The sequence below is a fragment of the Mesorhizobium sp. KACC 23794 genome (genome assembly GCF_052180275.1).
GTDB lineage: Bacteria > Pseudomonadota > Alphaproteobacteria > Rhizobiales > Rhizobiaceae > Kumtagia.
Genome location: NZ_CP197465.1, coordinates 4,579,620 through 4,633,110, shown reverse-complemented (window position 1 = coordinate 4,633,110; position 53,491 = coordinate 4,579,620). Strand labels below are relative to the sequence as shown.

The window sequence follows — 53,491 nt, the reverse complement described above, 5'->3', positions numbered from 1 at the left end:
CAGGCGACGGGGCGGCCGTCGACGTCGAAGACATGCGAGCCGACGACCGGGCCGATCCACTGCCCTGATCGCGCCGACCAGGCGTGGCCATTGGTAATGAAGGCCACATAGGCCATCTCTGCATCGAACAGGAATTTCTGGGGCAGCATCCAGCCGACAAGTTCGCAGCCGTAAGAAAAGAGGGGTGTCAGCATGGAGAGCCTGTTCCTGGCGAACGGCTGGTGCCTTTTCGCCGAGCCCGCTTTTAGCTGAGGCTGGGGCCGGACCTCAAGGATTCCTGCACTGGCGTCGTCTTTTCGGCTATGAGCTTTCGCCATTGGAGCGGTCCAGAGGGATCGCGCGGCGACAGGGGCTGGCAAGATGCCTTCGATGGAAGTCTGGATAGCTTTTTTCGCGACCACCGCGATCTTCGCCTTCATTCCCGGCCCGGCCATGCTCTACGCCGCGGCGCGCACGCTGGCCGGCGGGCGATGGTCCGGCCTGATGGCGTCGCTCGGCATCCATATCGGGGGTTATGTGCATGTGCTAGCCGCGGCGGCCGGGCTGTCGGTGCTCTTCCATGCCGTGCCCACGCTTTACATGGCGGTTAAGCTGGCCGGCGCCATCTACCTGATCTGGCTGGGCATCTCGCTGTTCCGCGCGAAGACGCAAGGCGATGTGGCCGTCTCCGGCCTGGCGCCGAAATCCGCCCGCCGCGCCTTTTTCGAGAGCGTCACCGTCGAGGTGCTGAACCCGAAGACCGCGATCTTCTTCATGGCGTTCCTGCCGCAGTTCATCGATGCGTCGGGCGCGCCGGTTTGGATCCAGTTCATCGTGATGGGGACGATCGTCAATTTGATGTTCTCGTTCGCGGACGTCGTCAGCGTCATGCTGGCCAGCGTGGTGATGACGCGGCTCCGGCGGTCGAACCGTGCGCAAAAACTGATGCAGCGCGCCGGCGGGGCGATCCTGGTCGGGCTCGGCGCGCATCTGGCCCTGCAGCGGAGCTGAAGAACTGCCTTCGGCGTCTACCGCTTCGGCGGGATCGAGTAGGTGCCCGTCGCGTGCGCCACGCTCGCGCCGCCAGCGACCATCTCGATGTCGAACACCATCAGGCTCTTTCCCAGCTTCAGGATGCGGCAATGGCCGTCGATGCGGCCAGCCGGCGCCTTGCGCATGAAGTTGATGTTGAGATTGGTCGTGACCGACAGTGCGTCCGGCCCGGCATGGGACAGCACGCAGACATAGCCGCCGATATCGGCCAGCGTGAACAGCGACGGGCCGGACACCGTGCCGCCGGGACGCAGATGCCGTTCGTCGGCGTTGAGCCTGACCGTGCAGCCACCGGGAAAAACGTCGACGGCCTCGTAGGACCTGTAGCTTTCGTTGAGCTGCGGATAGATTTTTTCGAGCAGGTTGTTGATCTCGGCGGCGGTCATGACCGGCGCCAATCCTGTCTGTGCCGGCATTTCTCCTCCTTGCCTGCCCGTTTTCGCGACGTTCGGAACGCCAGCCCCATTTCGCGACGGGCGCCAGAAAATACTGTCCTCCCCTGTCAATCAACCGGCCGCGTTGTTATTTTCCGATGATACACGCGGACTTATGGAGACCGAGATGGCCGAGATCGTCGCGATCAGACCGACCGTTGCCGAAGGACCGGTGACTGCGGCTTTCGACGCCGGCGTCCTGCGCGTGACGCTGGCCAATCCGCCGGCCAATCCGTTGTCGATAGCCACGATGGCCGATCTCCAGGCACAGCTCGACCGTGCCCGCGACGACGCCTCCGTGCGCGTCGTGGTGATCGCAGCAGCCGGAAAAGTGTTTTCGGCGGGACATGACCTCAAGGAACTGACGGCGCATCGCGCCGACGCCGACCGGGGCAGGGCCTTCTTCGAGCAGACGATGACGGCTTGCGCCACGCTGATGCAGTCGATCGTGCGTTGCCCGAAACCGGTGATCGCCGAGGTCGACGGCATCGCCACGGCTGCCGGCTGCCAACTGGTCGCCTCCTGCGACCTGGCGATCGCCAGCGACCAGGCGGCCTTCGCCACGCCGGGCGTCAATATCGGCCTGTTCTGCTCGACGCCGATGGTGGCGCTGTCGCGCAACGTATCGCGAAAGCAGGCGATGGAGATGCTTTTGACCGGAGAGACGATCGATGCCGGAACCGCCCGCGACTTCGGCCTGGTCAACCGCGTCGTGCCGCGCGAGTACTTGAATCAGATCGTCACCAAATACGCGCAAACCATTGTTTCCAAATCGCCCCTGACGCTGAAGATCGGCAAGGAAGCGTTTTACGCGCAGGCCGAGATGGGACTGGCGGAAGCCTACGACCACACCACGCGCGTCATGGTTGAGAACATGCTGGCGCACGATGCCGAGGAAGGCATCGGCGCCTTCATCGCCAAGCGCGACCCGAAATGGACGGGCGAATAGTCCTCACGCACGGCCATGCGCCGTAGTCCAGACCAATTCTCCTACTTCAGCGCACACAGCGCCGTGCAGTCCTCGCCGCTCATGGAATTCATGAAGGCGTTGATCGGCTCGACAGTCTCGGGCGGGGTGTTGAGCATGCTCTGCATGGCGGTCTGCGAAAAGTTCTTGCGGTCGGCCGGCGGCAGGATGGCGGCGAGATAGGGCCCGGCCTCGGCCAGCGCGTCGGCAAGCGCGATCTTGTTCTGCTTTTCGTAGCGCGGGTTTTCCAGCAGCGCGATGACGCCCGAAAACATCTGGCTGACGCCGATCCGCATCTTTGCCAGCCCCGCCTTGCGCTCCTCCGGCACCGTGCCGCCCGGAACCGTCTCGACATAGTCGGTCAGCGCCTGCGAGATTGCCCCACCGCTGAAGATCATTTCGACGGCCAGCCGGCTGAGTTCGTCCTGATAGGCGAATTCATTGTCGGCGGTGGACGCAGTTCCCGCCGGATCCTGGAAGCCGAGATAGACTTTCGACAGGTTGAAATAGCCGCTGAATATTCCCAGCAGCGGCTCGATGTCGGCGGCCTTGTAGGGGTGTTCGCCGAGGATCTTCCCGCGGTCGAACAGCGCGTCGAAGGCGGGCTTGGCCTTCGGGTCGGCAAGCTGCGGCGGCGAGGCTTTGGCGGCATCGTCCTTCAGCAGGGCGCCGAATCGGTCGAGCGCCTCCGTCATCGTCGCTTGCGCACCTTCGGCGAGGCCGGCCCTTGCGGGGGTGGACGCCAGCACCAGGAAAAACGCAAGCGGCAAAGCATATTGCAACAGTTTCCTGTGCATGTAGTGTCTCCCAGAAATGCGGTGCCGGAGCGATGTGAGCCCATCCGGCGCGGAATTGCAACCGGCCATGTCCTTGGCATTTCGACTGCCTGGAGCCCGGAGGAGGCGACGTTGGAACCACGCATTTCGATCGTCACCCTCGGCGTTGACGATCTCGGCCGTGCGGTGCGCTTCTACGAGGCGATGGGTCTGAAGCGGAACCAGAAGGTCACCGACGGCGTCGCCTTCTTCCAGATGGGCGGCCTGATCCTCGCATTGTGGACACGAAAAGACCTCGCCACCGATGCCGGCATGGACGGCCTGCCGCCGTCGAATGTCGGCAATGCTCGCCCAGCCTCGGCTCTCGCCTACAACACCCGCTCCGACGCCGAGGTGAACGCGGTGCTGGATACCGCTGCGGCTGCCGGCGGCGCCGTGCTCAAGCCGGCGCAAAAGGCCTTCTGGGGCGGCTGGTACGGCTATTTTTCCGACACGGAAGGCAATGTCTGGGAAGTCGCCCACAATCCCGACTTCCCGATCGACGCGGAAGGCCGTATCTCGTTGCCCTCATGAACCACGATTCCTATTCCAATGACTACATCGCCGAGATCCTGAACACGGTGAAGAGTGTCGCCGTCGTCGGCGCGTCGGCGAATGACGTGCGGCCAAGCTTCTTCGTCACCAAATATTTGATCGACAAGGGATTTACCGTCTTCCCGATCAATCCCGGTCATGCCGGCAGGGAAATTCTGGGCCGCATGACCTATGCGAAGCTGGCTGACGTGCAGGAGCCGATCGACATGGTCGACATCTTCCGAGCTTCCGCCGCGGTGCCGCCAATCGTCGACGAGGTGCTGGCGCTCAAGCCGCTGCCGAAAGTCATCTGGATGCAACTGACGGTGCGCCACGACGAGGCAGCGGCCAAGGCCGAGGCCGCCGGCATCAAGGTCGTCATGAACCGTTGCCCGAAGATCGAATATGGCCGGCTCTCGGGCGAGATCGGCTGGACCGGCGTCAACAGCCGCGTGCTTTCCTCGAAGAAGCCGGTCATGCGCCAGGGTTTCCAGAGTTTCGGCGTGCGGCAGAAATAGGTAAGCCGCAAGAAATTTGCGGGGAAGCGCGGTAAATTGGCTGGCTTAATGGCTAACAGTTGACGCGCGCGGAATTTTCTTCTTTGCATTCGCCCCGACGGGTCGCCAAAGATAGTCCGGTTTTTTAAGAAAGTATTCGGAGGAAACATGTCCCAGCGTACACCCGGGTTCAGCACGCTCGCCGTCCATGCCGGCGCCAAACCCGATCCGGCCACCGGCGCCCGCGCCACGCCGATCTACCAGACCACCTCGTTCGTGTTCGACGACGCCGACCACGCCGCCTCGCTGTTTGGCCTGAAGGCGTTCGGCAACATCTACACCCGCATCATGAACCCGACCCAGGCGGTGCTGGAGGAGCGCGTCGCCGCGCTCGAAGGCGGCACTGCGGCGCTCGCGGTGGCCTCCGGCCACGCCGCCCAGATGCTGGTGTTCCACACGATCATGCGGCCGGGCGATAATTTCGTCGCGGCGCGCCGGCTCTACGGCGGCTCGGTCAACCAGTTCGGCCATGCCTTCAAGAACTTCGGCTGGGAGGTGCGCTGGGCCGACACGCGCGATGTGCCGAGTTTTGAAACCCAGATCGACGACAGGACCCGCGCGATTTTCGTCGAAAGCCTCGCCAACCCGAACGGCGAGTTCGTCGACCTGGAGGCGATCGGCAACATCGCCCGCAAGCACGGCATCCCGCTGATCGTCGATAACACGCTGGCGACGCCCTATCTCGTGCGCCCGATCGAACACGGCGCCGACATCGTCGTGCATTCGCTGACCAAATTCATTGGCGGCCACGGCAATTCGATCGGCGGCATTCTGGTCGACGGCGGCACCTTCGACTGGTCGAAATCGGGCAACTATCCGATGCTTTCGGTGCCCCGTCCCGAATATGGCGGCATCGTTCTGCACGAGACGTTCGGCAATTTCGCCTTCGCCATTGCGGCGCGCGTGCTCGGCCTGCGCGACATGGGGCCGGCGATCTCGCCCTTCAACGCCTTCCTGATCCTGACCGGGCTGGAGACGCTGCCGCTCCGCATGCAGCGCCATTGCGACAACGCCCAAAAGGTCGCCGAGCATCTGTCGAAGCATGCCAAGGTTGCCTGGGTCTCCTATCCCGGCCTGCCGAACGATCCGAACGCGGCGCTCGCGAAAAAGTATTCGCCGAGCGGTGCCGGTGCTGTCTTCACCTTCGGCCTGAAAGGTGGCTACGAGGCAGGCGTGAAATTCGTCGAGGCATTGGAGTTGTTCTCGCACCTGGCCAATGTTGGCGACACGAAATCGCTGGTGATCCACCCGGCTTCGACCACGCATCGCCAGCTTTCCGACGAGCAGAAGATCGCGGCCGGGGCAGGGCCCGACACGGTTAGGCTGTCGGTCGGCATAGAGGATATCGCCGACATCATCGCCGATCTCGACCAGGCTCTGGCGAAAGCCTGATCTCCCCGGATGGGGTTGCGGCAGGCACGATCCCGCCGCGGTCCCGTCCAGCCGGCCGATGTTCCGCCCGCGGCTCCGCCCCTCGCAACGCCGGTTGCCGCGGTCGGGTGCAGCGGATAGACCGGGCACAACTCCTCGAGGTCAGCCCATGGCAGCAAAGTTCCGTCCCGTCTCGTCGAACACCGTGCAGCCGGAAGATGGCGGCCCGGCGCCCGATCGCGTCATCTCCGGCGATCCAAAATTCCGCTCGTGGAATGTCGACGAGCAGCCAAGCGGGCTCTACGCCGGCGTCTGGGAATCGACGCCCGGCAAATGGCGCGTGCAATATGACGAGTGGGAGTTCTGCCACATCCTGTCGGGTGTCTCGATCGTCGCGGAGGACGGCGGCGCGGCGCGCACGGTTACGGCCGGCGACAGTTTTGTCCTGCAGCCCGGCTTCAAGGGTACCTGGGAAGTCGTAGAGACCACCCGCAAGGAATATGTGATCAAGCTGTAGCCGGCCGGCCCGGTCTCGCGAAGGGCATCCGGCGCGAGCCTCATGCTCGCCGTGCAACCGCATATGAAAAACGATGGAGGACTCCGCGACGCCGTACCCCCACCCCTAACCCCTCCCCCTTGTGGGGAGGGGTTAGGGGTGGGGGTTACCTTCATATGCGATTGCCCTGTGCCACGCGGCCAGGCCAATTGCGGAAGCGATCAGGCGGTAAGCTCCCGCTCGTTGTCGGTCATCGGCTCGCCGACATTGGGCTGTCCCTTGCCGGTCGCGATCAAGTCGCGCAGGCTGCTGTTGATGTAGGTGCTCCACCCCTCGTGGCAGGCTTCGTAGCACTCGTATTCGGGAACAAGCCCGATATGGGTGAAGCGGACTTCCGTCCTGCCGCCCTTGCTGGCGATGTCGAAGACGATGTCCGTGTCCTTCCACTCGGTCGTGTCTTCGGTGAAGCTGAAAAAATTGTCGAGGACATGCCAGGCCACCTTCTTGCCGGGCACCAGTTCGGTCACCTCGATCTTGCAGCGGTGGACGTCACTGTAATGATAGTCGAATGCCTCGCCGACCCTGTCGGTGGTGCCTTCGATCTCTTGTGACCACCATTCGCGAGGATTGTTGATTGCCGCGAAGGCCTGTTCCGGGGTCTGGTCGACGGCGAACGTCGTGGTGAAGCTGCGGTCCATGACTGTCTCCTGTTTCACGGTTTGAGCTGAGTTCTGCCCCTGAGTCTTGGCGCGGGCCGGGGATGCGCGGAAATCACGCCGGTATCCGCCGCTCGTATTCCTGCTTGAGGCGGCTCCAGCCTTCCCAGAACGGCTCCGGCCGCTGGCCGGCGGCGCGGGCGGCCAGGATGTCGAGGTGCATGTGCCAGCCGCCGGCATGATTCAGCAGCGAGGTGCGGTCGGGCAGGCGGCGGTGGATGACGGTCAGCAGCACGTCCTTGCCTCTCGGTTCCAGTTCGAAGGTGACGTCGCCGCTGCCTTGCCAGGTGATCGACAGTCTTCGCGGCGGGTCGAACTCGGTGACTTGGCTCTGCATCCGCTGTTCCTCGGGAAAACCGGCCGGCCGGGGTGCCGGCGGCTCGGAAAGCTCGTCGTTGCGCCACACAAGTTCGAGCGGCGTGCCCGCCTTGCCCTGCATCGTGCCCGCGGCCAGCCACTGGCGGCGTAGGTCGCTCTCCGTCAGATACGCCCAGATGCGCTCGGCGGGGCCGGGCAGGAGCCGCCGGATGGTCAGCGTCGCCGGCTCGGTCACCACGCCATAGGCGTCGATCGTCGTTCGTTCGTTCATCGATGGTCTCCCTTTGGCGATTTCGATTTGTGCGCGTCGTCCTCGCGCAGCAGCCGTTCGAGTTCGTCGAGGCGGTCGGTCCAGAAGCGCTTGTAGAAGCCAAGCCATTCGTGCGCGGTGGCAAGCGGTCCGGGCGCGAGGCGGCAATGATGCGTGCGGCCGCGCACCTCGCGGCGGATCAGTTTTGCATTCTCCAGCACCTTGATGTGCTTCGAGGCCGCCGCCAGCGAGATGGAAAACGGCTCCGCAAGCTGGCTGACGGTTCGCTCGCCGTTGGCGAGGTCGCGCAGCATGTGCCGGCGCGTCGCATCGCCAAGGGCGTGGAAGATGGCGTTCAATTCGGGCGTTTGAAGCTCAACCATAGGGTTGAATATAGGTGGGTGACTCTTAAAGGTCAACCCATCGGTTGAATGATTTGCGAAGGGCGGCGGCGTACTGGATCGCGGCCGAACCGCCCAGCCATAATCCGGCCGGAAGTGTTGGCGGCGTTCCATCGCGCGATTGTCCTGGTCCGGCGAGGCGATGCGTTTCGGCGCTCACCCGTCGGCGCCGAAGAAAACGCACGGCATTCTTGCACGGCAGCCCCGCACATCGAGGCTGCCGTGCAAGCCCCGGCTGACTCGGCTGTCGACCCATGTTATGCGGCGGCTGCATGCCGGACACCTCGCCGCATCCCAGACAGCACGAGCGACACCGCTGGTATCTTCGCGGCGTCCGCGCCGCCTTTTCGGTGCCAGGCTGGATCCTGGCCACGGCCTATGTCGGCTTTGCCGGCCTCGCCAAGGAATCCGGCTTCGGCCTCGCCGAGACGATGTTCATGACGGCGGTGGTCTGGGCGTTGCCTGCCAATGTCGTGCTGATCGGCGCGATCCTCTCCGGCGCAGCACTTCCCTGGGCGGCTTTCGCCGTCGCCCTGTCATCCTTCCGCATGATGCCGATGGTGGTGGCGCTGACGCCGGAGCTGCGCGCCGAACGCACGCCGCGATGGGTGCTCTATGTCCTCTCGCATTTCGTCGCCGTCACCTCCTGGGTGCTGGCGATGGAGCGTCTGCGCGGCGTGCCGCGCGACATGCGCACCGCTTATTTCCTCGGCCTCGGCTCGACGCTGCTCATCAGCAACACCGTGCTGGTGGGCATCGTCTTCCTGCTGGTCGGCAGCCTGCCGGCGCCGGTGACGGCGGCGCTGCTGTTCCTCACGCCGATCTATTTCCTGACCTCGCTGTGGGGCTCGGCGCGCGAAAGCGCCGGCCATGTCGCCATGCTTTCCGGGCTGGTGCTCGGGCCGGTCTTCCACATCCTGCTGCCGGGCTTCGACTTGCTGGCCGCCGGCCTGGTCGGCGGCATCGCCGCCTACGCCTTCCACCGTCTCGTCGGCAGGGTGGCGCGGCCGTGACCTTCGAGGCGATCGACGCCTGGTGGTGGCCGTTCCTGTTCGTGCTGGTCGCCGGCGGGCTGGCCACCGACATCTGGCGGTTGCTCGGCGTGCATTTCGGCGGCCGCATCCGCGAGGAGTCCGAGGCGCTGGTGTTCGCCCGCGCCGTCGCCACGGCGCTGGTGGCCGCGGTCATCGGCAACCTGGTCGTCTTTCCCAGCGGTTCGCTGGCCGACACCCCCATGGCGCTCCGCATCGGCGCGGCGGTCGCCGGCTTTGCCGTCTACCTCGCCACCGGCAAGCGCATGCTGCCGGGAATCGTCGCCGGCGAGGCTGTCCTCATCGCCGGCATGGCGGCGGGCTGGTAGGGACGGGGCCGTTTGCCGCACCTTGGCGAATGCGTCCGTGCCGGGTGGTCCTTTTCCCTCTTCAGGGCGGTGTTGGTGGCGGCTACGGCAACGCCTTCCCGAGACGATTGATGGTCGTTGCAAGTCCGGATCGATTCATCGGCGTCGTCCGTGGAAATCCATTAAACAGCCGGAATAGCGAAACTCGAATGGGCCGGTCGGTTTGACAATCGCCGACTGCTCGAGTCGGTCGGGAGGATTCCCTCGGCCGATGCCGAGACCGACGATTTACGCGGCCTCGAAGAGATGTTGATCGCAGCGTAATTTGATCAAATCGCCTCAGGAGAATCCAACGCGACTCAAGTGCGCAAAAGCGAGTCGGCGTCCTGCTCGATGATCGGAAATACGCCGCCGCCGTGACCAAACAAGCTTGCTGCTGTCCGATCCCCTGTTGAAAAACAGGCGATATTGGTCAGTTTCGCCGCGTTTCCGTATCGGCGCTTCGGTTCGAGGCGAGCCGCGGACGCCGTCATGAAGGGCGTCGCCCCTGGCGTCGAAGCCGGGACTCGGCGCCGAGAACCCGAAAAAGGTCGGAGCGGATTCTGACGGCTTTGGTCGCCCGGAATGCTGTCCGAACAGCATTTCGATGAGCCTGTGGGAACGAAAAGGCTAACAAATCATTGAAACTATTGGCTCCCCGGGCCGGATTCGAACCAGCGACCAACCGGTTAACAGCCGGTTGCTCTACCACTGAGCTACCGGGGAACGGGTGCTCGTATCAGCATTGCGGCTGCCTATAGCAAACCCGTTTCAGCTTTGCAAAGCGCCGCGAGGCATTTTTTTGGCCGGCTTACACAGTGATGTGGCGTCCGCTGGCTGTCGGCATCATATGATGTCGACGGATCGTCCCACAGACGGAGGCGGTCCGGCTTGGTTGGAGAAGGTATGGATGGGCGGAAAGACCCGGCGCGATGGCGAGAATGAAGAGTTCGACGGTCCCGACGAAGGCGAAGCGGCGCGGCGGATAAAAGTGTTCGGCCGAGAGTTCCGGATGCCGCAGTCGCGCGCCTTGCGAATCGCCATCGGCATGGTGCTCGTCTTTTGCGGATTCCTCGGATTCCTGCCTGTGCTTGGGTTCTGGATGATACCGCTCGGCCTGCTCGTCCTGTCCTATGAATTTGCCAAGGTAAGGAGGCTGCGCCGCCGCACGGTCGTCTGGTGGGAACGCCGCCGGCGTCCATCGGCGCGCTAGGCCGCCGCCCGCACCTTGAGTCATGGACGGCAAGGGTCCGGCGCTTCTTGGGGCGTTCCCCTGGGTATCGCCGGCCAATATGTCAAGTGATGCGGAAAGAGCACGTCCGGGTTCGATGTTGGCAACGGGGCGGCTGAGTCTGTTCAGAACGGCCTTGTTCACTTGACCCGCCCCCAAGCGGTAACTTATTGAGCGTGCATAGAACGGCGGGGCGACGAGGCCTCGTGGCGGAGTGGTTACGCAGAGGACTGCAAATCCTTGCACCCCGGTTCGATTCCGGGCGAGGCCTCCATCCTGTCGTCGCCGGTTCGTGCAGCCGGTGCCCGCCTTCTAGCTTTGATGCGCGCCCCCAGCGGCGCAGGGAACGGACCGGTTTGAGATGGAAGCAGATTACGCCCAGCGGCGCATTCGCATGGTCGACGGCCAGGTGCGTACGACCGATGTGACCAGCACGGCGCTGCTCGATGCGATGCTCGCCGTGCCGCGCGAGAAGTTCGTGCCCGCCAGCCGCCGCGACCTTGCCTATATCGACGAAGACGTGGAGATCGCGCCTGCGCAAGGTGGCAGTTCCGCGCGATACCAGATGCAGCCGTCGCCTTTCGCCAAGCTCCTGCAACTCGCCGAGATCGTGCCTTCGGATTTCGTCCTCGATGTCGGTTGCGGCAGCGGTTACTCGGCGGCCGTGCTGTCCCGGCTGGCGAGTTCCGTGGTCGCGTTGGAAGCGGATAAGGCGCTGGCCGATCTGGCGACGGAAAATCTGGCGGGGCTCGGGTGCGACAACGTGGCGGTCGTGCACGGCGCTTTCCAGGAAGGATATGCGGCGGAGGCGCCCTACGACGTGATTTTTGTCGGCGGCTCGGTCGAGGTGCCTCCCGAGACGCTTTTTTCGCAGCTCAAGAATGGCGGCCGGCTGGTCGTGGTCGAAGGCGGTGGAAACGCCGGCAAGGCGCTAATCTATTCGAAATGGAACGGCGTCGTCACCGGCCGCAGCGCGTTCAACGCGGCGATTAAGCCATTGCCGGGTTTCGAGCGCGCTTATACATTTCAGTTCTGACGGGGTGGGACCGGTCTGAGCGGAATGTGAGAATTGCGCTGAATCTCACGATTTGGTGAGGGTTGGCGTGGTACGTGACGGTTAAGGTCCATGGCCGCGCCGGGTGATTCGGGCGGGGCGTGCCTTGCGCCGCTACGGAAGAGGGATGTGCCGTGTCGTTTTTTCGTAACTCCTTATTCGCTGCCGTCCTGTTGTCCGCGACAGCACTTTCGTCTGCCACGGTTTCGGCTGAGACCATCAGTGGTGCCCTGACCAAGGCATACCAGTTCAATTCGAGCTTCAACTCGGCGCGCGCCAGCGTCCGCGCCACCGACGAGAACGTTGCGATCGCCAAGTCCGGCTACAGGCCGACGGTCGCCGCGATTGGAAGTCTGGACTACAGCTCCAACTCCGTGAATCCCCGCGACAAAAGCGGATCGCGCAGCAGTACACGCCTCACGTCGGGGTCGTTCGGCGTCCAGATAAACCAGACGCTTTTTGACGGCTTTCAGACCAAGAACAACGTCTCCGCCGCCGAGGCACAGGTGCAGGCGTCCTTCGAGAGCCTGCGCAACACCGAGATGAACACGCTGTTCAATGCGGCTGCATCCTATATGGACGTGATCCGCGACCGGCGGATCGCCGTGCTCACCGAGCAGAATCTCGAATTCCTCAACGAGCAGGCGCGTGCCGCGCGCTCGCGCCTGGAGGTTGGAGAGGGTACGCGCACGGATGTCGCGCAGGCCGATGCCAGCCGTTCGTCGGCCGTGGCGCAGCTTGCCGCCGCGCGTGCCCAGGCGTTGGCCAGCGCCGCCGCCTACCGGCAGGTCATCGGCGAGGATCCCGGCAATCTGCAGCCGGCGTCCCCGTTGGCGAAGCTGTTGCCCAAATCCGTGGAAGCTGCTTATGCCATGTCGGAAACCCAGCATCCGGCGATCCTTTCGTCGCAGCACCTCGTCGATGCCGCCGGTTTCAACGTCAAGTCGGCGGAAGGGCAATTGCTGCCGCAGATTACCGGTTCGGCAGGCATTAGCTCGGGCTTCAACAACACCGCGCCCTATGCCCCGAACACCAGCCCCATTCCTGGCTTCAACAACGGCATCAACAACAGCGGTGGCCAGAACGGCACGAACACGTCCGCAAGCATAGGCGCTTCCCTCACCATCCCGATCTATCAGGGCGGCCGGGTGTCCGCCCAGGTCCGGCAGTCGAAGGAACAACTCGGCCAGGCCCGAATCGATGTCGACGTATCGCGCGACCAGGTGCGCCAGGCGGTGACGTCGGCGTGGACAAGCTATGTCGCCGCGAAGGAAAGTGTCGTGGCCAATCGTGAACTGGTCGCTGCTGCCCAGCTCGCGCTCAACGGTGTCATCGAGGAACGCAATGTCGGCCAGCGTACCACGCTCGACGTGTTGAACGCGCAGCAGGACGTCATCAACGCGCAGGTGAACCTCGCCAGCAGCGAACGCGATGTGGTGGTCGGCAGCTATGCGATCCTGTCGGCGATCGGCACGCTCGGCGTTAAGCGGCTCGGCCTGGCGGTCGCTGAATACAAGCCGCAGGAACACTATCGGGCTGTCAAGGACAAGTGGATCGGCTTGCGCACGCCTGACGGTCGATAGAAGTTCGTTCCCCGCCTTCCTTATCTCCCCTAATCCTTTGGAAATCGCCTTGCGCCTGATCTTTTGGGATTCTCGCTGGTGTGCCCCTCCGCTACGCTGACGTCATGATTCGTGGGCGGCTTTCTCCGAGAGCTGTTTTCAGCAACGGTCACAAAGGCGGCGGACGTGACGATGGCACAACTCGGCGGCGCACAGCGCGAACCCTCGATGGAAGAGATCCTGGCTTCCATCCGCCGGATCATCGAGGACAGCGACACGGTTCGCCGTCCCGAAGACAGCGGCCAGCCGGTCCGGCCTGACAATGACGTGTCGCCTTCACCGGCCCTCGCTTCGGCCACGTCGGCGCCTCCTCAGCAAAGCACGGTGATCGAGGTCGATACGTTCCGTTCGACACCGCGTGCCGAGGTTCCCCAGGCCGAAACCCGCCAGCCCGTCACGCTGGCGGAAGTCCAGGCGCAGGTCGTCGCGGAGAGATTGGCCGTTCGCGGGGCGTCCGAACCGGATTACGGGCAGGATTTTTCCACGGTGACGCACGCCGTGGACGCGGCCGCGGCGAATATCGAGCCCGCGTTCGAGCCGGCGGAGGCGTCGATGACGACCGTCTCCCCGTTGCCGGAAATCCCGACCCCGGCGGATTGGCAGCTTGGCGTGTCCGAGCCCGAATCTGTCGAGGCCATGGAGCATGACGATTTCGACCTCGATGCGGTGGCGAATGCTGTGCTCGAAGACATCGCGTCTTCGCAGGCAAATTACGTCAAGGCGGAGGATGTCGTGACCGATACGCCGGCGGTGCCTGTCGAAGCGGCGCGGCCCGCCATTATTTCGGACCATACCGGCCGGCAGGTTGCTGCCGCGTTCAACGAACTCTCCGAAGCTCTGGCGGCCCGCAACCGCAAGAGCCTCGATGAGATGGCCGAGGAGATGCTGCGGCCAATGCTGCAGGACTGGCTGGACAACAATCTTCCCACGCTGGTCGAGCGGCTGGTGCGCGAGGAAATCGAGCGGGTCGCGCGAGGTGCGAATTAGGATCGCCATTGCCGTCGCGCGGTTGGGTGCAAGGGGAAAGCATATTTCGGTTTTATTTTATTTCCGTGGAAAATCGCAGCTTCAGTGAGTTGAAATCGGAGTGAAAAGGTAACTGTGCCAGGCGCTTACCTTTTCGCGGGGTCTCGTGAAAAAAATCAACGGCACGATTTTTCCCCCGATTTCATCCCCTTCCCCAAAACCTCCCGCATAATTGCCCGCAGTTTCTCCCGCCGGGAACGCTTCCGGAGTCGTTCGTTAGTGGGGAGGAACCGGCGCCTCCGTCATGTTGCCGACGAAGCAGCATGGCCGGGGAGGCTTTGTCCGAAGGTCCTCCCTCCGCAACTACGTGCGGTGTGCGCTGGACGACGCGCTTAAGCACGGCCAGCCGAGGCGAAAGCTGGAGCCGGAGCTGTCGCGAAGCAGGACGGGGCGGAGCCCAAAGTCGCCGGCGGGGCGCGCAAGTCGCGCCACGTATTGTTTAAATTAGGAGGCACGGCCTCGCGCCCCGCTTCCCGACTACCCCTCGCCAATGAGGGCATTCTCTCGACAATGGCCAGGGCCGAAAGGCAGCGTGGCGACGAGGAAGCTTGGCATCCGCGGTTGACTTGCCTCCTGCCATTCGATTTACACCGGCCTTTCGAATTTCCGGACAATCGCAGGCGGTTTCCCCATGCTTGACAAGACATATGATGCGAAAGCGGTCGAGCCGGCCATTGCCGAGCGCTGGGAGGCGGAGGATGCGTTTCGTGCCGGCGCGGGCGCCGAGCCCGGCGCGGAGCCCTTCACCATCGTCATCCCGCCGCCCAACGTCACCGGCTCGCTGCATATGGGGCACGCGCTCAACAACACGCTGCAGGACATTCTTGTCCGCTTCGAGCGCATGCGCGGCAAGAATGTGCTCTGGCAGCCCGGCATGGACCACGCCGGCATCGCCACGCAGATGGTGGTCGAGCGCCAGCTTGCGGCGAGTGGCGTCTCGCGCCGCGACATCGGCCGCGACGAGTTCATCAGCCGTGTGTGGACCTGGAAGGAACAGTCCGGCGGCTCGATCATCCACCAGTTGAAACGGCTCGGCGCCTCCTGCGACTGGTCGCGCGAGCGCTTCACCATGGATGAGGGTCTGTCGGAGGCGGTGCTGGAGGTCTTCGTCAGGCTGTTCAAGGAAGGCCTGATTTATCGCGGCAAGCGGCTGGTCAACTGGGATCCGGCTTTCGAGACGGCGATTTCCGATCTCGAAGTGGAGAACAAGGAAGCCGACGGCCATATGTGGCATTTCAAATACCCGCTGGCCGGCGGCGAGACCTACACCTATGTCGAGAAGGATGCTGACGGAAACGTCGTGCTGGAGGAAGAGCGCGACTACATTTCGATCGCGACGACGCGGCCCGAAACCATGCTGGGCGACGGCGCGGTGGCCGTCCATCCATCCGACGAGCGCTACGCGCCGATCGTCGGCAAGCTGTGCGAAATCCCGGTCGGCCCGAAGGAACACAGGCGCCTGATCCCGATCATCACCGACGAATATCCCGATCCCACCTTCGGCTCGGGCGCGGTGAAGATCACCGGCGCGCACGACTTCAACGACTACCAGGTCGCCCGCCGCAACAACATTCCGCTCTACCGGCTGATGGATACGCGCGCGGTGATGCGCGCCGACGGTGAACCCTATGCCGACTATGCGGCGCAGGCGCTTGAGATCGCCAAGACCGGCGATCTGCCGAGCGAGGCCGAGATCGACGGCATCAATCCGGTGCCGGACGAATATCGCGGCCTCGACCGCTACGCCGCCCGTAAACTCATCGTCGAGGCAATCACCGCCGAGGGGCTCGCCGTCACCGTCAAGGACGCGGAGGGCAACGACGTCCCGTTCGTCGAGGCCAAGAAGATCATGCAGCCGTTCGGCGACCGCTCGGGCGTGGTCATCGAGCCGATGCTGACCGACCAATGGTTCCTCGACGCCAAGGTCTTGGCCAAGCCGGCGATCGCCTCGGTGCGCGAGGGCCGCACCAACTTCGTGCCGAAGAACTGGGAAAAGACGTATTTCGACTGGATGGAGAACATCGAGCCTTGGTGCGTGTCGCGCCAGCTCTGGTGGGGACACCAGATCCCGGCGTGGTACGGTCCGGACGGCCATGTCTTCGTGGAAAAAACCGAGCGAGAGGCGCTCGGTGCCGCGGTCGAATATTATCTGGCGCTCGAAGGTCCCTGGAAGGGCTGGGTCGAGGACAAGCTTGAAAACTTCAAGCCGGGCGAAATCCTCACCCGCGACGAGGACGTGCTCGACACCTGGTTCTCCTCGGCGCTGTGGCCGTTCTCGACGCTCGGCTGGCCGGAGAACACGCCGGAATTGAAGACCTATTACCAGACCGACGTGCTGGTCACCGGCTTCGACATCATCTTCTTCTGGGTCGCCCGCATGATGATGATGGGCCTGCATTTCATGGAGGAGGAGCCGTTCCACACGGTCTATGTCCACGCGCTGGTGCGCGACAAGACCGGCGCAAAGATGTCGAAGTCGAAAGGCAACGTCATCGATCCGCTCGACTTGATCAGCGAATACGGAGCCGACGCGCTGCGTTTCACTCTGACCATCATGGCCGCGCAGGGCAGGGACGTTAAGCTCGATCCGGCCCGCATCGCCGGCTACCGCAATTTCGGCACGAAACTCTGGAACGCCACCCGTTTCGCCGAGATGAACGGCGTGGCGCGCAACGACGAGTTCTGGCTCCACGACGCCAAGCTCACGGTGAACCGCTGGATCCTGACCGAATTGTCGCGCGCCGCCGGCGCCATCACCGAAGGCATCACCACCTACCGCTTCAACGAGGCCGCAGGCGCTGCCTACCGTTTCGTCTGGAACCTGTTCTGCGACTGGTATCTGGAACTGCTGAAGCCGATCTTCGCCGGGACCGACGAGGCGGCGAAGGCGGAAAGCCAGGCGGTGGCGGCTTTCGTGCTGGACGAGATCTACAAGCTGCTGCATCCGATGATGCCGTTCATGACCGAGGAACTGTGGGCACATACGGCGGGCGAGGGCAAGGAGCGATCGACCCTGCTCTGCCACGCGCGCTGGCCGCAGCCGGATTTCGATGACGCGGACGCGGCGGCCGAAATCAACTGGCTGGTCGACCTCGTCTCGGGCATCCGTTCCGTGCGCTCCGAGATGAATGTTCCTGCCGGCGCGATCGCGCCGCTTGTCGTGGTCGGGGCGGACGCGACCACGATCGACCGGCTCGACCGGCAGGATGGGGCGATCAGGCGTCTCGCCAGGGTCGACGCCATCACCCGCGCGGACGCTCCGCCGCCGGCCTCGGCGCAGATCGTACTCGGCGAAGCGACGATCTGCCTGCCGCTCGGCGGGCTCATCGACCTGGCGGTCGAAGCCGCCCGGCTGCAGAAGGAGCTTGCAAAGGTCACGGAAGAGATCGCGCGCATCCACAAGAAGCTCTCCAACGAGCGCTTCGTCGCCAATGCCGCGCCGGAGATCGTTGAGGCCGAGCGCGAGAAGCTTGCGGAATATCAGGCGACCCAGGAGCGTCTGGTCATCGCCCTCTCGCGGGTGCGCGACATCAAGGCTTGATGTGAGTCGCGGGACGGCGTTTTTCCGTCCCGCTTCCTTCGAAAGCGCCCGCAGGAGGTGTTCCCCAGCGGTAGTTCAAACGCCCGGGGCGATTTTCCGCCGTATTGTTGCCGCAAAGTGACAAGTCGGCCCAATTCGCGGAAACGGCGTGTCGTTTTGGGCGTTTCCTCCCTTTTCGTTATCGTTTTTTACCAAAACCCTGCGAAACTTTGCCGCGTCGACGTGTTCCGAAGGGGAGGTCGAGGGAACCCGTCGGTACGGCAGGGACGGCCGCTCAAATTGCGAGTTGCACGCCCGTCGTGATTTCGATCAACGTTGCGTGAAGTGCTGGGGAGAGGACTTTCATGAGCCGAACGCTGCTGTCGTCTTTGATCGGAGCGAGCTGCCTTTCGACGGCGTTCATGGGCTCCGCGATTGCGGGTGGATTGGAACGCGGCGGCTATAATATCGACCTGCTGTTCGACCCGTCGCGCTTCGCTGCCGAAGCGACCGAAACCTACGTTATGCCGGACCGCAAGCTGAAGAATGCGGTCGACACCGACCCGACCACGGCGCTTGTGCCTCCCGGAAGCCCGGGCTTCGGACGGGGCGGCGGCAATTTGAACGGCCGCTCGACCACAGCCGACGACACCGAACCTTACTGGGTTCCGCGAGTCGGCCTTAAGGCCGGGATGGCCGGTTTCGACTGCATGATCGACTATTCCCAACCCTGGGGTGTTCACAGCAATCCCGGCATCAACTGGGCCGGCGCCAACAGCAACATCGAGACCAAGATCGATAGCGACAATTATGCCGGCACGTGCTCCTACAAGTTCGATGTCGGCAAGGGCGGCCAGTTGCGCCTGATTGGCGGCGTCTTCTACCAGGAAGTCGAGGGCTTCAAGACGAGACTGGTCCAGGATTTCAGCCCCGCGCCTTTCCCGATCAATCAGTTGAGCGGCATTGGGCGTATCGACCTGGAAGGTGACGGGGTTGGCTGGCGCATCGGCGCGGCATACGAAATCCCGGAAATCGCGTTTCGCGCCAGCCTGGTCTACAACAGCGAGGTCGACCTCGGCGATGTGACGGGCACGGTCGACCTAACGCAGGCAGGACGCACGGCCATCCCGGTGTTCGGAACGGCGAGCATGCCGGCATCGGTTGAGTTCAAGGTTCAGTCGGGCATAGCACCTGACTGGCTGGCTTTCGGCTCCGTGAAATGGGTCGACTGGAGTGTCCTGCAGGTCGTGAGCTTCTGTTCCACCGCGGTCAAGTCTCTCGGGTGCAGCTACCAGGGACCGGGTTTCGTCACGTCGCTCGACCTGCTCTATCGCGACGGCTGGACGGTGCAGGGCGGTGTCGGCCACAGGTTCAACGACCAATGGAGCGGCGCCTTGTCGCTGACCTGGGACCGGGGAACGACCACCGGTTTGAGCTCGCAGACGGACACTTGGACCGTCAGCGCCGGTGCGGCCTACACACCTACAAAGAATATCGAGGTCAGGCTTGGAGGAGCGCTTGGTATTCTCACCAGCGGTTCCGCAGGCGCCGTGGAGTCTGACGGCAACACCTTCGGCACCGATGTTTCCTACGATTTCGGCAACGATCTCGTCAGTGCGCTGTCCGGTAGCCTCAAGGTCAAGTTCTGACGGCCAGCGGTCTGATTGCAATCGCTTCGTGAGAAACGGCGCCGATCGGCGCCGTTGTCGTTTTTTCGGGCGAATCTGGAATCGTCCTTGAGCCGTGCGAATCTTGCCCCTCAAGCCTGTTGCGATTATCGGGTTTCGCCTAAGTAAGCGTCGAGCCCGCTGGTACTTGCATGCCTGTTGCATGAGTTCGATGGCTGCTGGCCGACACTGAAATTCTAATTTGATGGAAGCGGATATGAGCGAACTGCATGGCAATCTGATCGACGGCGAATGGGTGAAGGGCGACGCGATCCCCAACATCAATCCCTCCGACACTAACGACGTCGTCGGCGACTATGCGCGCGCCACCAAGGCGGATGCGCTTGCGGCGATCGCTGCCGCGAAGTCGGCCTTCCCGAAATGGTCGCGTTCCGGACCGCTCGAGCGCCACGCCGTGCTGCGCAAAGCTTCCGACGAGATCCTTGCCCGTAAGGACGAACTGGGCAGACTTCTGTCCCGCGAGGAAGGAAAGACTCTGGCCGAAGGCGTCGGCGAGACCATCCGCGCCGCGCAGATCTTCGACTTCTTCGCCGGCGAGGCACTGCGGCTGACGGGCGAGACCGTGCCGTCGGTGCGTCCCGGCGTCGGCGTCGAGATCACGCGAGAGGCGGTCGGGGTCGTGGGCATCATCACGCCCTGGAACTTTCCGATCGCTATCCCTGCATGGAAGCTCGCGCCGGCGCTCTGCTACGGCAACACCGTCGTGTTCAAGCCGGCCGACCTCGTTCCCGGCTGCTCTTGGGCGATCGTCGACATTCTGCACCGCGCCGGCCTGCCGAAGGGTGTGCTTAACCTGGTCATGGGCAAGGGCTCGGTCGTCGGCCAGGCGATTCTGGATAGCGCCGACGTCAACGCTGTCACCTTCACAGGTTCGGTCGGCACCGGCAAGCGCGTCGCCGCCGCTTCGATCGAGCACAACCGAAAATTCCAGCTGGAAATGGGCGGCAAGAACCCTCTCGTCGTGCTGGACGACGCCGATCTGGCGATCGCGGTCGACTGCGCGGTCAACGGCGCCTTCTTCTCGACAGGCCAGCGCTGCACCGCATCGTCGCGCCTCATCGTGCAGGACGGTATCCACGACAAGTTTGTCGCCGCGGTCACGGAGAAACTGAAAAACCTCGTCGTCGACGATGCGCTGAAGGCAGGCACCCAGATCGGCCCGGTGGTCGACCAGAACCAGCTGGACCAGGACGAGAAATACATCGCCATCGGCCGGGACGAGGGCGCGAAGCTCGCCTTCGGCGGTGAGCGTCTGAACCGCGAGAAGCCCGGCTTCTACCTGCAGCCGGCGCTGTTTACGGAAGCCACCAACGCCATGCGCATCAGCCAGGAAGAGATTTTTGGGCCGGTCGCTTCGGTGATCCGGGTCAAGGACTATGAGGAGGCTCTGCATGTCGCCAACGACACGCCGTTCGGCCTGTCCTCGGGCATCTGCACGACCAGCCTGAAATACGCCACGCATTACAAGCGCAACGCCGAGGCGGGCATGGTCATGGTCAACCTGCCGACGGCCGGGGTCGACTTCCACGTGCCGTTTGGCGGCCGCAAGGGCTCAAGCCACGGCTCGCGCGAGCAGGGCCGCTATGCCGCCGAGTTCTACACGACGGTCAAGACGGCCTATACGCTGGCCTGATAGGCAAACGCGGCGGGCTTCCCGCCCGCCGCCCCCGGTCGTATGCGCCGCCATCCGCTTGTCGGCGAACTATCCACAAAGCGCGCCAAGTGTCCTTGACTTGGCCTGCCGGCTCACCCTATATCGCGGCTCGCTTCGGCCTTCGGGCTTGCAGGCGGGCGATTAGCTCAGCGGGAGAGCACACCCTTCACACGGGTGGGGTCGCAGGTTCAATCCCTGCATCGCCCACCATTCTCCTCAGGCCTGTGCCGCCTGAAGCAGGTTTTCACACATCTCCACCGTCAACTCGTCGAAATGCGAGATGATCCGTGACGGTCCGAATTCACGCACATGCCGGTCGGTGTAGCCGAAATCGACGGCGACCACCGGAATGCCTGCCGCCTTCGCCGTATCGATATCGGTCTGCGAATCGCCGACCATGACCGCTTGGCCCGCATCGCCACCCGCCTTTGCGATCGTTTCGACGAGATGGCGAGGATCGGGCTTGCGGAAGGCGAAGGTGTCGGACCCGCAGATCGCCGAAAACTGCCCGGCAAGGCCGAGCCCTTCCAGCAGGCGCTTGGAAAAACCTTCCGTCTTGTTGGTGCAGACGGCGAGACGATAGCCTGCCACGGCAAGGCGCGTCAGCGCGGCCGGCACTCCCGGATAGGGTTGCGACTGGCCCGGAATGTTGCCGCCATAGTGATCGAGGAACAGGTTAAACAGCCGGTCGTGCTCGCCAGGCTCGAGCATGCGCTTCTGTGCCGCATAGGCACGCGCAATCATCACTCGCGCGCCATGGCCGACGAACTGGCGGATACCGTTGGCGTCCGCCATCGCCGCGCCACCGGCCAGCAGGCTGTGGTTCAGGCTGTCCAGCAGGTCGGGAGCGGTATCGACGAGGGTTCCGTCGAGATCGAAGACGACAATTGGACGATTCATGAGAAGGCTCGCATGGCTAAGGAAGGGATCGTGCCCGACGTACCGCGTGCGCCAGCATGGCGCAACCCGACAGGACCTGCTTGCCGGCCCAGGGTTTGCCCGGCGCGGCAAAGATGCTAAGCGCGACTTTCGAGGAGACGGCGGACGGCTCATGGATGCGCGGATACTGAAGATCGAGGCGGCGAGAGCTGCCCTTGCCCATGTCGAGGACGGCATGCGCCTCGGCATCGGCAGCGGGTCGACCGCCGAGGAATTCGTGCGGCTGCTTGCAAAGAGGGTCGGGGAGGGGCTGTCGATTGTCGGCGTGCCGACATCCGAGCGCACCGCAAACCTCTGCAACGAGACCGGCGTGCCGCTGACGACGCTGGACGAGACGCCCGAACTCGACCTCACCATCGACGGCGCCGACGAGTTCGATCCGAACCTGTTCCTGATCAAGGGCGGCGGTGGCGCATTGCTGCGCGAGAAGATCGTGGCCGCTGCTTCGAAGCGCATGATCGTCATCGCCGACGAAAGCAAGGCGGTCGACATGCTCGGGCGCTTCCCGCTTCCCGTCGAGGTCAACCGTTTCGGCCTGCGCGCGACGGAGATGGCGATCCGTCGTGTCGCCGATTCCCTCGGTCTAGCGGGGCCGATCACATTGCGGATGACGAAGGATGCGCCATTTGTTACAGACGGTGGGCATTTCATCCTCGACGCATCTTTTGGCCGCATTCCCGATCCAAGAGCGCTGTCAAATGGTCTTCATTCCGTGCCGGGTGTCGTCGAGCACGGGCTGTTTCTCGACCTGGCGCGCATGGCGGTGGTGGCCGGCGCAAGCGGCGTGAGGACGATCCTCGCGCAACAACAATAACAGGAGTTGCCTCTATCATGATCCGGCTGAATTCAGTCCGCCGTCTCGCTTTCGCAGCTTTCGCCTCGGCGGTCGTCTTCACGGCGATGCCGGCTTTTGCGCAGGACATTTCCGAAGACCATTTGAAGGCCGCGCGCGGGGCGCTCGCGGCGATCGGCGCGACCGAGGTGTATGACGGCATCCTGCCCGACGCCGCGGCGGCGCTGAAGCAATCGCTCATCCAGAAGAACCCGGATCTGCAGGAACTGATCGTCAAGACGGTCGACGAGACGACGATCTCGCTGGCGCCGCGCCGCGCCGACCTCGAGAAGGAGGCGGCCCTTATCTATGCCAAGAGCTTTTCCATTGATGAGTTGAATGCCATCACCACCTTCTATGGTTCCCCGGCCGGCAAAAAGCTGCTTTCGGATGGCCCGGTGCTGATACGCAGCATCGCCCAGGCTGCGGAAATCTGGCAGCGCGGCGTTGCACGCGATCTGGCGGATGGTGTCGGCAAGACCCTCGACACGACTGTGGCCGCAAACAAGCCTGCGCCTGCTGAAGCCCCGGCGCCGGCCGAGGGCGAACCGAAGGCAAACTGAAACCGATCCGGTTGGACGCGACTGCAGAACAAGCCCGGCCTCGCGCCGGGCTTTTCATTTTGGTGTGCACTGCATAAGTGAGACTTCTTTCCCGGAACGCGATGCGGAGACGGCCGATGCCCGAATACGACTACGACCTCTTCGTGATCGGCGGAGGGTCTGGCGGGGTCCGCGCGGCGCGGGTTGCGGCGGGGATGGGCAAGCGGGTTGCGATCGCTGAAGAATTCCGCTTTGGCGGCACATGCGTGATCCGCGGCTGCGTGCCGAAGAAGCTACTGGTCTACGCCTCGCAGTACTCCGAGCATTTCGAGGACGCCGCCGGTTATGGCTGGAGCGTCGGCGAGACACGCTTCGACTGGTCGGCCCTGATCGCCGGCAAGGACCGCGAGATCGCCCGGCTGGAGACGATCTACCGCTCCGGCGTCGAGAAGGCCGGCGGCACGGCATTCCACAGCCGCGCCGAACTGCTGGATCGCCACACGATCCGCCTGCTTGCCGAAAACCGGACGGTGACGGCTGAAACCATCCTGATCGCCACCGGTGGCAGGCCGAGCCCGCATGAGGCGCTGCCCGGCCACGAACTGACCATCACCTCCAACGAAGCGTTTCATCTCAACGAACTGCCCAAGGCGATCGTCATTGCCGGCGGCGGCTACATAGCGGTGGAATTCGCCAACATCTTCCACGGGCTCGGCGTCGACACCACTCTGATCTATCGCGGCGCGGAGATTCTATCGCGCTTCGACATGGACCTGAGGCGCGGCTTGCACGAGGCGATGGAACACAAGGGTATAAGGATCCTCTGCCACGACGTATTCGCCGGCATCGAGGAATGCGGCGACGGACAGCTCTTGGCGCGCACCGCCAAGGGACGCGAGATCGTTGCCGACCAGGTTATGCTGGCGTTGGGCCGAACGCCCAACACCGAAAACCTCGGATTGGAAAATGCCGGCGTGGCGCTCGGGCCGGTCGGCGACATCCTGGTCGACGATTTTTCGCGCACCAATGTCGAAAACATCTATGCGCTGGGCGACGTGACCAACCGGTTGCAGCTGACGCCGGTGGCCATCCACGAGGCGATGTGTTTCGTGGAGACGGTGTTCAAGGGCAACCCGACAAAACCCGACCTCGACGATGTCCCGACGGCGGTGTTCTCGCAACCGGAGATCGGCACGGTCGGCCTGTCGGAGGAAGCCGCGGCGAAGAAGCTTGGCGACCTCGATGTTTACCGAGCGGCGTTCCGGCCGATGCGCAACATCCTGCCTGGCCGCGATGAGCGGATGATCACGAAGCTTGTGGTCGAGGCGTCTACCGGGATTGTCGTCGGCGCACACATCCTCGGGCCTGATGCCGGCGAGATGGCACAGCTTCTCGGCATCGCCATCAAGGGAAAGCTGACCAAGGATGTGTTTGACCGCACCATGGCCGTGCACCCGACAGCCGCCGAGGAACTGGTCACCATGTACCAGCCCACCTATCGGATCAGGAGTGGCGAACGGATTGCTTGAAGATTGAGGCCGGCTGCTCAAGCAACGGCCAACTGATGATTCAACGCGGCCGGTGTCGGGGTAGGGCTTCGGCCTCAGGGTCGCTGCCGCCGTGGCAGCCTCTCTCTAACGGGCTTTCTTGAGGTCCGCAGGCTCGTCACCCCAACTTTCCCGAACCGGCAGGTCGAGCGGCCGGCCCGCAAGGAATGCCTCGATTGCGGGGATATGGGGCGAAGGGTCTAGCCCGGCCTGGGCCAGCCAGTCGTCGGAATAATAGCTATTGGCGTAGCGTTCGCCGGAATCGCAGATCAGCGTCACGATCGAGCCGACTTGACCGGCCGCGATCATCCGCGACGCGGCAAGACACATGCCCGCAAAGTTCGTGCCGGTCGAGCCGCCGACACGGCGACCGAGACGCTTGGACAGCACCCGCATTGCCGCCAGCGACACCGCGTCGGGAATGCGGACCATATGGTCGATGACGCCGGGCACAAAGGATGGCTCGACACGCGGCCTGCCGATGCCTTCGATGCGCGAAGGCTGCTCGCAACGACGAGCCGGATCCTTGGTCGCGTAGCCGTCGAAGAATGCCGAGCGTTCGGCGTCGGCGACCGACAGCCTGGTACGGTGGCGCTTGTAGCGGATATAGCGGCCGATCGTCGCCGTGGTGCCGCCGGTGCCGGGGCTCATGACGATCCAGGCCGGGATCGGATGCCGTTCGTCGCGCATCTGGCCGAAGATCGATTCGGCGATGTTGTTGTTGCCGCGCCAGTCGGTGGCGCGCTCGGCAAAGGTGAACTGGTCCATGAAATGACCGCCGAGCCTTGCCGCGAGTTCGGCCGACTCGGCATAGATGCGGCGGCCGTCGTCGATGAAATGGCAGGCGCCGCCGTAATGCTCGATTGCAGCGATCTTTTCGGGCGAGGTCGTGCGCGGCATCACCGCGTAGAAGGGCACGCCGATCATGCGGGCGAAATAGGCTTCCGACACGGCGGTCGACCCCGACGAAGCCTCGATCACCGGTGCGCCCTCGCGAATATGGCCGTTGCACAGGGCATAAAGGAACAAGGAACGCGCCAGGCGGTGCTTCAGGCTGCCGGTCGGATGTGTCGACTCGTCCTTCAGATAAAGGTCGATGCCGGAAAGGGCACGGACATCGAGCTTCCACAGATGGGTGTCGGCCGAACGTCGCTGGTCGGCCTCGATCCGGGCGACGGCCTCGTCGGCCCAGCCGCGCGACACGGGTTTTCCCCGATCGTTCATACCCTCCTCCAGATGAAGCCTGTCAGATCACTTCCTCGAACGTAACGATGGAGACTTCGCCCTCGAGCGCGCCCTGATAGGCGGAGGCGTGAGGCTCTTCGTCCGGCGGACCTTCCAGCTCGCCGATCTGGTCGAGTTCCACCTCGGCGTAACCCTCCTTCGCCAGCGCATCCAAAGTCGTGCGCACCGCGGAATCATCGTCCGGCGCGACGAGGAAGATATGAACACCCTCCGATTCGCCGCCTTTTTCGCGGAACACGCGGCCGGTGATGATGGTGACGGGTTTAGGGTCGTTGTCGTTCATGGTGTGATTCCTCGCATGTTACATGGCGGCTGTCTCGCGCCATTCGATCTCGCACCGGCAGATAGGGGAGCTGAGTTTTTGATTCCATATAAGCTGCGAATCGCCGGCGCCATCTGCCGGGCGCGCCGCAGGCACGATTGACGCAGCTTGCGACGCGGCACTTCCCGAAACTCGGTTTGGGTCGTGATATATTGTTGTGCGTCGACGGGTGGCGGCGATAAAAGATTGCCGCCACCAGGCGCAAGCCTGCCATGCAGGCGCAATCATAGAGATTTCCGCCGCCCGGGGTTGACGAACAGGGACTCACCGAGTAGAAGCCGCCTCGTCTGAACCGATGTGAGGTCTGATGTTTCGGGGCGCCTCGCCCTGAAGTTCACCTCAAACAAGGTTCGTTCTACGAGCGAAAACACATTTCCGGCATGCATGAAGCGCTTTGCGCCTCCTCTGCTTTTTGTTCGGGCAAAACCGCAGGATGCGGTTTCTTGCCCGAATTTGCGTATGGAGATGACGTTCGAAACCGCCCTGGACGGGCCCTGGATACGGACTAAGAAAGACAAGAGGATTTAATGCCTACCGTCAACCAGCTGATCCGCAAGCCGCGCCAAGCGCCGGCGACGCGCAATAAGGTTCCGGCCATGCAGCAGAACCCGCAGAAGCGGGGCGTCTGCACGCGCGTCTACACGACGACGCCGAAGAAGCCGAACTCGGCGCTGCGCAAGGTCGCGAAGATCCGCCTGACCAACGGCTTCGAGGTGATCGGCTACATCCCGGGCGAGGGCCATAACCTTCAGGAGCACTCGGTGGTGATGATCCGCGGTGGCCGCGTGAAGGATCTGCCGGGCGTGCGCTACCACATCATCCGCGGCGTGCTCGACACCCAGGGCGTCAAGAACCGCAAGCAGCGCCGTTCGAAGTACGGCGCCAAGCGTCCGAAGTAAGGGCTTTTCCCCCCGGCTCCGGCGCTTTCTTTTTAGAGCGCCAGGCCGTCGAGAGTGAGAGATAGAGCAGATGTCCCGTCGTCACAGTGCAGACAAGCGCGAAATCAACCCGGATCCCAAGTTCGGCGATCTGGTCGTCACCAAGTTCATGAATGCCATCATGTATGACGGCAAGAAGTCGGTCGCCGAGACGATCGTCTACAGCGCTTTCGAGCAGGTTCGCTCCAAGGCCAAGCAGGAGCCGGTGGTGGTCTTCAAGCAGGCGCTCGACAATGTCGCGCCGCATGTCGAGGTCCGTTCCCGCCGCGTCGGCGGTGCCACGTACCAGGTGCCAGTCGACGTCCGCCCGGAGCGCCGCCAGGCGCTCGCCATCCGCTGGCTGATCACGGCTGCCCGCAACCGCAACGAGACCACCATGGTCGATCGCCTGTCCGGCGAACTCATGGATGCCGCCAACAATCGGGGCACGGCGGTCAAGAAGCGTGAAGACACCCACAAGATGGCCGAAGCCAACCGCGCCTTCGCGCATTACCGCTGGTAACGGCGCGGACAGGACATAAAGAGGCACTCCCATGGCTCGCGAATATAAGATCGAAGACTACCGCAATTTTGGTATCATGGCGCATATCGACGCCGGCAAGACCACGACCACGGAGCGCGTGCTCTATTACACGGGCAAGTCGCACAAGATCGGTGAAGTCCATGACGGTGCTGCCACCATGGACTGGATGGAGCAGGAGCAGGAGCGAGGCATCACCATCACGTCGGCTGCCACGACGACCTTCTGGAAGGGTCGCGACGGCAAGCTGCGCCGCTTCAACATCATCGACACTCCCGGCCACGTCGACTTCACCATTGAGGTGGAGCGTTCGCTGCGCGTTCTCGACGGCGCCATCGCGCTGCTCGACGCCAACGCCGGTGTCGAGCCGCAGACTGAGACCGTCTGGCGCCAGGCCGACAAGTATCACGTGCCGCGGCTGATCTTCTGCAACAAGATGGACAAGATCGGCGCGGATTTCTATCGCTCGGCCGAGATGATCAAGACGCGCCTCGGTGCGCAGGCTGTGGTCATGCAGTTGCCGATCGGCGCCGAGACCGAGTTCAAGGGCGTCATTGATCTCGTCGAGATGAAGGCGCTTGTCTGGCGCAATGAAGAGCTGGGCGCACAGTGGGATATCGTCGAGATTCCTGCCGACCTGCAGGATCGCGCCGTCGAATACCGTGAGAAGATGATCGAGGCCGCCGTCGACATGGACGAGACGGCGATGGAGAACTACCTCGAAGGCAACATGCCGTCGAACGACGAGATCCGGGCGCTGATCCGCAAGGGCACGATCGCGGTGAAATTCTTCCCGATGTTCTGCGGCTCGGCCTTCAAGAACAAGGGCGTTCAGCCTTTGCTCGATGCCGTCGTCGAATATCTGCCGTCGCCGCTGGATGTTCCGGCGATCAAGGGCATCGACGCCAAGACCGAGGCTGACATCGAGCGTCATGCCGATGACAGCGAGCCGCTGTCGATGCTGGCGTTCAAGATCATGAACGACCCCTTCGTCGGTTCGCTGACCTTTGCCCGCATCTATTCGGGCAAGCTGTCCAAGGGCACCGCCGTCGACAACACGGTGAAGGGCAAGAAGGAACGCATCGGCCGCATGCTGCAGATGCATGCGAATTCGCGTGCCGATATCGAAGAGGCTTTTGCCGGCGACATCGTCGCTCTGGCTGGGCTGAAGGATACGACGACCGGCGATACCCTGTGCGATCCCGCGCATCCGGTCATCCTCGAGCGCATGGAATTCCCCGATCCGGTCATCCAGATCGCGATCGAGCCGAAGACCAAGAACGACCAGGAAAAGATGGGCCTCGCATTGCATCGCCTGGCTGCCGAGGATCCGTCCTTCCGCGTGAAGACCGACGAGGAGTCCGGCCAGACCATCATCTCCGGCATGGGCGAGTTGCATCTCGACATCATCGTCGACCGCATGCGCCGCGAGTTCAAGGTCGAGGCGAATGTCGGTGCGCCGCAGGTGGCCTATCGCGAGACGATCACCCGGAAGCACGAGCAGGATTACACCCACAAGAAGCAGACCGGCGGCACTGGCCAGTTCGCCCGCGTCAAGATCATCTTCGAGCCGGATCCGGAAAGCACCGAGTTCCAGTTCGAGTCCAAGATCGTCGGCGGCGCGGTTCCGAAGGAATACATCCCGGGCGTCGAGAAGGGCATCAACAGCGTCATGACGGCTGGTCCGTTCGCTGGCTTCCCGATGATCGGTGTCAAGGCGACGCTGATCGACGGCGCGTTCCACGATGTGGACTCCAGCGTGCTGGCCTTCGAAATCGCCGGACGCGCCTGCTTCCGCGAGGCCGCACCCAAGCTCGGCGTGCAGTTGCTGGAGCCGATCATGAAGGTCGAGGTGGTGACGCCCGAGGATTATGTCGGCAACGTCATCGGCGATCTGAACGGCCGTCGCGGTCAGATCCAGGGCCAGGAAAGCCGCGGCGTCGCCGTGGTTGTCAACGCCATGGTGCCGCTCGCCAACATGTTCAAATACGTCGACAACCTGCGCTCGATGTCGCAGGGCCGTGCCGCCTACACGATGCAGTTCGACCACTACGAGCCGGTGCCGACTGCGGTCGCGCAGGAAGTCCAGAAGAAATACGCATAAGCCCAAGGGCATCTGCGCGAAACTTGATCCATTGCCTTAACGGGCGAAGCAAGACGGAGACCTCACATGGCCAAGAGCAAATTTGAGCGGAACAAGCCGCATGTGAACATTGGTACGATCGGCCATGTCGACCATGGCAAGACGTCGTTGACGGCTGCGATCACCAAGTATTTCGGCGAATACAAGCGCTACGACCAGATCGACGCGGCTCCCGAAGAGAAGGCGCGCGGCATCACCATCTCGACGGCCCACGTCGAATACGAGACGCCGGCCCGCCACTACGCGCATGTCGACTGCCCCGGCCACGCCGACTATGTGAAGAACATGATCACCGGTGCGGCGCAGATGGACGGCGCGATCCTGGTGGTTTCGGCCGCCGACGGCCCGATGCCGCAGACCCGCGAGCACATTCTTCTCGCCCGCCAGGTCGGCGTTCCTTCGATCGTCGTGTTCCTGAACAAGGTCGACCAGGTCGACGACGCCGAGCTGCTGGAACTGGTCGAGCTCGAGGTTCGCGAACTGCTGTCGAAGAACGAGTTCCCCGGCGACGACATTCCGATCGTTCCCGGCTCGGCTCTGGCTGCCCTTGAGGACAGCAACAAAGAGATCGGCGAGGACGCGATCCGCAAGCTGATGGCCGAGGTCGACCGCTACATCCCGACGCCCGAGCGTCCGATCGACCAGCCGTTCCTGATGCCGATCGAGGACGTGTTCTCGATCTCGGGCCGCGGCACGGTTGTGACCGGCCGCGTCGAGCGCGGCATCGTCAAGGTCGGCGAGGAGCTTGAGATCGTCGGCATCCGCCCGACGGCCAAGACCACCTGCACCGGCGTCGAGATGTTCCGCAAGCTTCTGGACCAGGGCCAGGCGGGCGACAACATCGGCGCGCTGCTGCGCGGCGTGGATCGTGAAGGTGTCGAGCGCGGCCAGGTCCTGGCCAAGCCGGGCACGGTGAAGCCGCACAAGAAGTTCGTGGCCGAGGCCTACATCCTGACCAAGGAAGAGGGCGGCCGCCACACGCCGTTCTTCACCAACTACCGTCCGCAGTTCTACTTCCGCACGACGGACGTGACCGGCATCGTGACGCTCGCCGAGGGCACCGAGATGGTGATGCCGGGCGACAATGTGACGGTCGACGTCGAGCTGATCGTGCCGATCGCCATGGAGGAGAAGCTGCGCTTCGCCATCCGCGAAGGCGGCCGCACCGTCGGCGCCGGCGTCGTCGTCAGCATCAAAGAATAAGAAGCAACCGATCTGTCGCGGGCGGGAATTCGCCCGCGCCGCGCCAGAACAAGGAATTCGACGAGATGAACGGTCAAAATATCCGTATCCGCCTCAAAGCGTTCGACCATCGTGTGCTCGATGCTTCCACACGCGAGATCGTGTCCACCGCCAAGCGCACCGGCGCCAATGTGAGGGGCCCGATTCCGCTGCCGACGCGGATCGAGAAGTTCACGGTGAATCGCTCGCCGCACATCGACAAGAAGAGCCGCGAGCAGTTTGAGATGCGCACCCACAAGCGGCTGCTCGACATTGTCGATCCCACGCCGCAGACGGTCGATGCTTTGATGAAGCTCGATCTCGCGGCCGGTGTGGACGTCGAAATCAAGCTCTAAACGGCGGGATCACGAGCCGGACGGACCTTGATCCGAAAGGCTCCTCTGAAGGAACAAGAGGCAGGAAGGGGTTATGCCCCGACCGGTAACTCTGAAGGAAGATGAACCGATGCGTTCAGGTGTTATTGCACAGAAGTTGGGAATGACGCGCGTCTACAACGACGCTGGCGAGCATGTCCCCGTTACCGTTCTGCTCATGGAGAGCTGCCAGGTCGTGGCCCAGCGCACGAAAGAGAAGAATGGCTACACCGCCGTTCAGCTCGGTGTTGGCCTGGCCAAGGTCAAGAACACCTCGAAGGCGATGCGCGGCCACTTCGCCGGCGCGTCCGTCGAGCCGAAGACGAAGCTCGCCGAATTCCGAGTGTCCGACGACAATCTGCTCGACGTCGGCGCCGAGATCACTGTCGACCACTTCGTCGCCGGCCAGAAGGTCGACGTGACCGGCACTTCGACCGGCAAGGGTTTCCAGGGCGTCATGAAGCGCCACAATTTCGGCGGCGGCCGCGCCAGCCATGGCGCCTCGGTCACCCATCGCTCGCACGGTTCGACCGGTCAGCGCCAGGACCCCGGCAAGGTGTTCAAAGGCAAGAAGATGGCCGGCCACATGGGCAACACCCGCATCACCACGCAGAACGTCGAGGTCGTCTCGACCGATGCGGATCGCGGCCTGATCCTGATCCGCGGCGCGGTTCCGGGTACCAAGGGCGCCTGGATCCTGGTGCGCGACGCCGTCAAGGTGGCGCTGCCGGACAACGCGCCGAAGCCGGCCGGCCTGCGCGCCGTGGCCAAGACCGAAGCTGCGGCCACTGAGGGTGCGGAATAATGGATATCAAGATTTCAACGCTCGGCGGCGAAGACGCCGGCAAGGTCGAGCTTTCGGACGCGATCTTCGGGCTCGACCCGCGCGAGGACATCCTGCAGCGCGTCGTGCGCTGGCAGCTTGCCAAGAAGCAGCAGGGCACGCATCAGGCGAAGGGGCGCGCGGACATCGCCCGCACCGGTGCCAAGATGTACAAGCAGAAGGGCACGGGCCGCGCCCGTCACCATTCGGCACGTGCCCCGCAGTTCCGTGGCGGCGGCAAGGCTCATGGGCCGGTCGCCCGCAGCCACGAGCATGCGCTGCCCAAGAAGGTACGCGCGCTCGGCCTGAAGCACGCGCTTTCGGCGAAGGCCAAGGCTTCCAGCATCATCGTCGTCGATGATCTGAAGCTGACCGAGGGTAAGACCAAGGCGCTGGTGGCGAATTTCGCGGCACTTGGCCTGTCCAACGCGCTGGTGATCGGTGGCGCCGAGCTCGACGCCAACTTCAAGCTTGCCGCTTCCAACATTCCGAACATCGACGTGCTGCCGATCCAGGGCATCAACGTCTACGACATTCTTCGCCGCGGCACGCTGGTCCTTTCCAAGGCCGCCGTCGAGGCCCTCGAGGAGCGCTTTAAATGACGGATCTTCGCCACTACGACGTGATCGTCAGCCCGGCGATCACCGAAAAGACGACGACGGCGTCGGAACGCAATCAGGTCGTCTTCAACGTTGCCAAGAAGGCGACGAAGCCCGAGATCAAGGCCGCCGTCGAGGCGCTGTTCAGCGTCAAGGTGATGGCCGTGAACACCTTGGTCCGCAAGGGCAAGGTGAAGCGCTTCCGCGGGACAGTTGGCCGGCAGAGCGATGTCAAGAAGGCGGTGATCACTTTGGCCGATGGCCAGTCGATCGACGTCGCGACGGGTCTCTGAGAGGCGCGAGGACAGTAAGATGGCATTGAAGACATACAATCCCGTTACGCCGAGCCTGCGCCAGCTGGTCATCGTCGACCGCTCGGCGCTCTACAAGGGCAAGCCCGTCAAGGGCCTGACCGAGGGCCTGAGGAAGTCGGGTGGCCGCAACAATGCGGGCCGCATCACCGCGCGCTTCATCGGCGGCGGCCACAAGCGTGCCTACCGCCTGATCGATTTCAAGCGCCGCAAGTTCGACATGTCGGCGACGGTCGAGCGGATTGAATACGATCCGAACCGCACCGCCTTCATCGCGCTGATCAAGTACGAGGATGGCGAGCTGAACTACATCCTGGCGCCGCAGCGTCTTGCGGTCGGCGACAAGGTGGTTTCTGGCGAGGCGGCGGACGTGAAGCCGGGCAACGCGATGCCGCTGGCCGCGATGCCGGTCGGTACGATCGTTCACAATGTCGAACTGAAGCCCGGCAAGGGCGGCCAGGTCGCTCGTTCCGCCGGCGCCTACGCACAGTTGGTTGGCCGCGACCAGGGCATGGCCATCCTTCGCTTGAACTCGGGCGAGCAGCGTATCGTGTCGGGCCAGTGCTTCGCGACGGTCGGTGCCGTCTCGAACCCGGACCACGGCAACATCAACGATGGCAAGGCCGGCCGCACAGTCTGGCGCGGCAAGCGTCCGCACAACCGCGGCGTCGTGATGAACCCCGTCGATCACCCGCACGGCGGCGGCGAAGGCCGTACGTCTGGCGGTCGCCATCCGGTCAGCCCGTGGGGCAAGCCCACTAAGGGCAAGAAGACCCGGTCCAACAAGGCGACCGACAAGTTCATCGTGCGTTCGCGCCATCAGCGCAAGAGCTAAGAAGAGGTAACGCGAAGTGACCCGTTCAATCTGGAAAGGTCCGTTCGTCGACGGCTATATTCTCAAGAAGGCCGAGAAGGTGCGTGACGGCGGCCGCAGCGAAGTGATCAAGATGTGGAGCCGTCGCTCCACCATCCTGCCGCAGTTCGTGGGTCTTACCTTCGGCGTGTACAACGGCCAGAAGCATGTCCCGGTCTCGGTGAACGAGGACATGGTCGGCCACAAGTTCGGCGAGTTCTCACCGACCCGGACCTATTACGGTCACGGCGCGGACAAGAAGGCGAAGAGGAAGTAACATGGGCAAGGCCAAAGCTCCGCGCAGGCTTGCTGACAACGAGGCGCGTGCGGTCCTCCGCACCATCCGTATCAGCCCGCAGAAGCTGAACCTGGTTGCCGCGCTCATCCGCGGCAAGAAGGTGCAGACCGCGCTTTCGGATCTCGAGTTTTCGCGCAAGCGCATCGCCGGCACCGTCAAGAAGACGCTGGAATCGGCGATCGCCAATGCCGAGAACAATCATGACCTCGATGTCGACGCGCTTGTCGTCGCCGAGGCCTATGTCGGCAAGTCGATTGTCATGAAGCGTTTCCACGCACGCGGTCGCGGTCGCGCCAGCCGGGTCGAGAAGCCGTTTTCGCACCTGACCATCGTCGTGCGCGAAGTGGAAGAGAAGGAAGCCGCCTGATGGGTCAGAAAATCAATCCGATCGGCCTTCGCCTCGGCATCAACCGTACTTGGGATTCGCGCTGGTACGCGAACACCGGCGAGTACGGCAAGCTGCTGCACGAGGACATCAAGATCCGTGAGTACCTGATGAAGGAACTCAAGCAGGCCGCGGTGTCCAAGGTGGTCATCGAGCGCCCGCACAAGAAGTGCCGCGTGACGATCCACGCCGCGCGTCCGGGTCTGATCATCGGCAAGAAGGGCGCCGACATCGAGAAGCTTCGCAAGAAGCTGATGGAGATGACGAAGTCCGAGACGCATTTGAACATCGTCGAGGTGCGCAAGCCGGAGACCGACGCGACGCTGGTCGCCCAGTCGATCGCCCAGCAGCTCGAGCGCCGCATTGCCTTCCGCCGCGCCATGAAGCGCGCCGTGCAGTCGGCCATGCGCCTTGGCGCCGAGGGCATCCGCATCAATTGTTCGGGCCGTCTCGGCGGCGCCGAGATCGCGCGAATGGAATGGTATCGTGAAGGCCGCGTGCCTCTGCATACGCTGCGCGCCGATGTCGACTACGGCACGGCCGAGGCGCAGACGGCCTACGGCACCTGCGGTGTCAAGGTTTGGGTGTTCAAGGGCGAGATCCTCGAACACGATCCGATGGCATCCGAGCGCCGCGCCAGCGAAGGCGATCATGGTCATTCGGGCGAACGCAGCGACCGTGGCGAGCGTAGCCGCCGCCGCGAGAACGCCTGAGATATAGGAATCTGGAGTAAGAACGATGCTGCAGCCAAAGCGCACAAAGTTCCGCAAGCAGTTCAAGGGCCGCATCCACGGCGCCGCCAAGGGCGGCACCAACCTGGATTTTGGTGGCTTCGGGCTGAAGGCGCTGGAGCCGAACCGCGTCACCGCGCGTGAGATCGAGGCGGCCCGCCGCGCGATCACCCGCGAAATGAAGCGCGCCGGTCGCGTCTGGATCCGGGTGTTCCCGGATCTGCCGGTCACCTCGAAGCCGACCGAGGTGCGCATGGGCAAGGGCAAGGGCGCGGTCGACTACTGGGCGGCGCGCGTCAAGCCGGGCCGCATCATGTTCGAGATCGACGGCGTCAATGAGGAGACCGCGCGTGCCGCGCTGGCCCTCGGCGCGGCCAAGCTCTCGGTGAAAACGCGCTTCGTGCAGCGCATCGCGGAATAGGAAAGGGGTCCGACATGAAGATATCCGACGTCAGGGCGAAGACCCCCGACCAGCTCGACGATGACTTGGCCTCGCTGAAGAAGGAGCAGTTCAACCTGCGCTTTCAGAAGGCGACGGGCCAGCTCGAAAAGACCGCTCGCGTGAGAGAGGTCCGCCGTGACATCGCCCGTATCAAGACGGTCGCCGCTGAAAAAGCGGCCAAGAAGGCTTAAGGACGAACAAAATGCCGAAGCGCATCCTGCAGGGCGTCGTCGTCAGCGACAAGAACGAGAAGACCGTGGTGGTCAAGGTCGAGCGCCGCTTCACCCATCCGGTGATGAAGAAGACCGTGCGTATGTCGAAGAAGTACAAGGCGCATGACGAGAACAACACCCACAAGGTCGGCGACACCGTCTTCATCCAGGAGTCGAAGCCGATCTCGAAGGACAAGCGCTGGGTCGTGGTGACCGAGGCGCAGGCCTCGCAATAACAACGAATTTTGGACAAGCCGGGGAGGGCCATTTGCCCATCTCCAAGAATGAAGAAGGCGGCCAGTCATGATTCAGATGCAAACAAACCTCGACGTCGCGGATAATTCCGGCGCGCGTCGTGTCATGTGCATCAAGGTGCTGGGCGGATCGAAGCGCAAGTATGCTTCGGTCGGCGACATCATCGTTGTGTCGATCAAGGAAGCGATTCCGCGCGGCAAGGTCAAGAAGGGAGACGTGATGAAGGCGGTCGTGGTTCGCACGGCCAAGGACATCCGTCGTCCGGACGGCAGCGTGATCCGTTTCGACAAGAACGCGGCGGTTCTCGTCGACAATAAGAAAGAGCCGATCGGTACGCGCATCTTCGGGCCGGTTCCACGCGAGCTTCGCGCCAAGAACCACATGAAGATCATCTCGCTCGCGCCTGAAGTTCTGTAAGGAGCCGGAAAATGCAGAAGATTCGCAAGGGCGACAAGGTCGTCGTGCTCGCCGGTAAGGACAAGGGCCGTTCCGGCGAAGTGCTTTCGGTTCAGCCGAAGGAAGACACGGCGATCGTGCGCGGCATCAACATCATCGTGCGCCACCAGCGTCAGTCGCAGGCGCAGGAAGGCGGGCTCGTCCGCAAGGAAGCCCCCATTCATTTGTCCAATATCGCATTGGCCGATCCCAAGGACGGCAAGCCCACCCGCGTCGGCTTCAAGATCGAAGGCGACAAGAAGGTGCGCGTCGCGAAGCGCTCGGGAGAAACGATCAATGGCTAAGGCAGCAATCCAGCCGCGCCTTAAGAAGGTCTACGAAGAGACCATCCGCAAGGCGATGCTCGAGCAGTTCAAATACGACAACGAGATGGAAGTTCCGCGTCTCGACAAGATCGTGCTTAACATGGGCGTCGGCGAGGCGACGAGCGATTCCAAGAAGCCTTCGATCGCCGCGGCCGATCTGGCGTTGATCGCCGGCCAGAAGCCGGTCGTGACCCATGCCCGCAAGTCCGTCGCGCAGTTCAAGGTGCGCGAGCACATGCCGATCGGCGCCAAGGTCACGCTGCGCAAGGAACGCATGTATGAGTTCCTCGACCGCCTCGTGAACATCGCGCTGCCGCGCGTCCGCGACTTCCGCGGCCTGAACCCGAAGAGCTTCGACGGGCGTGGCAACTACGCCATGGGCATCAAGGAGCACATCGTGTTCCCCGAGATCAACTACGACAAGGTCGACCAGATCTGGGGAATGGACATCATCGTTTGCACGACCGCCAAGACGGATGACGAAGCCAGGGCTTTGCTCAAGGCTTTTAACTTCCCGTTCCGGCAGTAACGGCAGCGAGCAAAGGAAAATCTGAAATGGCAAAGACCAGCTCAGTCGAGAAGAACAACCACCGCCGGGCGCTCGTCGCGCAGAAGGCCGCCAAGCGCAAGGCGCTGAAGACGGTCATCATGGACAAGGGCGCCTCGATCGAGGAGCGTTTCCGCGCACAGCTCAAGCTTGCAGCGATGCCGCGCAACTCGGCCAAGGTCCGCATCCGCAACCGCTGCGAGATCACCGGACGTCCGCGCGCCTATTATCGCAAGCTGAAGATGTCGCGCATCGCGCTACGTGAGTTGGGCTCGCTCGGTGCCGTGCCGGGCCTGGTCAAGTCGAGCTGGTAAGGAGGATATAATATGTCTTTGAATGATCCTCTCGGCGATATGCTGACCCGCATCCGTAACGCTTACGGACGCAAGAAGAACAAGGTCTCGACGCCCGCTTCGCGGCTGCGCAGCCGTGTCCTGGAAGTCTTGAAGGCTGAAGGCTACATCCGCGATTTCAGCCAGACCGACTTCGACAACGGCAAGTCGGAAATCGAGATTGAGCTGAAGTATTATGACGGCGCGCCGGTGATCCGCGAGATCGCCCGCGTCTCCAAGCCTGGCCGCCGCGTCTACGTGTCGGTGAAGTCGATCCCGTCGGTCGCCAACGGGCTGGGGATATCGATTCTCTCCACGCCGAAGGGCGTGATGGCGGATCACGAAGCGCGCGAGCAGAACGTCGGCGGAGAGATTCTCTGCCGGGTATTCTGATCGGGCCGGGCTGAAACAGAAAGAACGAGGACGAACAATGTCTCGTATTGGCAAGAAACCGGTCAAGGTGCCGGCTGGCGTGACCGCTTCGGTCGACGGGCAGACCGTGACGGCAAAAGGTCCGAAGGGCGAGCTGAAGTTCGTCGTCAACGACGATGTGCTGGTCAAGCTGGACAATGGCGAGATCGCCGTTCAACCGCGCGACCAGACCAAGACAGCCCGTTCCAAGTGGGGCATGTCGCGCACGCAGATCGTCAACATTCTCGAAGGCGTCACCAAGGGCTTCGAGAAGAAGCTCGAGATCAACGGCGTCGGCTATCGCGCTGCCATGCAAGGCAAGAACCTGCAGTTGGCGCTCGGCTTTAGCCACGACGTGGTCTATGAGACCCCGCAGGGAATCACCATTGCCGTGCCGAAGCCGACCGAAATCACGGTGTCGGGCATCGATAAGCAGGCGGTGGGCCAGACGGCTGCCGAGATTCGCGAATATCGCGGTCCCGAGCCCTACAAGGGCAAGGGCGTAAAATATGCCGGCGAGCGCATCGTGCGCAAGGAAGGCAAGAAGAAGTAATTCGCCTGTCGTTGATCGTCATTCGAATGGTGATCGACGAAAGACAATTGGACAACGCCACGGAGGGCGGTTGCGGGCAGGGCTCTCCTGACCGCCAGGTTTTCGGACCGGGCCGCCGCCGTCTTACAAGGCAAGGAAGAAAGACATGGCCTCCAAGGAAGCAACGCAGAAGCGCGCCGATCGTATTCGTCGCCAGATCAAGAAGGTGGCCGGTGGCCGTCCGCGCCTGTCGGTGCACCGCACGTCGAAGAACATCTACGTGCAGGTGATCGATGATGCGCAGGGCCGCACCCTGGCTGCTGCTTCGACCCTGGAAAAGGATCTGAAGGGCGAACTGAAGACCGGCGCCGACACTGCCGCCGCTGCCGCGGTGGGCAAGCTTATCGCCGAGCGCGCCGTCAAGGCTGGCGTCACGGAAGTCGTCTTCGACCGTGGGCCGTATATCTATCATGGCCGCGTCAAGGCGCTTGCCGATGCCGCCCGCGAAGGTGGCCTCAGCTTCTGATTTTTCGCCCCGGCGACCCAAAGAGGCGCCGGATCTCATCATCAACCGTGCTTCCGGAAAAGAACAAGGAACAGGATATGGCACAGGAACGTAGGGACGGTGGCCGCGATCGCGGTCGTGACCGTGAAGAGCGCGACAGCGAATTCGTCGACAAGCTCGTCCACATCAATCGCGTCGCGAAGGTCGTCAAGGGCGGCCGGCGCTTCGGTTTTGCGGCGCTCGTCGTCGTCGGCGATCAGAAGGGGCGCGTTGGCTTCGGTCATGGCAAGGCGCGCGAAGTGCCGGAGGCGATCCGCAAGGCGACAGAATCTGCCAAGCGCGACCTGATCTTCGTGCCGCTGCGCTCGGGCCGTACGCTGCATCATGATGTCGAAGGCCGCTGGGGTGCCGGCAAGGTTCTGCTGCGCGCTGCCAAGCCGGGCACCGGCATCATCGCCGGCGGCCCGATGCGCGCCGTCTTCGAGACGCTCGGTATGCACGACGTGGTGGCCAAGTCGATGGGTTCGTCGAACCCCTACAACATGGTCCGCGCCACGTTCGACGCGCTGAAGAGCCAGTTGCATCCGAAGGATGTGGCTGCCCAGCGCGGCATCAAGTATTCGACGCTTCAGGCTCGCCGCGGCAACGCGGTCGCGGCCGAAGAATAGTCGCCGGCGCAAGGAGTTCGATCATGGCAAAAGCCACCAAGACCGTTACGGTCGAGCAGATCGGCAGCCCGATCCGCCGCCCGAAGGAACAGCGCGCGACGCTTGTCGGCCTCGGCCTGAACAAGATGCACAAGCAGCGCACCCTCGAAGACACGCCGTCGGTGCGCGGCATGATTGCGGCCGTGCAGCATCTCGTTCGCGTCGTCGACGAGAAGTAACCGGCGGGCAGGAGAAAGACGATGAAACTCAACGATCTGCGAGACAACGAAGGCGCGACCCATTCGCGCAAGCGGCTCGGTCGCGGCATCGGCTCCGGCTCGGGCAAGACCGCGGGCCGTGGCGTCAAGGGCCAGAAGGCACGCTCCGGCGTTGCCATCAACGGGTTCGAGGGCGGCCAGATGCCGCTCTACCGGCGCCTGCCGAAGCGCGGCTTCAAGAACCCCTTCACCAAGCATTACAATGCCGTGTCGCTCGCCCGTATCCAGGTGGCGATCGACGCCGGCAAGCTTGACGCCAACGAGACGGTGACGGCGGAAGCCCTCATCAAGGCCGGCGTCATCCGCCGTCCGCTCGACGGCGTCCGTGTCGTCTCCGACGGCGAGCTCAAGGCCAAGCTGTCCTTCGACATCGCCGGCGCCTCCAAGGCGGCGGTGGAGAAGATCGAACAGGCCGGCGGCTCGGTAAAGGTCCCGGAGCCGGTCGAGCCGGTCCGGAAGATGGCCAAGAAGGTCAAGTGATCCTTCGTCGCAGGCGGCGTGACGACATTGTCCGCCGCTTGCAACTTCGAGGCCCGGCGCCTATCTCGTGGCTTCGTCGACTCGTGCCGCCGCTGCGGCCCTCCCAGCGTGACGAAGCGGAGAATACTTCATGGCATCGGCCGCCGAGCAACTTGCCTCCAATCTGAACTTCGCGGCCTTCGCCAAGGCCGAAGACCTGAAGAAGCGCATCTGGTTCACGCTGGGTGCGCTTTTGGTCTATCGCCTGGGCACTTACATCCCGCTTCCCGGCATCTCTCCCGAGGCTTTCGCGCAGGCGTTCTCGCAACAGAGCCGCGGCGTACTCGGCATCTTCAACATGTTTGCGGGCGGCGCCGTCGAGCGGATGGCGATCTTCGCCCTCGGCATCATGCCCTACATCTCCGCCTCCATCATCATGCAGCTCATGACGTCGGTCGTACCGTCGCTGGAAGCGCTGAAAAAGGAAGGCGAGCAGGGTCGCAAGATCATCAACCAGTACACGCGCTACGGCACCGTGCTGCTGGCGCTGGTCCAGGCCTACGGCATCTCGGTCGGCCTTGAGGGCGGCACCGGCATCGTTACCGATCCGGGCTGGTTCTTCCGAATCTCCACGGTCATCACACTGGTCGGCGGCACCATGTTCCTGATGTGGCTCGGCGAGCAGATCACCGCGCGCGGCATCGGCAACGGCATTTCGCTGATCATCTTCGCCGGCATCGTCGCTGGGCTGCCCAACGCAATCGGCGGTACGCTCGAACTCGGACGCACCGGCGCGCTGTCGACCGGCCTGATTCTCGCGATCATCGTGCTGGCGATCGTCGTCATCGCCGTCATCGTCTTCTTCGAGCGGGCCCAGCGCCGTCTGCTCATCCAGTATCCGAAGCGTCAGGTCGGCAATCGGATGTTCCAGGGCGATACGTCGCACCTGCCGCTCAAGCTCAACACCGCGGGCGTCATCCCGCCGATCTTCGCTTCGTCGCTGCTGCTGCTGCCGGCAACCGTCGCCGGGTTCTCCAACACCCAGAACCTGCCGGGTTGGGCCAGCACCGTGCTGGCGACGCTCGGCCACGGCCAGCCGCTCTATATGGCGCTCTACGCCGCGATGATCGTGTTCTTCGCCTTCTTCTACACGGCGATCGTGTTCAACCCGAAGGACACGGCCGACCAGCTGAAGAAGCATTCCGGCTTCATTCCAGGCTATCGCCCGGGCGAGCGGACGGCCGAATACATCGACTACGTGCTGACCCGAATCACCGTGATCGGGGCGATCTATCTCGTCCTCATCTGCCTCATGCCCGAGTTCCTGATTTCGGCCACTGGCGTGCCTTTCTACCTTGGTGGCACTTCGCTTTTGATTGTCGTCAGTGTAACCCTCGACACGGTCGCCCAGATCCAGGGCCACCTGATCGCCCACCAGTATGAGGGGCTCATCAAGAAGTCGAAGCTCCGCGGGGGGAAGAGGGGAAGATGAGGCTCATTCTGCTTGGCCCGCCTGGGGCGGGAAAGGGGACGCAAGCACAAAGACTGGTCGACAAATATGGCATCCCGCAGCTTTCCACCGGAGACATGCTGCGTGCTGCGGTGAAGGCCGGAACGCCTGTCGGGTTAAAGGCGAAGGCGGTTATGGAGGCCGGCGAATTGGTCTCCGACGCCATTGTCAACGCGATCGTAGCCGAACGCTTCGACCAGCCGGATTGCGCCAACGGCTTCATCCTTGACGGATATCCGCGCACATTGGCGCAGGCCGATGCGGTGCAGGCGATGCTCTCCGAGCGTCATGCTGAATTGGACGCGGTGATCGAACTGGTCGTTGACGACAAAATCCTTCTCCAGCGTATTGCCGAGCGGGCCGAAAAGGCAAAGGCTGCAGGTCAGCCGGTTCGCAAGGATGATGATCCGACCATAGCTCCCGAGCGGCTGCGGGAATACTACAAGAAGACGGCGCCTCTCACCGGCTACTACTATGCCAAGGGAATGCTCGAGTCCCTCGACGGCATGGCGGATGTGGACACTGTCACTGCCGCTATCGAAGGAATACTCGGTAAGGTCGTGAAAGCGGCCTGACCGCTATTGACTAATAGTCCTTTCTGGATTATGGCCCGCCGTCTCCCATCAAGGAACGACGTGTTCGGGTCCCTTCCGGACCCTTTTGTTGTTTGATTGGAACACCCGCAAGGGCCGGCCTCCACCGGACGCGGGTCAATCGAAGCGCCGGTTTGTCCGGCCTACATGGAGTGAGAAAAAATGGCTCGTATAGCCGGCGTCAACATACCGACCAACAAGCGCGTCGTCATCGCGCTTCAGTACATTCACGGCATTGGCAAGAAGTTCGCGCAGGAGATCGTCGACAAGGTCGGCATCCCGGCCGAGCGGCGCGTCAGCCAGTTGACCGATGCGGAAGTCTTGCAGATCCGCGAGGCCATCGACCGCGATTACCAGGTCGAAGGCGACCTGCGTCGCGAAGTGTCGATGAACATCAAGCGGCTGATGGATCTGGGCTGCTACCGCGGTCTGCGCCATCGCCGTTCGCTGCCGGTTCGCGGCCAGCGCACGCACACCAACGCCCGTACCCGCAAGGGCCCGGCGAAGGCGATTGCTGGGAAGAAGAAGTAATTGAGCGAGTAGCGAGATAGCGAATAGCGAATAGGGTTCCCTACTCGCTATTCGCTTCTCTGGTGTAGCCGCTGGCATTACGGCGGCGTTGAGATCGACTGAAAGGACTGACATGGCCAAGGAAGCCGGGCGCGTAAAGCGTCGCGAACGCAAGAACATCTCGTCGGGCGTCGCCCACGTGAATTCGACCTTCAACAACACGATGATCACCATCACCGACGCGCAGGGCAATGCGATTGCCTGGTCGTCGGCGGGCGCCCAGGGCTTCAAGGGGTCGCGCAAGTCGACGCCGTTCGCTGCCCAGATGGCTGCCGAGGACGTCGCCAAGAAGGCGCAGGAACATGGTATGCGCACCCTCGAGGTCGAGGTGTGTGGACCCGGCTCCGGCCGCGAGTCGGCGCTGCGCGCCCTGCAGGCCGGCGGCTTCACGATCACCTCGATCCGTGACGTCACGCCGATCCCGCACAATGGCTGCCGGCCGCGCAAGAAGCGTCGCGTCTAAGCAAGATCCAGAACTGCCGCGTGAGCGCTTCACTGTGAAGCGCTCCTCCACGGCTTCCACACGAGCCCGTCACGATTGGATGGTGCGGGCCAGCGGAAGGAAGAAAAATGATCCAGAAAAATTGGCAGGAACTGATCAAGCCGAACAAGATCGAGTTCTCGTCGAAGGGCAAGACCCTGACGAACCTCGTCGCGGAGCCGCTCGAGCGCGGTTTCGGCCTCACGCTCGGCAACGCGCTGCGCCGTGTGCTTTTGTCTTCGCTGCGCGGCGCCGCCGTCACGTCCGTACAGATCGACGGCGTTCTGCATGAGTTCTCGTCGATCTCGGGCGTCCGCGAGGACGTGACCGATATCGTGCTGAACATCAAGGAAATCGCCATCAAGATGGAAGGCGACGGCCCGAAGCGCATGGTTGTGCGCAAGCAGGGACCGGGCTCCGTGCTCGCAGGCGACATCCAGACCGTGGGCGACGTCGAAATCCTCAATCCCGACCATGTGATCTGCACGCTCGACGAGGGCGCCGAAATCCGCATGGAGTTCACCGTCGACACCGGCAAGGGTTATGTGCCCGCCGAGCGCAACCGCGCCGAGGACGCGCCGATCGGCCTCATCCCGGTCGACAGCCTGTATTCGCCGGTCAAGAAGGTCTCTTACAAGGTCGAGAACACCCGCGAGGGTCAGGTCCTCGACTACGACAAGCTGACCATGTCGATCGAGACCAACGGCTCGATCACCGGCGAGGACGCCGTCGCTTTCGCGGCGCGCATCCTGCAGGACCAGCTCGGCCTGTTCGTCAACTTCGACGAGCCGCAGAAGCCGCAGGCCGAAGAGCAGGTCACCGAGCTCGCCTTCAACCCGGCGCTGCTCAAGAAGGTCGACGAGCTCGAACTTTCGGTTCGTTCGGCCAACTGCCTGAAGAACGACAACATCGTCTATATCGGCGACCTGATCCAGAAGACGGAAGCCGAGATGCTGCGCACGCCGAATTTCGGCCGCAAGTCGCTCAACGAGATCAAGGAGGTTCTGGCCGCGATGGGTCTCCATCTCGGTATGGAGGTGGCCGACTGGCCGCCGGAGAACATCGAAGATCTCGCCAAGCGTTACGAAGACCAATATTGAGCATGAATTCCAAGGGCCGGCGGCGTGAGCCGCCCGGTCCGACGGTCATGCGGAAAACCATCAGAGGCCGTGGCCTCTTGAACAACTGAAGAAGGAAAAGAGCCATGCGTCACGGTTTCAAAGGCCGTCGCTTCGCCCGCAGCGTCAGCCACCGCAAGTCGATGTTGGCCAACCTCGCTGTCTCGCTGATCGAGCACGAGCAGATCGTAACCACCTTGCCGAAGGCTAAGGACCTGCGTCCGATCGTCGAGAAGCTGGTCACGCTCGGCAAGCGCGGCGACCTGCACGCCCGCCGCCAGGTGATCGCCCAGATCGGCAACGACAATGTCGTCAAGCGCCTGTTCGACACGATTGCCCCGCGCTACGCCACCCGCAACGGCGGCTATCTACGCATCATGAAGGCTGGCTTCCGCCACGGTGATAATGCCGCGATGGCCGTCATAGAGTTCGTCGACCGCGACACGTCAGCCAAGGGTGCCGCCGACCGCGCCCGCGTCGAGGCTGAAGCCGAGACCGCCGAAGCCGCGTAAGCCGGCCTCGTCAACCACCGATCGATTGGACCGGCGGGCCGAAAGGCTCGCCGGTCTTGCTTTGTCCGCAATCGGTCTCCGGCCATGATCGTTGCGCAGTTCCTGCACAGGCTTGGCAACATCGAACCCAGATCGCATCGCATCATGAGTTTCGGCGCGGGAGATGCGCTGCAACTCATGGGGACTTCATGCTGATCGGTCATCTGCCGCTTGGATACATCATCGGCTCGACGCTGCGGCGGCGATATGGAGAGGCGAGGGGCATCATTGCCGCGTCGCTTCTCGGCAGTACCGCGCCCGATATCGACATGCTCCGTTTCTATCTCGCCGATTTCGGCAGCTACAATCATCGCTACTATTTTACCCACTGGCCGTTTTTCTGGCTGGCAACGGCCGTCGTGACGTTGCCGGCGATCCATCGCCTGCGGCGCGCCTGGTTCCTGCCAGCGGTGGGCTTCTATCTTGGCGTGCTCTCGCATCTTGTCACGGATACCGTGCAGGGACCCGTCCGCTGGTTCGCCCCGTTCAGCGCTACGGCCTACGAAGTGGTGCGCATTCCGCCGCTCTATGGTCACTGGGTTCTGAGCGCCATCGGCCACTGGACCTTTCTGCTGGATATAGCGGTATGCGTCGCCGCGTTCCTGGTATTGCGAATGGACCTGAGCAGGCCGGTAACACATGGCAGCCGCCCAAGCCTCGCGCACGAGCAATGATGGGGTGCCGGGCTTGTGACTAAGCGAAGAGAGCTGAAGTCGCACAAGCGTCGCAATTGATTGGGACATGTTGCGCCCTCCCGGCGCCGTGTTTGGAACTGGGAGAGCTTGCCGCCTGCATCGGTTAGGGAGAACACGCGCATGCTGATATTGACGCGATTGGTGACGATGGTTCTGGTCGCAATGGTTTCGGCGGCTTCGCTTGCGCCGGCGGAAAGCGGGGACGATTCGATGCTCTATGAGGCAGCCTTCGACGGCGATATCGAACGGGTCCGGCGCCTGCTGGCGTCAGGCGCGCCGGTCGACATGCGCGATAGCCTGAAGCGCACCCCGCTGCTGCTGGCCACCCAGGCCGACCACGTGGAGGTCGCGAAGCTGCTGATCGAGGCTGGCGCCGACGTCAATGCCAAGGACGCGATCAGGGATACGCCCTTTCTGTATGCGGGAGCCGAGGGCCGGGACAAAATCCTTCGACATATCCTGGCGACCGGCAAGGCGAACCTGAAGGACACCAACCGTTATGGCGGCGTGGCGCTCATCCCGGCCGCCCATCACGGCCACCCCGATACGGTCCGCATCCTGCTCGAGACGGATATCAATGTGAATCACGTCAACAATCTGGGCTGGACGGCGCTGCTGGAAGCCGTGATCCTGGGCGATGGCGGTCCGATCTACAGCGAGATCGTGCGGCTTCTGGTCGATGCCGGAGCGCAGCCGATCCCCGATCGCGACGGAAGTACGCCGCTCGACCATGCCCGGTCGCGTGGATTCAGCGAAATAGTGTCCTTGCTGGAAGCCGGCCAGAAGACCTGAGACCACAGTCTCGCAGCCGGCTATCGTCTGTTTTCACGCGAAAGATTATCCTGTAGTTTTTCCGCGAACACGCAGCCAGCGGAGAAATCATGCCGGAATACCGTATCGTGGAAGTGGGCGATCCCGCTCCCTGGTTCACGCAGCGTTCGACGTCCAACGCCAACTTTCACTTCGACACGGCGGCAGGCCGTTACATCGTGCTCTGCTTCTTCGGTTCGGCCGCCGACGAGATGGGGCGCTCGATGCTCAGGATCGTCGAGGAGCGGCGGTCGCTGTTCGACGACGGCAAGCTCGCTTTCTTCGGCGTCAGTCACGACCGCAACGACGAAGCGCAAGGCCGTATCAAGGAATCCCTGCCCGGCGTCCGCTACTTCTTCGATTTCGACGGTGTGATCGGCCAGCGTTACGGCAGCCTGCCTGTCGATGCGACGTCCGGCCAGGTGTCGATCCGCCGCCTGTGGATGGTGCTTGATCCGTCAATGCGCGTGCGCGCGGTCTTCCCGGCGCAGGCGGACGGTGCTGAAAGGGCCGAACTCGCCGCCTATCTCGATGCGCTTCCGGCGGTGGATGCGTTTCCGGGCTTTTCCGTTCAGGCACCCGTCATCGTTTTGCCCAACGTTTTCGAGCCGGCCTTGTGCCAGCACCTCATCGATCTCTACAACGCCGATGGCGGCACCGATTCCGGCTTCATGCGCGAGGTGAACGGGAAGACCGTGGAAGTCGTCGATTCGCGCCACAAGCGCCGTGCCGACTTCACCATCGAGGATGAGAAGTTGCGCCTGATCTTGCGGCAGAAGGTCATCCGCCGGATCGTGCCGGAAATCCAGAAGGTGCATCAGTACACGGTGACACGCATGGAGCGTTATCTGGTCGCCTGCTACGACAGCGCCAATGGCGGCCATTTTCGGGCACATCGCGACAACACCACGAAAGGCACGGCGCATCGGCGCTTCGCCGTTTCGATCAACCTGAACGCCGATTTCGACGGCGGCCAGGTGAGCTTTCCGGAATACGGGCCGCGGTCCTTCAAGCCGACGCCCGGCGGCGCGGTGGTGTTTTCCTGCTCGCTGCTGCACGCCGTCTCTCCAGTGACGCGCGGCAAACGGTATGCGTTCCTTCCATTCCTCTACGACGACGCGGCGGCTGCGGTGCGGGAGGCCAACAACAAATACCTCGACGAGAGCGTCGGCAACTATGTAAAGACCAACTGACCGGCGCGAACGGCGTATCTGCGCCGCGCCGGTTCGCGGCCCGCGTTTCCATGCCTTTCAATTTGCACAATCATCGCGTCTATATGCAGCCGTCCCTCTGGAGGAATAGCATGTTCCCGAAAGGCTTGATGGCCCTTCTGGTTTCGGTCTTGCTTGCTTTTGCAGGCCCTGTCTTCGCGCAGGACAAACCCGCTCCCGACAAGCCTGTCGAGCCGGGGCTGTCCGACGTGCTCACCGATCTTCTGCAAAGCATGGAGGAGCCGCCGCCGCCGCCCGCGCCTCCCGGCCGCCGCCTGCCGTTCGGGCGCAGCGAGATCCAGCTTTCCTTCGCGCCTCTGGTGAAGGAGACGGCGCCCGCCGTGGTCAACGTCTATGCGTCCAAGCAGGCGAGGGCGCGCTCGCCTTTCGAGGGCGACCCGTTCTTCGAGCGCTTCTTCGGCGGCGGTGCCCCGCCGCGCGCCCAGTCGGCGCTGGGGTCCGGTGTGCTCGTCGACAAGAGCGGCATCGTGGTGACCAATTATCATGTCATCCGCGACGCCGACGAGGTCAAGGTAGCCACCTCCGACGGACGCGAGTTCGAAAGCAAGGTGCTGCTGAAGGACGAGACGATCGACCTTGCGGTGCTGAAGATCGAGGGCGATGCCGAGTTTCCGGTGATCCCGATCGGTGATTCGGATGCGCTGGAGATCGGCGATCTCGTTCTTGCCATCGGCAATCCGTTCGGCGTGGGCCAGACGACCACCAGCGGGATCGTCTCGGCGCTCGCCCGCTCGCATATCGGCGTTTCCGATTTCGGCTTCTTCATCCAGACCGACGCGGCGATCAATCCCGGCAATTCGGGCGGCGCGCTGATCAACATGAGCGGGCAGGTGGTCGGCATCAACACGGCGATCTACAGCCGGAGCGGCGGTTCCATCGGCATCGGCTTTGCCATTCCGTCGAACATCGTGCGGGCGGTGGTGAACGCCGCCAAGAACGGCCAGGCTTCTTTCGAGCGTCCCTTCATCGGCGCGACATTCGAGCCCGTGACCGCGCCGATCGCCGAATCGCTCGGCATGAAGCTGCCGACCGGGGCACTCGTCTCCGACGTCTTCGAGGGCGGACCGGCCGCCAAGGCGGGCTTGAAGCCGGGAGACGTGGTCCTTGCCATGAACGACATCGCGATCGAGCATGTCGATGCCCTCGGCTACCGTCTCGCGACGCAGCCGATCGGCGGCAAGGCGACCCTCAGGATCCTCAGCAAGGGCGAGGAAAAGACCATCGACATCAGCCTTGAGCGCGCGCCGGAAGGCGCCTCGAACGCGGTCATAAGCATCAAGGGTCGCAGCCCCTTCGCGGGGGCGAAAGTGACCGAGCTTTCCCCCAGGCTGGCGCAGCGGCTCGGCATGCGCACCGAGACCACCGGCATCATCATGACCGACATCGACCGCAATTCGCCCGCTGCCGGTTTCGGCTTCCGGCCGGGCGACATCGTGCGCGAGGTGAATGGCGAAAAGATCAGCAGCGCCGCGCAGCTCGAGCAGATCGCCGGCCAGGATACCCGCTGGTGGCGCTTCGTCGTCGAGCGCGACGGAAAGCTGCTGCGCCAGATGCTTCGCTACTGATGAGCGACCTGTTCGGCCAGGACAAGCCGCAGCGCCCGGAAAAAGGCAGGCCGCTGGCCGATCGGCTGCGGCCGGCACGTCTTGGCGAGGTCGTGGGACAGGACCACCTGACCGGCCCGGACGGTGTCCTGTCGCGCATGATCCGCTCCGGCTCGCTCGGCTCGATGATCTTCTGGGGGCCGCCCGGCACCGGCAAGACGACCGTTGCTCGCTTGCTCGCCGGCGAGACCAACCTCGCTTATGAGCAGATTTCGGCGATCTTCTCCGGCGTGGCCGACCTGAAGCGTGTGTTCGAGACGGCGCGCATGCGCCGGACCAATGGCCGCCAGACGCTGCTGTTCGTCGACGAGATCCATCGTTTCAATCGCGCCCAGCAGGATTCCTTTCTCCCGGTCATGGAGGACGGCACCGTCACCCTGGTCGGCGCCACGACCGAAAACCCGTCCTTCGAGCTCAACGCGGCGCTTCTGTCCCGCGCCCGGGTCCTTGTCTTTCATACGCTGGACGAAGGCAGCATCGAGTTGCTGCTGCTGCGTGCCGAGAAGACCGAGGGTAAAAACCTGCCGCTCGACGAAGAGGCGAGGGCGGTGCTGCTGCGCCTGGCCGACGGCGACGGACGCGCCGCGCTCACCCTTGCCGAGGAGGTTTGGCGGGCCGCCAAACCTGGCGAAGTCTTTGATGCGGAAGGGATCCAGCGTGTCGTGCAGCGCCGCGCGCCGATCTATGACAAGGGCCAGGACGGCCACTACAATCTGATTTCGGCGCTGCACAAATCGGTGCGCGGCTCCGATCCCGACGCTGCGCTCTATTATCTGGCGCGCATGTTCGACGCCGGCGAGGATCCGCTGTATTTAGGTCGCCGGCTGGTGCGCATGGCGGTCGAGGACATCGGCATGGCCGACCCGCAGGCCCTGGTGATCGCCAACGCCGCCAAGGACGCCTACGATTACCTGGGGTCGCCGGAGGGCGAACTCGCTTTTGCGCAGGCTGCGGTCTACCTGGCCACGGCGCCTAAATCCAATGCGACCTATACCGCCTTCAAGGCCGCGACCCGCGCGGCCAAAGAATTCGGCTCGCTGCTGCCGCCCAAGACGATCCTCAACGCACCGACGAAGCTGATGAAGGAAGAGAGCTACGGCGCTGGCTACAGGTACGACCATGACGAGCCGGATGCGTTTTCCGGCCAGAACTATTTTCCGGAGAAGATGGGCCGGCAGCGATTTTACGACCCGCCGGACCGCGGCTTCGAACGCGAAATCCGCAAGCGGCTGGACTATTGGTCTAAACTGAGGGCCGAACGATCCGACGACGGCGAATAGGCCCCAACCGCCTTCGACAGGCGAATGGAAATGAAGCGGAATCAAAGGGATGGTGGTGTCGTTTCGCAGGCTCGTCATCCGGAATCTTCTGGTGATTTCGACGCGTCACTGAATGAGCGAACGTCACTTTATTATTTTATTTCAATAAGATACTCAGCTAGGTGTCGATAAGGAGGCTGCTAGGCTTCACGCGGCCGGCCAAAAATGGCGTTACGCGTTCACAATGGGTGGGTTTACGCTTGCCGGAGGGCCCCGGAAGCATGATGTCGGCATTGTCGGTGGCCGGCTTGAAACTGCATCAAATATTCCAACCGGTATCCCGTCTTGCACTTTAGGGTCGCAAGCCCGATCATGATCGCGATAGGGAGGAATTGAAACGTCCGCCGCCGGCTTTGCGCCACCGGATGTTCTGGATCGCGCGATGCGCCTGCATGGCGACACGCGGTCCGCGCGCTGACCACCTCAGTACCGATTTTCGGCGGACGGCCTTCGGCCGTGCGCTTGCAGACGTGCGCCAATTATTCCCCATCGGCTGAAAATGTGCACCGAAGCGGTTCCGCCGCGCGGAGAAGGGGAATGGAGACAATGCTGGAGAGGCTTTTCAAGCTCAGCGAGAACAGGACGACCGTCCGCACCGAGATCATCGCCGGGCTGACGACGTTCCTGACGATGTCCTACATCATCTTCGTCAACCCCGACATCCTGTCGTCGACGGGAATGGACCGCAACGCGGTGTTCGTGGCGACCTGTCTCGCCGCCGCTCTTGGTTCGCTGGTCATGGGTCTTGTCGCCAACTGGCCGATCGGCATGGCGCCGGGCATGGGCCTGAACGCCTTCTTCGCCTTCACCGTGGTCGCCGCCATGGGCTTCACCTGGCAGCAGGCGCTGGGCGCGGTCTTCATCTCCGGCATGATCTTCTTCGTGCTGACGGTCACCGGCATCCGCTCATGGCTGATCGCCGGCATTCCGCAATCGCTGCGGGCGGCTATCGCCGCCGGCATCGGCTTGTTTCTCGGCATCATCGCCTTGAAGAATGCCGGCATCGTCGTCGACAATCCGGCGACGCTGGTCGGGCTGGGCAATCTGCACCAGCCCGGCGTGCTGCTGGCGATCCTCGGTTTCTTCATCATCGCAGGCCTCGACGCGCTGAAGGTGCGCGGCTCGATCCTGATCGGCATCCTCGTCGTCACCGTGCTTTCGATCCTGCTTGGCCTCAGCCCGTTCAACGGCATCGTGTCGGCGCCGCCGAGCCTTGCGCCGACCTTCCTGCAACTCGACCTGATGGGCGCGCTGCATGTCGGCATCTTCCACGTCATCCTCGTCTTCGTTCTGGTGGAAGTGTTTGACGCCACCGGCACGCTAATCGGCGTTGCCAAGCGGGCAGGGCTCATCGAACCCGGCAAGCCAAGCAATCTCGGCCGTGCGCTGTTCGCCGACTCCACGGCGATCGCCGCCGGCTCGCTGCTCGGCACGTCGAGCACCACGGCCTATGTCGAGAGCGCATCCGGCGTGCAGGCCGGCGGCCGCACCGGGCTGACGGCCGTCGTCATCGCGCTGCTTTTCCTCGCTGCCCTGTTCATCTCGCCGCTGGCCGGCTCGGTGCCGGCCTATGCCACCGCGCCCGCACTGCTCTACGTCGCCGGCTTGATGATGCACGAACTGGTCGACATCGACTGGTCGGACGTGACCGAATCGACGCCGGCCGCGCTGACGGCGATGGCCATGCCATTCACCTATTCGATCGCCAACGGCCTGGCCTTCGGCTTCATCAGCTACGTCGTGCTGAAGGCGGTGACCGGCAAGGCGCGTTCCGTCCATCCGGCGACATGGCTGGTGGCGGCACTGTTCGTCATCCGCTTCGCCTTCTTCGCCGAGTGATCCGGGTCGCATCGCGACCCCGAGACAAAGCGGCCCGGAGGCGCTGGAATCCGCCGCCGGCCTGCGTCATGATCGCGACATGGCCAAACGGCAAACCAGTC

66 protein-coding genes and 3 tRNA genes (2 of these 69 only partly in view) are annotated in these 53,491 nt (G+C 63.2%); 58 read left to right on the top strand and 11 right to left on the bottom strand.

The window, feature by feature from the left end:
* On the bottom strand, positions 1-194 hold the start of the coding sequence (locus ACSBOB_RS22775) for a 4-fold beta flower protein (protein ID WP_442578343.1). 319 nt of this gene lie to the left of the window's left edge; the window shows 194 of its 513 coding nt (coding positions 1-194); it begins with the start codon at positions 192-194; its stop codon lies off the left edge, out of view.
* Between the two features lie 166 nt (positions 195-360).
* Between ACSBOB_RS22775 and ACSBOB_RS22770 the strand changes: the two genes are divergently transcribed.
* Complete coding sequence (locus ACSBOB_RS22770; protein ID WP_442578342.1) at positions 361-990, top strand: LysE family translocator; 630 nt, start codon at positions 361-363, stop codon at positions 988-990.
* Positions 991-1,007: 17 nt separating this feature from the next.
* Here ACSBOB_RS22770 and ACSBOB_RS22765 read toward each other — a convergent pair whose 3' ends face one another.
* The gene (locus tag ACSBOB_RS22765) at positions 1,008-1,448 is read right to left on the bottom strand and encodes a PaaI family thioesterase (protein WP_442578341.1); all 441 of its coding nucleotides are present in this window, start codon (positions 1,446-1,448) and stop codon (positions 1,008-1,010) included.
* A 145-nt stretch (positions 1,449-1,593) separates the two neighbouring features.
* Between ACSBOB_RS22765 and ACSBOB_RS22760 the strand changes: the two genes are divergently transcribed.
* Complete coding sequence (locus ACSBOB_RS22760) at positions 1,594-2,415, top strand: enoyl-CoA hydratase (protein WP_442578340.1); 822 nt, start codon at positions 1,594-1,596, stop codon at positions 2,413-2,415.
* A 41-nt stretch (positions 2,416-2,456) separates the two neighbouring features.
* Here ACSBOB_RS22760 and ACSBOB_RS22755 read toward each other — a convergent pair whose 3' ends face one another.
* Complete coding sequence (locus ACSBOB_RS22755; protein WP_442578339.1) at positions 2,457-3,230, bottom strand: hypothetical protein; 774 nt, start codon at positions 3,228-3,230, stop codon at positions 2,457-2,459.
* Between the two features lie 111 nt (positions 3,231-3,341).
* Here ACSBOB_RS22755 and ACSBOB_RS22750 point away from each other — a divergent pair, with 111 nt between their 5' ends.
* The 4 genes from ACSBOB_RS22750 (at position 3,342) to ACSBOB_RS22735 (ending at position 6,227) form a co-directional block, all read left to right on the top strand.
* Positions 3,342-3,782 carry a VOC family protein gene (locus ACSBOB_RS22750; protein ID WP_442578338.1) on the top strand — a complete coding sequence of 147 codons (441 nt, stop codon included), beginning with the start codon at positions 3,342-3,344 and terminating at the stop codon, positions 3,780-3,782.
* On the top strand, positions 3,779-4,300 hold the full coding sequence (locus ACSBOB_RS22745; RefSeq protein ID WP_442578337.1) for a CoA-binding protein: 522 nt from the start codon (positions 3,779-3,781) through the stop codon (positions 4,298-4,300). The genes ACSBOB_RS22750 and ACSBOB_RS22745 overlap by 4 nt, the downstream gene beginning before the upstream one ends.
* A gap of 147 nt (positions 4,301-4,447) precedes the next feature.
* A complete protein-coding gene (locus ACSBOB_RS22740) occupies positions 4,448-5,731 on the top strand; it encodes an O-acetylhomoserine aminocarboxypropyltransferase (protein ID WP_442578336.1) in 1,284 nt (427 codons plus the stop codon).
* Between the two features lie 148 nt (positions 5,732-5,879).
* Complete coding sequence (locus tag ACSBOB_RS22735; protein WP_442578335.1) at positions 5,880-6,227, top strand: cupin domain-containing protein; 348 nt, start codon at positions 5,880-5,882, stop codon at positions 6,225-6,227.
* Between the two features lie 200 nt (positions 6,228-6,427).
* Here the strand turns inward: ACSBOB_RS22735 and ACSBOB_RS22730 are convergent, their stop codons facing one another.
* The 3 genes from ACSBOB_RS22730 to ACSBOB_RS22720 form a co-directional block, all read right to left on the bottom strand.
* Complete coding sequence (locus ACSBOB_RS22730) at positions 6,428-6,904, bottom strand: SRPBCC family protein (protein ID WP_442578334.1); 477 nt, start codon at positions 6,902-6,904, stop codon at positions 6,428-6,430.
* 73 nt (positions 6,905-6,977) lie between these two features.
* The gene (locus ACSBOB_RS22725) at positions 6,978-7,511 is read right to left on the bottom strand and encodes an SRPBCC family protein (RefSeq protein ID WP_442578333.1); all 534 of its coding nucleotides are present in this window, start codon (positions 7,509-7,511) and stop codon (positions 6,978-6,980) included.
* Positions 7,508-7,873, bottom strand: coding sequence for an ArsR/SmtB family transcription factor (locus ACSBOB_RS22720; RefSeq protein WP_442578332.1), 366 nt, complete (start codon positions 7,871-7,873; stop codon positions 7,508-7,510). The genes ACSBOB_RS22725 and ACSBOB_RS22720 overlap by 4 nt, the downstream gene beginning before the upstream one ends.
* 290 nt (positions 7,874-8,163) lie before the next feature.
* Here ACSBOB_RS22720 and ACSBOB_RS22715 point away from each other — a divergent pair, with 290 nt between their 5' ends.
* Both ACSBOB_RS22715 and ACSBOB_RS22710 read left to right on the top strand, forming a co-directional pair.
* The gene (locus ACSBOB_RS22715) at positions 8,164-8,904 is read left to right on the top strand and encodes an AzlC family ABC transporter permease (protein ID WP_442578331.1); all 741 of its coding nucleotides are present in this window, start codon (positions 8,164-8,166) and stop codon (positions 8,902-8,904) included.
* Entirely contained in the window at positions 8,901-9,251 is a 351-nt protein-coding gene (locus ACSBOB_RS22710; RefSeq protein WP_442578330.1) for an AzlD domain-containing protein, read from the top strand. Before ACSBOB_RS22715 ends, ACSBOB_RS22710 begins: the two co-directional genes overlap by 4 nt.
* A 338-nt stretch (positions 9,252-9,589) precedes the next feature.
* Here ACSBOB_RS22710 and ACSBOB_RS22705 read toward each other — a convergent pair whose 3' ends face one another.
* Positions 9,590-9,763 (bottom strand): hypothetical protein, encoded by a 174-nt coding sequence (locus ACSBOB_RS22705; protein ID WP_442578329.1) that lies wholly within the window; start codon positions 9,761-9,763, stop codon positions 9,590-9,592.
* A 157-nt stretch (positions 9,764-9,920) separates the two neighbouring features.
* Positions 9,921-9,995: transfer RNA gene (locus ACSBOB_RS22700), tRNA-Asn, on the bottom strand.
* A gap of 184 nt (positions 9,996-10,179) precedes the next feature.
* Between ACSBOB_RS22700 and ACSBOB_RS22695 the strand changes: the two genes are divergently transcribed.
* From ACSBOB_RS22695 to ACSBOB_RS22655, 9 genes are all read left to right on the top strand, one after another.
* The gene (locus ACSBOB_RS22695; RefSeq protein WP_442578328.1) at positions 10,180-10,482 is read left to right on the top strand and encodes a PGPGW domain-containing protein; all 303 of its coding nucleotides are present in this window, start codon (positions 10,180-10,182) and stop codon (positions 10,480-10,482) included.
* A 218-nt stretch (positions 10,483-10,700) separates the two neighbouring features.
* Positions 10,701-10,774, top strand: a tRNA-Cys gene (locus ACSBOB_RS22690).
* 87 nt (positions 10,775-10,861) lie between these two features.
* Positions 10,862-11,536, top strand: a complete 675-nt coding sequence (locus ACSBOB_RS22685) for a protein-L-isoaspartate O-methyltransferase family protein (protein ID WP_442578327.1) — start codon at positions 10,862-10,864, stop codon at positions 11,534-11,536.
* A gap of 152 nt (positions 11,537-11,688) precedes the next feature.
* Positions 11,689-13,137 (top strand): TolC family outer membrane protein, encoded by a 1,449-nt coding sequence (locus tag ACSBOB_RS22680; RefSeq protein WP_442578326.1) that lies wholly within the window; start codon positions 11,689-11,691, stop codon positions 13,135-13,137.
* A gap of 171 nt (positions 13,138-13,308) precedes the next feature.
* The gene (locus ACSBOB_RS22675) at positions 13,309-14,163 is read left to right on the top strand and encodes a PopZ family protein (RefSeq protein WP_442578325.1); all 855 of its coding nucleotides are present in this window, start codon (positions 13,309-13,311) and stop codon (positions 14,161-14,163) included.
* 670 nt (positions 14,164-14,833) lie between these two features.
* On the top strand, positions 14,834-17,743 hold the full coding sequence (locus tag ACSBOB_RS22670; RefSeq protein ID WP_442578324.1) for a valine--tRNA ligase: 2,910 nt from the start codon (positions 14,834-14,836) through the stop codon (positions 17,741-17,743).
* A gap of 344 nt (positions 17,744-18,087) precedes the next feature.
* The gene (locus tag ACSBOB_RS22665) at positions 18,088-19,371 is read left to right on the top strand and encodes an outer membrane protein transport protein (RefSeq protein ID WP_442578323.1); all 1,284 of its coding nucleotides are present in this window, start codon (positions 18,088-18,090) and stop codon (positions 19,369-19,371) included.
* 235 nt (positions 19,372-19,606) lie between these two features.
* Positions 19,607-21,043 carry an aldehyde dehydrogenase family protein gene (locus tag ACSBOB_RS22660; RefSeq protein ID WP_442578322.1) on the top strand — a complete coding sequence of 479 codons (1,437 nt, stop codon included), beginning with the start codon at positions 19,607-19,609 and terminating at the stop codon, positions 21,041-21,043.
* Positions 21,044-21,199: 156 nt separating this feature from the next.
* A tRNA-Val gene (locus ACSBOB_RS22655) sits at positions 21,200-21,274 on the top strand.
* A gap of 6 nt (positions 21,275-21,280) precedes the next feature.
* Here ACSBOB_RS22655 and ACSBOB_RS22650 read toward each other — a convergent pair.
* A complete protein-coding gene (locus ACSBOB_RS22650) occupies positions 21,281-21,964 on the bottom strand; it encodes an HAD family hydrolase (RefSeq protein ID WP_442578321.1) in 684 nt (227 codons plus the stop codon).
* A 151-nt stretch (positions 21,965-22,115) separates the two neighbouring features.
* Here ACSBOB_RS22650 and rpiA point away from each other — a divergent pair, with 151 nt between their 5' ends.
* From rpiA to gor, 3 genes are all read left to right on the top strand, one after another.
* The gene (gene rpiA, locus ACSBOB_RS22645; RefSeq protein ID WP_442578320.1) at positions 22,116-22,817 is read left to right on the top strand and encodes a ribose-5-phosphate isomerase RpiA; all 702 of its coding nucleotides are present in this window, start codon (positions 22,116-22,118) and stop codon (positions 22,815-22,817) included.
* Between the two features lie 122 nt (positions 22,818-22,939).
* Positions 22,940-23,398 carry a DUF2059 domain-containing protein gene (locus ACSBOB_RS22640; RefSeq protein WP_442578319.1) on the top strand — a complete coding sequence of 153 codons (459 nt, stop codon included), beginning with the start codon at positions 22,940-22,942 and terminating at the stop codon, positions 23,396-23,398.
* A 116-nt stretch (positions 23,399-23,514) separates the two neighbouring features.
* Entirely contained in the window at positions 23,515-24,906 is a 1,392-nt protein-coding gene (gene gor / locus ACSBOB_RS22635) for a glutathione-disulfide reductase (RefSeq protein ID WP_442578318.1), read from the top strand.
* Between the two features lie 105 nt (positions 24,907-25,011).
* Here gor and ACSBOB_RS22630 read toward each other — a convergent pair whose 3' ends face one another.
* Together ACSBOB_RS22630 and ACSBOB_RS22625 are read right to left on the bottom strand one after the other, a co-directional pair.
* Positions 25,012-26,148 carry a PLP-dependent cysteine synthase family protein gene (locus tag ACSBOB_RS22630; protein WP_442578317.1) on the bottom strand — a complete coding sequence of 379 codons (1,137 nt, stop codon included), beginning with the start codon at positions 26,146-26,148 and terminating at the stop codon, positions 25,012-25,014.
* Between the two features lie 22 nt (positions 26,149-26,170).
* Positions 26,171-26,452: a transcriptional regulator gene (locus tag ACSBOB_RS22625; protein ID WP_442578316.1), complete on the bottom strand. Its 282-nt coding sequence runs from the start codon at positions 26,450-26,452 to the stop codon at positions 26,171-26,173.
* A 566-nt stretch (positions 26,453-27,018) separates the two neighbouring features.
* Here ACSBOB_RS22625 and rpsL point away from each other — a divergent pair.
* The 38 genes from rpsL to ACSBOB_RS22435 all read left to right on the top strand — a co-directional run.
* Positions 27,019-27,390: a 30S ribosomal protein S12 gene (gene rpsL / locus ACSBOB_RS22620; protein WP_106775706.1), complete on the top strand. Its 372-nt coding sequence runs from the start codon at positions 27,019-27,021 to the stop codon at positions 27,388-27,390.
* A 70-nt stretch (positions 27,391-27,460) separates the two neighbouring features.
* A complete protein-coding gene (rpsG, locus tag ACSBOB_RS22615; protein ID WP_349007001.1) occupies positions 27,461-27,931 on the top strand; it encodes a 30S ribosomal protein S7 in 471 nt (156 codons plus the stop codon).
* Between the two features lie 31 nt (positions 27,932-27,962).
* Positions 27,963-30,053: an elongation factor G gene (gene fusA, locus ACSBOB_RS22610; RefSeq protein ID WP_442578315.1), complete on the top strand. Its 2,091-nt coding sequence runs from the start codon at positions 27,963-27,965 to the stop codon at positions 30,051-30,053.
* Positions 30,054-30,119: 66 nt separating this feature from the next.
* The gene (tuf, locus tag ACSBOB_RS22605) at positions 30,120-31,295 is read left to right on the top strand and encodes an elongation factor Tu (protein WP_442577473.1); all 1,176 of its coding nucleotides are present in this window, start codon (positions 30,120-30,122) and stop codon (positions 31,293-31,295) included.
* A 65-nt stretch (positions 31,296-31,360) separates the two neighbouring features.
* Positions 31,361-31,669 (top strand): 30S ribosomal protein S10, encoded by a 309-nt coding sequence (gene rpsJ, locus ACSBOB_RS22600; RefSeq protein WP_007066362.1) that lies wholly within the window; start codon positions 31,361-31,363, stop codon positions 31,667-31,669.
* Between the two features lie 109 nt (positions 31,670-31,778).
* The gene (rplC, locus tag ACSBOB_RS22595) at positions 31,779-32,492 is read left to right on the top strand and encodes a 50S ribosomal protein L3 (RefSeq protein ID WP_442578314.1); all 714 of its coding nucleotides are present in this window, start codon (positions 31,779-31,781) and stop codon (positions 32,490-32,492) included.
* Complete coding sequence (gene rplD / locus ACSBOB_RS22590; RefSeq protein ID WP_442578313.1) at positions 32,492-33,112, top strand: 50S ribosomal protein L4; 621 nt, start codon at positions 32,492-32,494, stop codon at positions 33,110-33,112. The genes rplC and rplD overlap by 1 nt, the downstream gene beginning before the upstream one ends.
* A complete protein-coding gene (locus ACSBOB_RS22585) occupies positions 33,109-33,402 on the top strand; it encodes a 50S ribosomal protein L23 (RefSeq protein ID WP_442578312.1) in 294 nt (97 codons plus the stop codon). Before rplD ends, ACSBOB_RS22585 begins: the two co-directional genes overlap by 4 nt.
* Before the next feature lie 19 nt (positions 33,403-33,421).
* Positions 33,422-34,255 (top strand): 50S ribosomal protein L2, encoded by an 834-nt coding sequence (rplB, locus tag ACSBOB_RS22580; protein ID WP_442578311.1) that lies wholly within the window; start codon positions 33,422-33,424, stop codon positions 34,253-34,255.
* A 16-nt stretch (positions 34,256-34,271) separates the two neighbouring features.
* The gene (gene rpsS, locus ACSBOB_RS22575) at positions 34,272-34,550 is read left to right on the top strand and encodes a 30S ribosomal protein S19 (protein ID WP_442578310.1); all 279 of its coding nucleotides are present in this window, start codon (positions 34,272-34,274) and stop codon (positions 34,548-34,550) included.
* Position 34,551: 1 nt separating this feature from the next.
* On the top strand, positions 34,552-34,938 hold the full coding sequence (rplV, locus tag ACSBOB_RS22570; RefSeq protein ID WP_442578309.1) for a 50S ribosomal protein L22: 387 nt from the start codon (positions 34,552-34,554) through the stop codon (positions 34,936-34,938).
* Entirely contained in the window at positions 34,938-35,669 is a 732-nt protein-coding gene (gene rpsC, locus ACSBOB_RS22565; protein WP_442578308.1) for a 30S ribosomal protein S3, read from the top strand. Before rplV ends, rpsC begins: the two co-directional genes overlap by 1 nt.
* 25 nt (positions 35,670-35,694) lie before the next feature.
* Positions 35,695-36,108, top strand: a complete 414-nt coding sequence (gene rplP / locus ACSBOB_RS22560) for a 50S ribosomal protein L16 (RefSeq protein WP_396651425.1) — start codon at positions 35,695-35,697, stop codon at positions 36,106-36,108.
* Between the two features lie 14 nt (positions 36,109-36,122).
* Positions 36,123-36,320, top strand: a complete 198-nt coding sequence (rpmC, locus tag ACSBOB_RS22555; RefSeq protein WP_442578307.1) for a 50S ribosomal protein L29 — start codon at positions 36,123-36,125, stop codon at positions 36,318-36,320.
* An 11-nt stretch (positions 36,321-36,331) separates the two neighbouring features.
* Positions 36,332-36,577, top strand: coding sequence for a 30S ribosomal protein S17 (gene rpsQ / locus ACSBOB_RS22550; RefSeq protein ID WP_442578306.1), 246 nt, complete (start codon positions 36,332-36,334; stop codon positions 36,575-36,577).
* A 67-nt stretch (positions 36,578-36,644) separates the two neighbouring features.
* Positions 36,645-37,013 (top strand): 50S ribosomal protein L14, encoded by a 369-nt coding sequence (gene rplN, locus ACSBOB_RS22545; RefSeq protein ID WP_442578305.1) that lies wholly within the window; start codon positions 36,645-36,647, stop codon positions 37,011-37,013.
* Positions 37,014-37,024: 11 nt separating this feature from the next.
* Positions 37,025-37,336: a 50S ribosomal protein L24 gene (gene rplX, locus ACSBOB_RS22540; protein WP_442578304.1), complete on the top strand. Its 312-nt coding sequence runs from the start codon at positions 37,025-37,027 to the stop codon at positions 37,334-37,336.
* Complete coding sequence (rplE, locus tag ACSBOB_RS22535; RefSeq protein WP_442578303.1) at positions 37,329-37,886, top strand: 50S ribosomal protein L5; 558 nt, start codon at positions 37,329-37,331, stop codon at positions 37,884-37,886. Before rplX ends, rplE begins: the two co-directional genes overlap by 8 nt.
* A 26-nt stretch (positions 37,887-37,912) precedes the next feature.
* Positions 37,913-38,218 carry a 30S ribosomal protein S14 gene (rpsN, locus tag ACSBOB_RS22530; protein ID WP_442578302.1) on the top strand — a complete coding sequence of 102 codons (306 nt, stop codon included), beginning with the start codon at positions 37,913-37,915 and terminating at the stop codon, positions 38,216-38,218.
* Between the two features lie 12 nt (positions 38,219-38,230).
* Entirely contained in the window at positions 38,231-38,629 is a 399-nt protein-coding gene (gene rpsH / locus ACSBOB_RS22525; protein WP_442578301.1) for a 30S ribosomal protein S8, read from the top strand.
* Between the two features lie 37 nt (positions 38,630-38,666).
* Positions 38,667-39,200 (top strand): 50S ribosomal protein L6, encoded by a 534-nt coding sequence (gene rplF / locus ACSBOB_RS22520; protein ID WP_442578300.1) that lies wholly within the window; start codon positions 38,667-38,669, stop codon positions 39,198-39,200.
* 145 nt (positions 39,201-39,345) lie between these two features.
* Positions 39,346-39,705 (top strand): 50S ribosomal protein L18, encoded by a 360-nt coding sequence (rplR, locus tag ACSBOB_RS22515; protein WP_442578299.1) that lies wholly within the window; start codon positions 39,346-39,348, stop codon positions 39,703-39,705.
* 77 nt (positions 39,706-39,782) lie between these two features.
* Positions 39,783-40,352, top strand: a complete 570-nt coding sequence (rpsE, locus tag ACSBOB_RS22510) for a 30S ribosomal protein S5 (RefSeq protein ID WP_442578298.1) — start codon at positions 39,783-39,785, stop codon at positions 40,350-40,352.
* 23 nt (positions 40,353-40,375) lie between these two features.
* Positions 40,376-40,570 (top strand): 50S ribosomal protein L30, encoded by a 195-nt coding sequence (gene rpmD, locus ACSBOB_RS22505; protein ID WP_442578297.1) that lies wholly within the window; start codon positions 40,376-40,378, stop codon positions 40,568-40,570.
* A gap of 21 nt (positions 40,571-40,591) precedes the next feature.
* Positions 40,592-41,089, top strand: a complete 498-nt coding sequence (rplO, locus tag ACSBOB_RS22500) for a 50S ribosomal protein L15 (protein ID WP_442578296.1) — start codon at positions 40,592-40,594, stop codon at positions 41,087-41,089.
* A gap of 130 nt (positions 41,090-41,219) precedes the next feature.
* Positions 41,220-42,560: a preprotein translocase subunit SecY gene (gene secY, locus ACSBOB_RS22495; RefSeq protein ID WP_442578295.1), complete on the top strand. Its 1,341-nt coding sequence runs from the start codon at positions 41,220-41,222 to the stop codon at positions 42,558-42,560.
* Positions 42,557-43,153, top strand: a complete 597-nt coding sequence (locus ACSBOB_RS22490; protein WP_442578294.1) for an adenylate kinase — start codon at positions 42,557-42,559, stop codon at positions 43,151-43,153. Before secY ends, ACSBOB_RS22490 begins: the two co-directional genes overlap by 4 nt.
* Before the next feature lie 180 nt (positions 43,154-43,333).
* A complete protein-coding gene (gene rpsM / locus ACSBOB_RS22485) occupies positions 43,334-43,702 on the top strand; it encodes a 30S ribosomal protein S13 (protein ID WP_442578293.1) in 369 nt (122 codons plus the stop codon).
* A gap of 112 nt (positions 43,703-43,814) precedes the next feature.
* Positions 43,815-44,204, top strand: a complete 390-nt coding sequence (gene rpsK, locus ACSBOB_RS22480; protein ID WP_106771983.1) for a 30S ribosomal protein S11 — start codon at positions 43,815-43,817, stop codon at positions 44,202-44,204.
* A gap of 107 nt (positions 44,205-44,311) precedes the next feature.
* Positions 44,312-45,322, top strand: coding sequence for a DNA-directed RNA polymerase subunit alpha (locus ACSBOB_RS22475; protein ID WP_442578292.1), 1,011 nt, complete (start codon positions 44,312-44,314; stop codon positions 45,320-45,322).
* Between the two features lie 104 nt (positions 45,323-45,426).
* The gene (gene rplQ / locus ACSBOB_RS22470; protein WP_442578291.1) at positions 45,427-45,852 is read left to right on the top strand and encodes a 50S ribosomal protein L17; all 426 of its coding nucleotides are present in this window, start codon (positions 45,427-45,429) and stop codon (positions 45,850-45,852) included.
* Between the two features lie 188 nt (positions 45,853-46,040).
* Positions 46,041-46,565: a metal-dependent hydrolase gene (locus ACSBOB_RS22465; RefSeq protein WP_442578290.1), complete on the top strand. Its 525-nt coding sequence runs from the start codon at positions 46,041-46,043 to the stop codon at positions 46,563-46,565.
* A gap of 141 nt (positions 46,566-46,706) precedes the next feature.
* Complete coding sequence (locus tag ACSBOB_RS22460; RefSeq protein WP_442578289.1) at positions 46,707-47,378, top strand: ankyrin repeat domain-containing protein; 672 nt, start codon at positions 46,707-46,709, stop codon at positions 47,376-47,378.
* Positions 47,379-47,467: 89 nt separating this feature from the next.
* Positions 47,468-48,589 carry a 2OG-Fe(II) oxygenase gene (locus ACSBOB_RS22455; protein WP_442578288.1) on the top strand — a complete coding sequence of 374 codons (1,122 nt, stop codon included), beginning with the start codon at positions 47,468-47,470 and terminating at the stop codon, positions 48,587-48,589.
* Between the two features lie 110 nt (positions 48,590-48,699).
* Positions 48,700-50,193, top strand: coding sequence for a DegQ family serine endoprotease (locus ACSBOB_RS22450; RefSeq protein WP_442578287.1), 1,494 nt, complete (start codon positions 48,700-48,702; stop codon positions 50,191-50,193).
* Positions 50,193-51,512 carry a replication-associated recombination protein A gene (locus ACSBOB_RS22445; protein ID WP_442578286.1) on the top strand — a complete coding sequence of 440 codons (1,320 nt, stop codon included), beginning with the start codon at positions 50,193-50,195 and terminating at the stop codon, positions 51,510-51,512. The genes ACSBOB_RS22450 and ACSBOB_RS22445 overlap by 1 nt, the downstream gene beginning before the upstream one ends.
* Before the next feature lie 585 nt (positions 51,513-52,097).
* Positions 52,098-53,390, top strand: a complete 1,293-nt coding sequence (locus tag ACSBOB_RS22440) for an NCS2 family permease (protein ID WP_442583799.1) — start codon at positions 52,098-52,100, stop codon at positions 53,388-53,390.
* A gap of 79 nt (positions 53,391-53,469) precedes the next feature.
* Positions 53,470-53,491, top strand: the start of a protein-coding gene (locus tag ACSBOB_RS22435; RefSeq protein WP_442578285.1) for a protein-L-isoaspartate O-methyltransferase family protein. Its footprint extends 818 nt past the window's final position; only the first 22 of its 840 coding nucleotides appear in the window; the start codon lies at positions 53,470-53,472; its stop codon lies beyond the right edge, outside the window.

Bases quoted from the DNA above. Each gene is read 5' to 3' on its own strand.
- rpmC (WP_442578307.1), top strand. From the start codon at position 36,123: ATGAAGATATCCGACGTCAGGGCGAAGACCCCCGACCAGCTCGACGAT.
- rpsN (WP_442578302.1), top strand. From the start codon at position 37,913: ATGGCAAAGACCAGCTCAGTCGAGAAGAACAACCACCGCCGGGCGCTC.
- rplV (WP_442578309.1), top strand. From the start codon at position 34,552: ATGGGCAAGGCCAAAGCTCCGCGCAGGCTTGCTGACAACGAGGCGCGT.
- rpsL (WP_106775706.1), top strand. From the start codon at position 27,019: ATGCCTACCGTCAACCAGCTGATCCGCAAGCCGCGCCAAGCGCCGGCG.
- ACSBOB_RS22670 (WP_442578324.1), top strand. From the start codon at position 14,834: ATGCTTGACAAGACATATGATGCGAAAGCGGTCGAGCCGGCCATTGCC.
- ACSBOB_RS22660 (WP_442578322.1), top strand. From the start codon at position 19,607: ATGAGCGAACTGCATGGCAATCTGATCGACGGCGAATGGGTGAAGGGC.
- rplD (WP_442578313.1), top strand. From the start codon at position 32,492: ATGGATATCAAGATTTCAACGCTCGGCGGCGAAGACGCCGGCAAGGTC.
- ACSBOB_RS22450 (WP_442578287.1), top strand. From the start codon at position 48,700: ATGTTCCCGAAAGGCTTGATGGCCCTTCTGGTTTCGGTCTTGCTTGCT.
- ACSBOB_RS22455 (WP_442578288.1), top strand. From the start codon at position 47,468: ATGCCGGAATACCGTATCGTGGAAGTGGGCGATCCCGCTCCCTGGTTC.
- ACSBOB_RS22720 (WP_442578332.1), bottom strand. From the start codon at position 7,873: ATGGTTGAGCTTCAAACGCCCGAATTGAACGCCATCTTCCACGCCCTT.
- ACSBOB_RS22755 (WP_442578339.1), bottom strand. From the start codon at position 3,230: ATGCACAGGAAACTGTTGCAATATGCTTTGCCGCTTGCGTTTTTCCTG.
- rplE (WP_442578303.1), top strand. From the start codon at position 37,329: ATGGCTAAGGCAGCAATCCAGCCGCGCCTTAAGAAGGTCTACGAAGAG.
- secY (WP_442578295.1), top strand. From the start codon at position 41,220: ATGGCATCGGCCGCCGAGCAACTTGCCTCCAATCTGAACTTCGCGGCC.
- ACSBOB_RS22715 (WP_442578331.1), top strand. From the start codon at position 8,164: ATGCCGGACACCTCGCCGCATCCCAGACAGCACGAGCGACACCGCTGG.
- rpmD (WP_442578297.1), top strand. From the start codon at position 40,376: ATGGCAAAAGCCACCAAGACCGTTACGGTCGAGCAGATCGGCAGCCCG.
- gor (WP_442578318.1), top strand. From the start codon at position 23,515: ATGCCCGAATACGACTACGACCTCTTCGTGATCGGCGGAGGGTCTGGC.
- ACSBOB_RS22745 (WP_442578337.1), top strand. From the start codon at position 3,779: ATGAACCACGATTCCTATTCCAATGACTACATCGCCGAGATCCTGAAC.
- rplP (WP_396651425.1), top strand. From the start codon at position 35,695: ATGCTGCAGCCAAAGCGCACAAAGTTCCGCAAGCAGTTCAAGGGCCGC.
- ACSBOB_RS22625 (WP_442578316.1), bottom strand. From the start codon at position 26,452: ATGAACGACAACGACCCTAAACCCGTCACCATCATCACCGGCCGCGTG.
- rplO (WP_442578296.1), top strand. From the start codon at position 40,592: ATGAAACTCAACGATCTGCGAGACAACGAAGGCGCGACCCATTCGCGC.
- ACSBOB_RS22440 (WP_442583799.1), top strand. From the start codon at position 52,098: ATGCTGGAGAGGCTTTTCAAGCTCAGCGAGAACAGGACGACCGTCCGC.
- ACSBOB_RS22675 (WP_442578325.1), top strand. From the start codon at position 13,309: ATGGCACAACTCGGCGGCGCACAGCGCGAACCCTCGATGGAAGAGATC.
- rpsH (WP_442578301.1), top strand. From the start codon at position 38,231: ATGTCTTTGAATGATCCTCTCGGCGATATGCTGACCCGCATCCGTAAC.
- ACSBOB_RS22650 (WP_442578321.1), bottom strand. From the start codon at position 21,964: ATGAATCGTCCAATTGTCGTCTTCGATCTCGACGGAACCCTCGTCGAT.
- rpsJ (WP_007066362.1), top strand. From the start codon at position 31,361: ATGAACGGTCAAAATATCCGTATCCGCCTCAAAGCGTTCGACCATCGT.
- ACSBOB_RS22695 (WP_442578328.1), top strand. From the start codon at position 10,180: ATGGGCGGAAAGACCCGGCGCGATGGCGAGAATGAAGAGTTCGACGGT.
- tuf (WP_442577473.1), top strand. From the start codon at position 30,120: ATGGCCAAGAGCAAATTTGAGCGGAACAAGCCGCATGTGAACATTGGT.
- rpsG (WP_349007001.1), top strand. From the start codon at position 27,461: ATGTCCCGTCGTCACAGTGCAGACAAGCGCGAAATCAACCCGGATCCC.
- rplB (WP_442578311.1), top strand. From the start codon at position 33,422: ATGGCATTGAAGACATACAATCCCGTTACGCCGAGCCTGCGCCAGCTG.
- fusA (WP_442578315.1), top strand. From the start codon at position 27,963: ATGGCTCGCGAATATAAGATCGAAGACTACCGCAATTTTGGTATCATG.
- ACSBOB_RS22730 (WP_442578334.1), bottom strand. From the start codon at position 6,904: ATGGACCGCAGCTTCACCACGACGTTCGCCGTCGACCAGACCCCGGAA.
- rpsE (WP_442578298.1), top strand. From the start codon at position 39,783: ATGGCACAGGAACGTAGGGACGGTGGCCGCGATCGCGGTCGTGACCGT.
- ACSBOB_RS22630 (WP_442578317.1), bottom strand. From the start codon at position 26,148: ATGAACGATCGGGGAAAACCCGTGTCGCGCGGCTGGGCCGACGAGGCC.
- ACSBOB_RS22685 (WP_442578327.1), top strand. From the start codon at position 10,862: ATGGAAGCAGATTACGCCCAGCGGCGCATTCGCATGGTCGACGGCCAG.
- rplC (WP_442578314.1), top strand. From the start codon at position 31,779: ATGCGTTCAGGTGTTATTGCACAGAAGTTGGGAATGACGCGCGTCTAC.
- ACSBOB_RS22490 (WP_442578294.1), top strand. From the start codon at position 42,557: ATGAGGCTCATTCTGCTTGGCCCGCCTGGGGCGGGAAAGGGGACGCAA.
- ACSBOB_RS22465 (WP_442578290.1), top strand. From the start codon at position 46,041: ATGCTGATCGGTCATCTGCCGCTTGGATACATCATCGGCTCGACGCTG.
- ACSBOB_RS22735 (WP_442578335.1), top strand. From the start codon at position 5,880: ATGGCAGCAAAGTTCCGTCCCGTCTCGTCGAACACCGTGCAGCCGGAA.
- rplQ (WP_442578291.1), top strand. From the start codon at position 45,427: ATGCGTCACGGTTTCAAAGGCCGTCGCTTCGCCCGCAGCGTCAGCCAC.
- ACSBOB_RS22765 (WP_442578341.1), bottom strand. From the start codon at position 1,448: ATGCCGGCACAGACAGGATTGGCGCCGGTCATGACCGCCGCCGAGATC.
- rpsK (WP_106771983.1), top strand. From the start codon at position 43,815: ATGGCCAAGGAAGCCGGGCGCGTAAAGCGTCGCGAACGCAAGAACATC.
- ACSBOB_RS22585 (WP_442578312.1), top strand. From the start codon at position 33,109: ATGACGGATCTTCGCCACTACGACGTGATCGTCAGCCCGGCGATCACC.
- rpiA (WP_442578320.1), top strand. From the start codon at position 22,116: ATGGATGCGCGGATACTGAAGATCGAGGCGGCGAGAGCTGCCCTTGCC.
- rpsM (WP_442578293.1), top strand. From the start codon at position 43,334: ATGGCTCGTATAGCCGGCGTCAACATACCGACCAACAAGCGCGTCGTC.
- ACSBOB_RS22725 (WP_442578333.1), bottom strand. From the start codon at position 7,511: ATGAACGAACGAACGACGATCGACGCCTATGGCGTGGTGACCGAGCCG.
- ACSBOB_RS22770 (WP_442578342.1), top strand. From the start codon at position 361: ATGCCTTCGATGGAAGTCTGGATAGCTTTTTTCGCGACCACCGCGATC.
- ACSBOB_RS22760 (WP_442578340.1), top strand. From the start codon at position 1,594: ATGGCCGAGATCGTCGCGATCAGACCGACCGTTGCCGAAGGACCGGTG.
- ACSBOB_RS22705 (WP_442578329.1), bottom strand. From the start codon at position 9,763: ATGACGGCGTCCGCGGCTCGCCTCGAACCGAAGCGCCGATACGGAAAC.
- rpsC (WP_442578308.1), top strand. From the start codon at position 34,938: ATGGGTCAGAAAATCAATCCGATCGGCCTTCGCCTCGGCATCAACCGT.
- ACSBOB_RS22460 (WP_442578289.1), top strand. From the start codon at position 46,707: ATGCTGATATTGACGCGATTGGTGACGATGGTTCTGGTCGCAATGGTT.
- rpsQ (WP_442578306.1), top strand. From the start codon at position 36,332: ATGCCGAAGCGCATCCTGCAGGGCGTCGTCGTCAGCGACAAGAACGAG.
- rplF (WP_442578300.1), top strand. From the start codon at position 38,667: ATGTCTCGTATTGGCAAGAAACCGGTCAAGGTGCCGGCTGGCGTGACC.
- rplR (WP_442578299.1), top strand. From the start codon at position 39,346: ATGGCCTCCAAGGAAGCAACGCAGAAGCGCGCCGATCGTATTCGTCGC.
- ACSBOB_RS22475 (WP_442578292.1), top strand. From the start codon at position 44,312: ATGATCCAGAAAAATTGGCAGGAACTGATCAAGCCGAACAAGATCGAG.
- ACSBOB_RS22665 (WP_442578323.1), top strand. From the start codon at position 18,088: ATGAGCCGAACGCTGCTGTCGTCTTTGATCGGAGCGAGCTGCCTTTCG.
- rplX (WP_442578304.1), top strand. From the start codon at position 37,025: ATGCAGAAGATTCGCAAGGGCGACAAGGTCGTCGTGCTCGCCGGTAAG.
- ACSBOB_RS22740 (WP_442578336.1), top strand. From the start codon at position 4,448: ATGTCCCAGCGTACACCCGGGTTCAGCACGCTCGCCGTCCATGCCGGC.
- ACSBOB_RS22445 (WP_442578286.1), top strand. From the start codon at position 50,193: ATGAGCGACCTGTTCGGCCAGGACAAGCCGCAGCGCCCGGAAAAAGGC.
- rplN (WP_442578305.1), top strand. From the start codon at position 36,645: ATGATTCAGATGCAAACAAACCTCGACGTCGCGGATAATTCCGGCGCG.